The 41,738-nt window shown below is 60.5% G+C and carries 52 protein-coding genes; 38 read left to right on the top strand and 14 right to left on the bottom strand.

Annotated features, from left to right (window positions below; genetic code table 11):
• The 3 genes from AC04SF_RS35860 to AC04SF_RS35850 all read left to right on the top strand — a co-directional run.
• The coding region (locus tag AC04SF_RS35860) for a TCP-1/cpn60 chaperonin family protein (protein ID WP_488481638.1) at positions 1–240 on the top strand (240 nt) is incomplete at its 5' end.
• Positions 241–456: 216 nt separating this feature from the next.
• Positions 457–723: an AbrB/MazE/SpoVT family DNA-binding domain-containing protein gene (locus tag AC04SF_RS35855; RefSeq protein WP_488481637.1), complete on the top strand. Its 267-nt coding sequence runs from the start codon at positions 457–459 to the stop codon at positions 721–723.
• Positions 720–1,118, top strand: a complete 399-nt coding sequence (locus tag AC04SF_RS35850) for a type II toxin-antitoxin system VapC family toxin (protein ID WP_488481636.1) — start codon at positions 720–722, stop codon at positions 1,116–1,118. The genes AC04SF_RS35855 and AC04SF_RS35850 overlap by 4 nt, the downstream gene beginning before the upstream one ends.
• A 181-nt stretch (positions 1,119–1,299) precedes the next feature.
• Here the strand turns inward: AC04SF_RS35850 and AC04SF_RS35845 are convergent, their stop codons facing one another.
• Together AC04SF_RS35845 and AC04SF_RS35840 are read right to left on the bottom strand one after the other, a co-directional pair.
• Positions 1,300–1,410, bottom strand: coding sequence for a hypothetical protein (locus AC04SF_RS35845; RefSeq protein WP_488481635.1), 111 nt, complete (start codon positions 1,408–1,410; stop codon positions 1,300–1,302).
• Positions 1,407–1,586, bottom strand: a complete 180-nt coding sequence (locus AC04SF_RS35840; RefSeq protein ID WP_488481634.1) for a hypothetical protein — start codon at positions 1,584–1,586, stop codon at positions 1,407–1,409. The genes AC04SF_RS35845 and AC04SF_RS35840 overlap by 4 nt, the downstream gene beginning before the upstream one ends.
• A gap of 142 nt (positions 1,587–1,728) precedes the next feature.
• On the opposite strand from AC04SF_RS35840, the gene AC04SF_RS35835 reads away from it, so the two are divergent.
• The 3 genes from AC04SF_RS35835 (at position 1,729) to AC04SF_RS35825 (ending at position 3,675) form a co-directional block, all read left to right on the top strand.
• Positions 1,729–2,196: a Ros/MucR family transcriptional regulator gene (locus AC04SF_RS35835; protein WP_488481633.1), complete on the top strand. Its 468-nt coding sequence runs from the start codon at positions 1,729–1,731 to the stop codon at positions 2,194–2,196.
• A 132-nt stretch (positions 2,197–2,328) separates the two neighbouring features.
• Entirely contained in the window at positions 2,329–3,018 is a 690-nt protein-coding gene (locus tag AC04SF_RS35830) for a transposase (protein ID WP_488481632.1), read from the top strand.
• Between the two features lie 189 nt (positions 3,019–3,207).
• A complete protein-coding gene (locus AC04SF_RS35825) occupies positions 3,208–3,675 on the top strand; it encodes an EAL domain-containing protein (RefSeq protein ID WP_488481631.1) in 468 nt (155 codons plus the stop codon).
• Positions 3,676–3,827: 152 nt separating this feature from the next.
• On the opposite strand, the gene AC04SF_RS35820 is transcribed toward AC04SF_RS35825, so the two are convergent.
• Complete coding sequence (locus AC04SF_RS35820; protein ID WP_488481630.1) at positions 3,828–4,421, bottom strand: helix-turn-helix domain-containing protein; 594 nt, start codon at positions 4,419–4,421, stop codon at positions 3,828–3,830.
• Positions 4,422–4,704: 283 nt separating this feature from the next.
• Between AC04SF_RS35820 and AC04SF_RS35815 the strand changes: the two genes are divergently transcribed.
• The gene (locus tag AC04SF_RS35815) at positions 4,705–4,824 is read left to right on the top strand and encodes a recombinase family protein (protein ID WP_488481629.1); all 120 of its coding nucleotides are present in this window, start codon (positions 4,705–4,707) and stop codon (positions 4,822–4,824) included.
• A 118-nt stretch (positions 4,825–4,942) separates the two neighbouring features.
• Here the strand turns inward: AC04SF_RS35815 and AC04SF_RS35810 are convergent, their stop codons facing one another.
• Positions 4,943–5,197 (bottom strand): hypothetical protein, encoded by a 255-nt coding sequence (locus AC04SF_RS35810; RefSeq protein ID WP_488481628.1) that lies wholly within the window; start codon positions 5,195–5,197, stop codon positions 4,943–4,945.
• A 402-nt stretch (positions 5,198–5,599) separates the two neighbouring features.
• Here AC04SF_RS35810 and AC04SF_RS35805 point away from each other — a divergent pair, with 402 nt between their 5' ends.
• Positions 5,600–6,136, top strand: a complete 537-nt coding sequence (locus AC04SF_RS35805) for a hypothetical protein (RefSeq protein WP_488481627.1) — start codon at positions 5,600–5,602, stop codon at positions 6,134–6,136.
• 306 nt (positions 6,137–6,442) lie between these two features.
• Here AC04SF_RS35805 and AC04SF_RS35800 read toward each other — a convergent pair whose 3' ends face one another.
• Together AC04SF_RS35800 and AC04SF_RS35795 are read right to left on the bottom strand one after the other, a co-directional pair.
• A complete protein-coding gene (locus AC04SF_RS35800) occupies positions 6,443–6,730 on the bottom strand; it encodes a hypothetical protein (RefSeq protein WP_488481626.1) in 288 nt (95 codons plus the stop codon).
• Positions 6,727–7,797 carry an acyltransferase family protein gene (locus tag AC04SF_RS35795; protein WP_488481625.1) on the bottom strand — a complete coding sequence of 357 codons (1,071 nt, stop codon included), beginning with the start codon at positions 7,795–7,797 and terminating at the stop codon, positions 6,727–6,729. The genes AC04SF_RS35800 and AC04SF_RS35795 overlap by 4 nt, the downstream gene beginning before the upstream one ends.
• Before the next feature lie 71 nt (positions 7,798–7,868).
• Here AC04SF_RS35795 and AC04SF_RS35790 point away from each other — a divergent pair, with 71 nt between their 5' ends.
• From AC04SF_RS35790 to AC04SF_RS35780, 3 genes are read left to right on the top strand one after another with little or no spacing between them, the layout of a single operon-like run.
• Positions 7,869–8,456, top strand: coding sequence for a hypothetical protein (locus AC04SF_RS35790; protein WP_488481624.1), 588 nt, complete (start codon positions 7,869–7,871; stop codon positions 8,454–8,456).
• Between the two features lie 59 nt (positions 8,457–8,515).
• Positions 8,516–9,025 (top strand): hypothetical protein, encoded by a 510-nt coding sequence (locus tag AC04SF_RS35785; RefSeq protein WP_488481623.1) that lies wholly within the window; start codon positions 8,516–8,518, stop codon positions 9,023–9,025.
• A gap of 1 nt (position 9,026) precedes the next feature.
• Positions 9,027–9,725, top strand: coding sequence for a transglycosylase SLT domain-containing protein (locus AC04SF_RS35780; RefSeq protein WP_488481622.1), 699 nt, complete (start codon positions 9,027–9,029; stop codon positions 9,723–9,725).
• 38 nt (positions 9,726–9,763) lie between these two features.
• Here the strand turns inward: AC04SF_RS35780 and AC04SF_RS35775 are convergent, their stop codons facing one another.
• Together AC04SF_RS35775 and AC04SF_RS35770 are read right to left on the bottom strand one after the other, a co-directional pair.
• The gene (locus AC04SF_RS35775; RefSeq protein WP_488481621.1) at positions 9,764–10,129 is read right to left on the bottom strand and encodes a hypothetical protein; all 366 of its coding nucleotides are present in this window, start codon (positions 10,127–10,129) and stop codon (positions 9,764–9,766) included.
• A 111-nt stretch (positions 10,130–10,240) separates the two neighbouring features.
• Positions 10,241–10,693, bottom strand: coding sequence for a helix-turn-helix domain-containing protein (locus tag AC04SF_RS35770; protein WP_488481620.1), 453 nt, complete (start codon positions 10,691–10,693; stop codon positions 10,241–10,243).
• Positions 10,694–11,175: 482 nt separating this feature from the next.
• Between AC04SF_RS35770 and AC04SF_RS35765 the strand changes: the two genes are divergently transcribed.
• From AC04SF_RS35765 to AC04SF_RS35730, 8 genes are all read left to right on the top strand, one after another.
• Positions 11,176–11,550 carry a hypothetical protein gene (locus tag AC04SF_RS35765; protein WP_488481619.1) on the top strand — a complete coding sequence of 125 codons (375 nt, stop codon included), beginning with the start codon at positions 11,176–11,178 and terminating at the stop codon, positions 11,548–11,550.
• A 633-nt stretch (positions 11,551–12,183) separates the two neighbouring features.
• Complete coding sequence (locus tag AC04SF_RS35760; RefSeq protein WP_488481618.1) at positions 12,184–12,936, top strand: DUF7146 domain-containing protein; 753 nt, start codon at positions 12,184–12,186, stop codon at positions 12,934–12,936.
• A gap of 238 nt (positions 12,937–13,174) precedes the next feature.
• Complete coding sequence (gene msuE, locus AC04SF_RS35755) at positions 13,175–13,825, top strand: FMN reductase (RefSeq protein ID WP_488481617.1); 651 nt, start codon at positions 13,175–13,177, stop codon at positions 13,823–13,825.
• 80 nt (positions 13,826–13,905) lie between these two features.
• The gene (locus AC04SF_RS35750) at positions 13,906–14,838 is read left to right on the top strand and encodes a TauD/TfdA dioxygenase family protein (protein WP_488481639.1); all 933 of its coding nucleotides are present in this window, start codon (positions 13,906–13,908) and stop codon (positions 14,836–14,838) included.
• 48 nt (positions 14,839–14,886) lie between these two features.
• Positions 14,887–16,236 (top strand): LLM class flavin-dependent oxidoreductase, encoded by a 1,350-nt coding sequence (locus tag AC04SF_RS35745; RefSeq protein WP_488481616.1) that lies wholly within the window; start codon positions 14,887–14,889, stop codon positions 16,234–16,236.
• A 24-nt stretch (positions 16,237–16,260) separates the two neighbouring features.
• Entirely contained in the window at positions 16,261–17,109 is an 849-nt protein-coding gene (locus AC04SF_RS35740) for an ABC transporter permease (protein ID WP_488481615.1), read from the top strand.
• Positions 17,110–17,150: 41 nt separating this feature from the next.
• Positions 17,151–18,149 (top strand): ABC transporter substrate-binding protein, encoded by a 999-nt coding sequence (locus tag AC04SF_RS35735; RefSeq protein ID WP_488481614.1) that lies wholly within the window; start codon positions 17,151–17,153, stop codon positions 18,147–18,149.
• Positions 18,150–18,166: 17 nt separating this feature from the next.
• On the top strand, positions 18,167–18,928 hold the full coding sequence (locus tag AC04SF_RS35730; RefSeq protein WP_488481613.1) for an ABC transporter ATP-binding protein: 762 nt from the start codon (positions 18,167–18,169) through the stop codon (positions 18,926–18,928).
• A 99-nt stretch (positions 18,929–19,027) separates the two neighbouring features.
• On the opposite strand, the gene AC04SF_RS35725 is transcribed toward AC04SF_RS35730, so the two are convergent.
• Positions 19,028–19,510 (bottom strand): RES family NAD+ phosphorylase, encoded by a 483-nt coding sequence (locus AC04SF_RS35725; RefSeq protein ID WP_488481612.1) that lies wholly within the window; start codon positions 19,508–19,510, stop codon positions 19,028–19,030.
• Positions 19,507–19,938 (bottom strand): antitoxin Xre-like helix-turn-helix domain-containing protein, encoded by a 432-nt coding sequence (locus tag AC04SF_RS35720; RefSeq protein WP_488481611.1) that lies wholly within the window; start codon positions 19,936–19,938, stop codon positions 19,507–19,509. The genes AC04SF_RS35725 and AC04SF_RS35720 overlap by 4 nt, the downstream gene beginning before the upstream one ends.
• Before the next feature lie 789 nt (positions 19,939–20,727).
• Here AC04SF_RS35720 and AC04SF_RS35715 point away from each other — a divergent pair.
• Together AC04SF_RS35715 and AC04SF_RS35710 are read left to right on the top strand one after the other, a co-directional pair.
• A complete protein-coding gene (locus tag AC04SF_RS35715; protein WP_488481610.1) occupies positions 20,728–21,966 on the top strand; it encodes a DUF1173 family protein in 1,239 nt (412 codons plus the stop codon).
• Positions 21,967–22,017: 51 nt separating this feature from the next.
• Positions 22,018–22,302, top strand: coding sequence for a hypothetical protein (locus AC04SF_RS35710; RefSeq protein WP_488481609.1), 285 nt, complete (start codon positions 22,018–22,020; stop codon positions 22,300–22,302).
• Here AC04SF_RS35710 and AC04SF_RS35705 read toward each other — a convergent pair.
• Positions 22,259–22,861: a thermonuclease family protein gene (locus AC04SF_RS35705; protein WP_488481608.1), complete on the bottom strand. Its 603-nt coding sequence runs from the start codon at positions 22,859–22,861 to the stop codon at positions 22,259–22,261. The genes AC04SF_RS35710 and AC04SF_RS35705 overlap by 44 nt on opposite strands.
• Entirely contained in the window at positions 22,861–23,394 is a 534-nt protein-coding gene (locus AC04SF_RS35700; protein ID WP_488481607.1) for a hypothetical protein, read from the bottom strand. Before AC04SF_RS35700 ends, AC04SF_RS35705 begins: the two co-directional genes overlap by 1 nt.
• Positions 23,395–23,399: 5 nt before the next feature.
• Here AC04SF_RS35700 and AC04SF_RS35695 point away from each other — a divergent pair, with 5 nt between their 5' ends.
• The 14 genes from AC04SF_RS35695 (at position 23,400) to AC04SF_RS35630 (ending at position 37,354) form a co-directional block, all read left to right on the top strand.
• The gene (locus tag AC04SF_RS35695) at positions 23,400–24,347 is read left to right on the top strand and encodes a lytic transglycosylase domain-containing protein (RefSeq protein ID WP_488481606.1); all 948 of its coding nucleotides are present in this window, start codon (positions 23,400–23,402) and stop codon (positions 24,345–24,347) included.
• Positions 24,348–24,359: 12 nt separating this feature from the next.
• Complete coding sequence (locus tag AC04SF_RS35690; RefSeq protein ID WP_006205835.1) at positions 24,360–24,668, top strand: TrbC/VirB2 family type IV secretion system protein; 309 nt, start codon at positions 24,360–24,362, stop codon at positions 24,666–24,668.
• 5 nt (positions 24,669–24,673) lie between these two features.
• The gene (locus AC04SF_RS35685) at positions 24,674–24,982 is read left to right on the top strand and encodes a VirB3 family type IV secretion system protein (RefSeq protein ID WP_040583984.1); all 309 of its coding nucleotides are present in this window, start codon (positions 24,674–24,676) and stop codon (positions 24,980–24,982) included.
• Position 24,983: 1 nt separating this feature from the next.
• Positions 24,984–27,395, top strand: coding sequence for a VirB4 family type IV secretion/conjugal transfer ATPase (locus AC04SF_RS35680; protein ID WP_488481605.1), 2,412 nt, complete (start codon positions 24,984–24,986; stop codon positions 27,393–27,395).
• Positions 27,392–28,270 (top strand): hypothetical protein, encoded by an 879-nt coding sequence (locus AC04SF_RS35675; protein ID WP_488481604.1) that lies wholly within the window; start codon positions 27,392–27,394, stop codon positions 28,268–28,270. Before AC04SF_RS35680 ends, AC04SF_RS35675 begins: the two co-directional genes overlap by 4 nt.
• Positions 28,271–28,311: 41 nt before the next feature.
• Positions 28,312–28,995 carry a type IV secretion system protein gene (locus AC04SF_RS35670; protein ID WP_488481603.1) on the top strand — a complete coding sequence of 228 codons (684 nt, stop codon included), beginning with the start codon at positions 28,312–28,314 and terminating at the stop codon, positions 28,993–28,995.
• Positions 28,996–29,221: 226 nt separating this feature from the next.
• Positions 29,222–30,292 (top strand): TrbL/VirB6 family protein, encoded by a 1,071-nt coding sequence (locus AC04SF_RS35665; RefSeq protein ID WP_006205830.1) that lies wholly within the window; start codon positions 29,222–29,224, stop codon positions 30,290–30,292.
• Between the two features lie 15 nt (positions 30,293–30,307).
• Positions 30,308–31,039 (top strand): VirB8 family type IV secretion system protein, encoded by a 732-nt coding sequence (locus tag AC04SF_RS35660; protein WP_488481602.1) that lies wholly within the window; start codon positions 30,308–30,310, stop codon positions 31,037–31,039.
• Positions 31,036–31,872: a P-type conjugative transfer protein VirB9 gene (virB9, locus tag AC04SF_RS35655; protein ID WP_006205828.1), complete on the top strand. Its 837-nt coding sequence runs from the start codon at positions 31,036–31,038 to the stop codon at positions 31,870–31,872. Before AC04SF_RS35660 ends, virB9 begins: the two co-directional genes overlap by 4 nt.
• 76 nt (positions 31,873–31,948) lie before the next feature.
• Entirely contained in the window at positions 31,949–33,214 is a 1,266-nt protein-coding gene (gene virB10, locus AC04SF_RS35650) for a type IV secretion system protein VirB10 (RefSeq protein ID WP_488481601.1), read from the top strand.
• Complete coding sequence (gene virB11 / locus AC04SF_RS35645; RefSeq protein ID WP_488481600.1) at positions 33,180–34,226, top strand: P-type DNA transfer ATPase VirB11; 1,047 nt, start codon at positions 33,180–33,182, stop codon at positions 34,224–34,226. Before virB10 ends, virB11 begins: the two co-directional genes overlap by 35 nt.
• Positions 34,216–36,531 (top strand): type IV secretory system conjugative DNA transfer family protein, encoded by a 2,316-nt coding sequence (locus tag AC04SF_RS35640; protein WP_488481599.1) that lies wholly within the window; start codon positions 34,216–34,218, stop codon positions 36,529–36,531. The genes virB11 and AC04SF_RS35640 overlap by 11 nt, the downstream gene beginning before the upstream one ends.
• A gap of 221 nt (positions 36,532–36,752) precedes the next feature.
• Positions 36,753–37,076 (top strand): type II toxin-antitoxin system RelE/ParE family toxin, encoded by a 324-nt coding sequence (locus tag AC04SF_RS35635; RefSeq protein WP_488481598.1) that lies wholly within the window; start codon positions 36,753–36,755, stop codon positions 37,074–37,076.
• Positions 37,073–37,354, top strand: coding sequence for a helix-turn-helix domain-containing protein (locus tag AC04SF_RS35630; RefSeq protein ID WP_488481597.1), 282 nt, complete (start codon positions 37,073–37,075; stop codon positions 37,352–37,354). The genes AC04SF_RS35635 and AC04SF_RS35630 overlap by 4 nt, the downstream gene beginning before the upstream one ends.
• Positions 37,355–37,485: 131 nt before the next feature.
• On the opposite strand, the gene AC04SF_RS35625 is transcribed toward AC04SF_RS35630, so the two are convergent.
• Entirely contained in the window at positions 37,486–39,756 is a 2,271-nt protein-coding gene (locus AC04SF_RS35625; protein ID WP_488481596.1) for a relaxase/mobilization nuclease domain-containing protein, read from the bottom strand.
• Entirely contained in the window at positions 39,753–40,070 is a 318-nt protein-coding gene (locus AC04SF_RS35620; protein ID WP_488481595.1) for a hypothetical protein, read from the bottom strand. Before AC04SF_RS35620 ends, AC04SF_RS35625 begins: the two co-directional genes overlap by 4 nt.
• A 420-nt stretch (positions 40,071–40,490) precedes the next feature.
• On the opposite strand from AC04SF_RS35620, the gene AC04SF_RS35615 reads away from it, so the two are divergent.
• The 3 genes from AC04SF_RS35615 to AC04SF_RS35605 form a co-directional block, all read left to right on the top strand.
• The gene (locus AC04SF_RS35615) at positions 40,491–41,000 is read left to right on the top strand and encodes a ParA family protein (protein WP_488481594.1); all 510 of its coding nucleotides are present in this window, start codon (positions 40,491–40,493) and stop codon (positions 40,998–41,000) included.
• Complete coding sequence (locus AC04SF_RS35610; protein ID WP_488481593.1) at positions 40,997–41,338, top strand: hypothetical protein; 342 nt, start codon at positions 40,997–40,999, stop codon at positions 41,336–41,338. The genes AC04SF_RS35615 and AC04SF_RS35610 overlap by 4 nt, the downstream gene beginning before the upstream one ends.
• Positions 41,339–41,542: 204 nt before the next feature.
• Positions 41,543–41,738, top strand: a 196-nt coding sequence (locus AC04SF_RS35605; RefSeq protein WP_488481592.1) for a WGR domain-containing protein, incomplete at its 3' end; no start/stop codon positions are given.

Here is a 41,738-nt window from a genome sequence, read left to right as displayed (position 1 = left end):
GGCGCGACCTTCGGTTACAACGCCCAGACCGGCGAGTATGGCGACATGATCGCCATGGGCATCGTCGACCCGGTCAAGGTCGTGCGCACCGCTCTCCAGGACGCGGCCTCGGTCGCCGGCCTGCTCGTCACCACCGAAGCCATGATCGCCGAAGCCCCGAAGAAGGAATCTGCCGGCGGTATGCCGGGCGGCATGCCTGGCGGCGGCATGGGTGGCATGGGTGGTGGGATGGGCTTTTAAAGCTCCACGCATCTCGACAATTTCGAAAGGGCGGCAAGCAAAGCCGCCCTTTCGTCGTGTCCATTGCGCCGGTTGTCGGCGACCCGCAAGCGGGGATATAGGCCCGACAAGGGTTAAGCTTATGTTTGGAGCAACTGCCCGACAACGCGGGACTCTGCTATTGATGATAATGCAAATTTGCATTATCTAATCGTGTCGATGAATTGGAGCTGTAAGATGACGACATTGACGGTGACGGCACGGGGACAGGTGACCTTTCGCAAGGACGTTCTGCAGCATCTGGGAATCAGACCGGGCGAGAAGATCGAACTTGATCTGCTCCCCGACGGCCGGGCGGAATTGAAGGCGGCGCGGGCGAAGGGATCATTCAGGGAGCTCTCCGGTTTTCTCAAGGGCAAGACGAATGGCCGCGTGTTGAGCATTGAAGAGATCAACGAGGCTATTGCGGAAGCGGGCACTGCAGCTGGATCGAGCAAGGAATGAAAGTCACGGCCGACACCAACGTTCTGCTGCGTGCCTATGTCGCCGACGATGAACAACAAGCGGAAGCAGCCGTCGATCTCCTGGCGAAGGCAGACATCGTGGCCGTTAGCCTTCAGGCCTTGTGCGAGTTCGCATGGGTTTTGGCCCGACAATATCAAACCGCACGCTTAGATATAGTGGCGGCAATCAGGGCCTTGTCGAACACCGCGAATGTCGTCGTCAACCGGCCAGCTGTCGAGGCAGGGCTTGCAGTGCTTGAGGCCGGCGGTGATTTTGCGGACGGCGTGATTGCCTTCGACGGCGACTGGCTGGGCGGGGAGACATTCGTCTCCTTCGACCGCAAGGCGGTTAAACTTCTGTCTGCGCAAGGACATCCTGTTCGACTTCTTTCGTAGCCGTCTTCAGGAGTGTCGCATGACCGCGCTTGGCGGTTCCGCGGTGACCACAGTTAACCATTGCGCGCCGATGGTCGCGCGCCGCCATCGGGCTGCGCAAGCCGAACGCCCGGGCCGCCGCCATTTTGCGCAATGAACTCGATGCCTGCCACCTCAAAGGCCGCGGTCGCCGTCGGCACCCCTAACCGGGAACGTGATGCCATGCTCCGACACCATGTTCCCTCGCTTCACCAAAGAACGTGCGCACGGCCTTGTCCGATAGGTCGATCTCCTTCCAAGCAACCAATGTCACAGCACGCAGCCCATGGCGAAGCACGGGATCGATGTCGAAAAAACCTTCTCGACGTAGCGTTTCACCCAGTCAGGCGAATAGGTGGTCACATAGAATGGCTTGCGCGGTTCCTCATAAACCGGCCTGACGGTAAGAAAGGCCGCCGTCTCAAGGCCGTAGACGGAGGCGATGGCCAAGTCGCCGAGGTTGGACACCCGGAGAGTAAACGGTAGCGAAACTGCTGATGGGCGCGCCACGCAAATGGGGCGCGATTGCAGACATCGCGTGACTACTCTATTCTGCGCTTTTGTGCGATTTGTCTGACTAAGAGGAAAAACGTTGGCCGAGGGTGAAACGAGCAACGCGTTTATTGAACTAACCGCCGAAATTGTTTCGGCATACGTATCCAACAACCCGGTTCCAATGGGAGAACTTGCCTCTGTGATCGACCGGGTATACCGATCGTTGAACTCGTTGCCGTTTGGTGCCCAGTCCCAACCAGAGGCAGAGCCGCTGAGGCCGGCGGTTCCGATCAGAAAATCTGTGACGCCGGATTTCATCATTTCGTTGGAAGACGGCAAAAAGTTCAAGTCTCTCAAGCGTCACCTGGCTACGAGCTATGGCATGACACCTGCCGACTATCGTGCGAGATGGAGCCTGCCTTCCGATTACCCTATGGTTGCACCGAACTACGCGGCAACTCGCTCGTCTTTGGCGAAAAAGGCGGGCTTAGGGCGAAAACCACCCCAGCAGGCTGCAAAAGGATCGTCGGTTCAGAAATCTGGCAAGCAGAAGCCCAAAGCCTGATCGAACGTTTCCAGCAAAGATCGCTCCTTCACTCAGGGAAGCTCTGCACCGAGGACTGGCACGCGTTCTACAGTGCTGCTCTCTTCAGTAGTGGTTTCCTTGTTCAATTGGCATGTAATCAAGGAAGAAGTTATGACGCGGCAAACCCGACCGTTTATCGTGGAAGTCAAGCAAAGGCGCGGCTATCAAAAACGCGACAATTCCATTTGGGGCGACATGGATCTCTCAGCCGCTTTCGCCGAGACGACACGGCAACTCGAGGAGATGGACATGTCAAACCGTAAGTTTGTTGATTCCAATATCGTGACCTTTAATGCTGAACGTTTGGACCAGGAAAAAGTGGAGCATCACATGGCAGAGACCGAGCATACTGAATCGTTAAACGCCGCCACGAAAGGCGCTGCGAACATCGAGGCTCCAGAGACGAAGAAGAAGAGCCGCCCGCCGCGAAACACAAAGACGGATTTGAAATCACCTGCTCCTAAGAACGGCGCCTCATCCGAGGCCAGTAAGGGGGTCGGATCAGTACGGCTCGGCCGCAAAATGTACTCCGAAGAGGAGCGCGTCAAAAAGCTCAGTCAAATCGAAAAGTTGCTTGGTGGCGGCGCCACTCTAAAGAGCGCCGTTAAGCAGGCCGGCACAACGGAGCAGACCTATTATCAATGGAAGAAGAGGGCCGCGGTGACCGCGGAGGCCGCGCCAGCGAGTGACGATCTCAAAGATCTTCTGGCGCTGGAGGAAGAAAACAAGCGGTTGAAGAACCTGCTTGCTGAACGTCTGCGCGCGGAGAACGCGGAACTGAAGAGGCGGCTGGGGCTGTAACATGGCAGTCCAACCCCCACGGGTTCGAATGGGAGCGGCGCCGTCGCCGCGTAGCCTTTGCGCCATGCAGAAAAAAATCGGATATCGCCGGCTCCTGAAAGGCGCGGAAGTCAATGCGGCAGCTCGTACATCCGCCTGTTCAGCCGATCGGCCGATCGGGCGAACCCGCTAGCAAATTGCGCACTCGGAGTGCCCTCACCCTCCGGGCCACTTCTAACGTATCTGGTGCTCGCCCCTTGCTGCCAAAGGCATAAGCCTGATCAGTCGCCAGGTGGTCCTCGCTTGCCAACAGGGTCAGATCCGGTGTCGATCGGCTGCTTGCCTCCATCACTCCAACACTCGGATCCGGCTCGCGCTTTCGCCAGAGGGGCAAGCACAACCTACCTTCGTAAACTGCCTCTTTCGCGGCTTAAGATCGACCGATCTTTTGTCCAGGATCTGCTGACCGATGCCGACTGCGCCGCGATTGTAAGATCATTGATTGAGCTAGCGCATGAGCTTCGAATTGAGGCAACAGCCGAAGGCGTGGAAACTCCCGAACAACTCGCCTGTCTGCGCCCACGTCAGATGCGACGAAGCTCAAGGCAATCTGATCTGGAACCTGTGGTGATAGATGACATCCTGGCATTGCCGCGAAGCCGTTTGGTCAGGAGCTAAGACCTTGAATAACAGGACCGGCGCTTTGGCGGCGTGGTCTTGGTTGGGCATGCCGCGGTCGCCCTCAAGACGTGGCTTATGGCTCGCTCAGCCCATTGCTATTCTCGGCCGATAGGTCAATGACGAGGAAAGTAAGGGTTGGCCGTGCCACGTTACGTTTGAGGAGAGGGGTCGCAAGCAATCTGATCTTGGAACAGAAATGTCGTGGGATCCAGACATAGCGACTTCGCGATGCCAGCAATTGTATTGACACTGATATTTCCAGCGCCGCGTTCCAACTTCGCTAACGTCATCTCCGAGACGCCGATCAACTTTGCCATCTGATAGCACAGAAGATTCCGGCGCTCGCGCTCGCTGTTGATAATGGTGCCAAGACGCCTCCGGATTGATTGGTCTCCAAGCTCATGAATCCAGGGCTCGATATCGGTTTTAGCTGTCAACAACGTGGCAATCGAGATCCGAAGCGAACGGGCCATCATGTCTAAGGTACGCAAGGTGACATTGTTCCTACGCTGAGCAGTTTTGATATACGTCCGGTAGGCGAGACCCTTACCAGGCGACGTATGAAACAACTGCGCCATGTCCTGGAGACGAAGCCGCCTTTGTCGGCGTTCGGCCTCGAGGACCGTCGTATGTTGACGCGAAGCGGGTTGTCCACTTCGCCCTTTCCATTTCGCTTCATAAATCGATGCGTGCGCACAACCTGCCTGTCGCTCGGCCCTTTTTGCCCTGACGATATAGCCCATAGTAAAATGACAGACAAGATAGCCCGAACGCCTGTCATTTTCCCACCCCGGCGTTCATTCGGCAACTTTAGCGATTGCGGCTCACCGGGGATGTCAGCGTCGATGGTAGTGCACCAAAATTTCTATGCAATGTCGCTCGTCGGATGCCGCGTAGACCACGGTTCCAGCCAACTGGATAATGACGCGTCTGGCGTTATCTCGCCCTAACATGTCCCCTGAGAGTCAGGGTGTCGCATGTCTTTGTCGTAAGTGGTAATTGTCTTTGCGACAGGAAACCCCCACCATGATGATTGGCTATGCCCGGGTCTCGGCCCAGGGCCAGGACCTCGACCAGCAGCGCGCGGCGCTTGGCGCGGCCGGCTGCATTCGCCTGTTTGAGGAAAAGGTTTCCGGCAAAGCGTGATCGGCCCGAGCTGGCGAAGCTCCTCGATCATTTGCGTCCAGGCGATGTCGTGGAGCGCACCAGCGCCGGCCGGATCGCGACCAGGGCGCATGGTGTGCGGTTCGGTCCTTCCCCTGCCCTATCGGCCGAGCAGATCACACACGCCCGCCAGCTCTTCGCCCAGGACAAGCCCGTCATCGAGGTTGCACGGCTCCTGAAGGTGCATCGAGCAACCCTCTATAGGGCGCTCGAACAGCGGCTTCGAGAAGCTCGCAGCGGTACCAGGCAAGGCTACCCCCGAAGCCGCTGAGTTCGTCCAGTCGGATGCCGCTGCGGCATAGCGCGCTTTCAGCTTGCGATTGCCCCATGGTCCAGCCTTGCCGAAATCCAGCAAGTCAGGACCGCCCAGCGTCAACTCGACACTGAGGCCCCTCCCTGGCCCATCGGGCACCGGTCCGGATACGAGCACCCTCCCCTCCCACATCGTATGATGTCAGAGGCACTTGCACAGCGATTTGCAAGATAGTTTATTGACTCAATGACTCTGGAGAGGGCGATTCATGGGAACCAGTAATCAACTTTGCGTCGTGCACCTACGGCGGCATCGTCGGCTGCGACCTGGGCCAGACCGCGACGCTGGGAAAGCAGACGTGGCCTTATGGCGTTGTCGCCATGGCATGGCCCGCTCCACCGGAAATCCTCGCCTGCAATGACCCCCGATCCAGATATGCGTTCTTGTCGTCACATCCTCCACCTCGTCGCATCCGCGGCCCTGCTCGCCGGTTGCGCCGGGCGAGTGCCGGATGCTTCACATTCGGCCGGCCCCGTTTCGGTTACGGACTCCTATTGGAAGCCCGATCGGGTCAGTCGCAGCCGGCAAGAATATGCGCCCGATTTGGGCCGCTTCCCACCGGTCATTACCCAGCGAACCGGCTACCCCACCGAAGCTCAGGCGAATAGCGCCTTGCGCCGCTCGCATTGGAGCTCCGTGCCTGTGCGCACGCTCGTTACCAAGGAAGGCATCCAGACGATCTCCGTCCCTGCGGAAGCCCCGCACACGATCGCCGCAGGCGTTCGTGTCTTTGCGTGCCGGCCCGGAGCGCTCAACGGCTATACCGGCCGCGTGCAACACTACGACGGCCCCGTCGTCGTCTGCGCTTCCGACCTCCTGTCTGCCGATCGTCGCGTGCTCGCCCGAGTACCTCTCAACTTCTACTACTGGCAGAAGGCTTGGCGCGTCCAAGACCCGAGGCCCTCCTACACGTCCGTACCGTGGGCTGATCAGGAACCCTCGCCACCCAAGAGCAAGGGCTGGTTCGGCAACCGCTATTGAGCAGCGGCCGTCACACTGACGCGTGTCGGCTGGCCAGATGCGCACAGAAGCCGACGGCCAAACCAATGGCAAGGCGCCACGGAGGCCGCATCGCTCACCTCCAGCCGAAAAACCGTGCTCCCGTAATTTTTCTTTTAGGCACAAGCCCGGCGAGCGACGTTTTCGCAAGGCTTTCGCTCAATCCCTTTACGTAGTGAAATCAGTGTCAGTGCTCGGCATTGCTGACGGTCGCCCAACTCTCAGGGTATCGCGCATTCGGCATTTCGGGGATCAAGCGGCGGGCTGCCCAGCCTCCCAACATCGTAGCTACTTCACGGTCCTATCGGTTAGGTTCTGCTCTTCTGCTGGGGGCTCGCTTCGTACGAAAATGTCCAGCACTTGAGCGATATCGACTCCTGACGGCGATCCGTTGCGCACCATACCCCTCGATACCGCCGAGCGCATGGCTCCAATGACGCAGCAGGCCGCCACGAGCGCTGCCACGGCATCGCCATCGGTCTCGGTCAATAGCTGCTCCGCCAGCGCCCTCGCTCCTCGCGGAATTTGATCGACATCTCCACCACAAAGCGACCACTGACGATTTTTTTCCGTCACGGCGACAACTCCCCGACTGTTCGATTTGACCATTGGCGGCCGAGCTGGCGGAGCGGATCTCCGATCGCCGCTGTCAGCACATGAGACAGCCCGATCGCAATCGCGATCGAGAGCGTTGCCGTCGCCGGAGCGCCCAGGAATTGGCCAAGGGACCATTTGAACAGCCCCAGCACCGGTAGATGGATCAGATAGAGAGCATAAGAGATGTCTCCCAAGTGCCGCAGAATCCGCCTTGGCCAGTTCACAGAACCATTCCGCAAGGTCGCCCTTGTCACGACCCATCCGCACATCAGCGCCAGTGCGGCAGTCGCCACGCCATGTGTCGCCGGCGGCAAGATCGCCAGCATGAAGGCCCCGACCGTCATCCAGAACGCCGCTTCCATGTTGCCGATCTCCCGAAGGTGTTCCGCTAGCCGTGGCCATGCGCTCGTCCCGATGATGGCGCCGCTCGCCAGCCCGACCGCGATTGCATCGATGCGGAACGTCCAGAGCGTCCCGCCCCATGGCCGCGGCGTGAACGCCCCGGCCACGAGAACGAGCCCGGCCAGCGCGACGAGCGCCCGCCGCGGTAGCAAGAACACCAAGAGCGGAGCCAGTAGATAAAATTGCATCTCGGCGGCGACCGACCAGAATGGCCCAAACGCAAAGGCGTTACCGCATCCTGTGGCGCCCCCGAAACAGGGCGCCCAATGCGCATTCGAAATGAAGGCGAATGCCGCCTTCGCGTCTGCAGGCTCAACGCCGCTTCCCGGGATGATTAACCCGATCGAGAGAATGGCGCCGACGCACCAGGCCAGCGGCACGATCCGCATGGCACGCCTGATATAGAAGGCGGAGGCCGCATCGAGCGCTCCGCGCTCGAGGCGAAGGCTTCGCAATGAGCGTTCCACCACCAAGCCGGAAATCACAAATAACAAGTCGACCCCGACGCTCCACGCTGGCGCAAGCAGCAAAGCGGCGACCGTCCCGCCTTCTCCGAAGACCGGCCCGACATGCGAAAGCACCACCAGCCCAATCGCCAGGCCTCGCAATTCATCCAGCCCGAATAGGCGGGCTTCTTGTTTCATTCAAATATCACGCTCGACAATCACTACGACATTGATTTAATCATAGGGCATGAGAGCGAGGAAAGGAATGCATGGACGGCCTGACATTTGTCGCAGTCGCGACTGCCCTTACATTAGCGCCCCACGCTTCGGCTCAGTCGCTCACGCATGATCCGAACGCCTGGCGCGCCGTCGCGTACGCCGATCTCGAGCTCCCGAATTCGGAAGCCGTGCCCTACGCCTCCCTATGGGCGGATCGACTGAAGAAAAACAACGACGCCTATGTGGCTAAAGGCGATATGCGCTTTGCGGTCGCCAATGCGCCAGCTTCCGAGAGTCACATCGTCGTTCGCAGCCCGACCAAAACCGTCGTCCTCTCGGTCCTGCACACGCTCACCGGCTGCTCGCCCATTCGCACCGATCCGGTCGGCAAAGCCACGCTGAAACGGTGTCCCATGCGCTTGGCGATTTATCAGAACGGCCGATCCACGGTCGCTGACGCTGGCTCCGGCTGTTTCATCGAATATGGCGCGCAACCGAATAGCGTCCGCCCTGACCTCGCTCGGAATGGTGCAATGGGTGCGTATGACGTTCAGGCCAAAAGCATTCGCGCCGGCATCGTATTCCAAGGTGAAATCGCCCCGGAATGCCAATTCCGGGTCCCTATCCCGCAACCCTAGGGGAAGCCGCGATGCCTGGTTTGATTCCGGCAACCTCGATATTCGGAAGGAGCGCAACCATGATCGACGTGGAAAACCTGACCTTATTCGGTACACCAGCGTGCCACGGGCCATCGCCAGCGGATCAAGGCTTCTTTCACAACGCGCGATGCGCGGCATTGACCGCGGCTCCCGCCGGCGGTCACGGCGGGATGATGTTGGGGAGATTTGGCATGGCCAGCCCGACAATCTTCGCGACTCTAGCCGTCTTGATCTCGCCGGCGATCGCGCAAGCGCTTGATCCGCTGAAGGCTCCGCAGGGATCATATGTAGTTTCCACGCACACATGTGCCGATCTCGACCAAGGCGTCGGCGCTCTCGAACTTGCGGAGTTCGACGGCTCCGCAATCACCGTCGGCCCGAGTACCTGCAAGATAGCAGGCACCCGTCATGCAGACGATGCGTTCCAAGCCTCATGTACCGAACGTGGCAGCAGCTCCCCGGTTATCACGCCGATGAAGATTACGCGCCCATCCAGCGACGCGCTCTCCATCAATGGCGCCATCTATAATTTCTGCCCGGGGAAGTAAGATGCTGCGTCCCTTCCCGTTACTCCTCTCCGCGCTCCTGGTCGTTGGACAAGCGCCTGTCGCGCAAGCGAATTCCTTCGATCAGGATGCAAGTTCTTGCGACCTCCATGACAAAACAACATTGCGTTCGCTTTGTACGAACGGAGCGGGTCTGCCGAGCTATCCGTCCACACAGGAGATGATCGAGCGCAGCCCGAACATCGCCAATATGATTGTAGACGCCGCCAACAAGTATGGCGTTGATCCCAAGCTCGCTCTTGCCGTATCGGCTCACGAAGGCGCGATGTCAGCATGTGCCGGCTCTTTCAGTGGCGTTCTTGGGCCGATGCAGCTTACGGGGGCGACCGGCCGGACCTACGGAATGGATCGGGGTATCTTGTCCGAAAACATTGAAGGCGGCGTAATGACGCTTCGCGATGCCGTCAAATCCTGCGGCGGCACGTCAAGTATTCGCTGCCTCGCCGATCGCTACAACGGAAGCACTGAAAGCCAGCGCCGTAACTGGACGAACGACGTAAACCGCCGCTATGCCGCCCTCAATTCGGCTGGCCAATCCATTCCTCAGGGATGCGGCGCGCAAGCGGTCTGCCAAATGGGACCAGGCGACTTTCCGACGCCCAATGGCGGTGACACAAAACTCGCTTCATCCGCTCCCGGTCCCGCCGGCAGCGACATCAACGTTGCCCCTGGTCAGGTGTAACCCCGCCTATTGAGGGCCACGCCGCCGGCCCGCGGCCTTCAATGCGAGAGATTTCGCGACGAGAGCTTTCCAACCCCCCGTTTCAGATGGCTTGCCAGCTCCTGGCGCACATCATCAGGCCATTGCTCCATCTCAACGCAGTTCACTTCGGCGGCAACCAGCGACCAGTACAGCAGATCCGCGTGTCGTCCTTCGAACAGAGCCGCCACAATGAACTGTCCGATCACCAACGTGATCGTCTCGGGCTTGCCTTTCTGCCGTAGAAAATCCGAAACCTCTTCCACCCATGGTTTCGGGTGGCAATCGACGAACGCGGCCGCTTCTTTATAAAGCGCATCGTCTCCTGTGACTTGCCAGATATTCGCTCGCATCGTGAACCCTTCAGCAAAATAAGGCCATTGCATCGACGCTGGCGGATTTCTTGGCGCGAGTCAAAGAAATATAAAATAGATTTCCTGCCAATCGTAGCAAATGAATCTACGCTCGTTGTTTAGCGTCTCCTACTTTACTTGTATCTACTGGTTTGCCCTGCGTCCCTTTTTGGCCGGAGGCAGCCGCTTCTTCTCAGAGGTTGCCCCAGCGGGGTTGGCTGCCTCTTTCAAAGAAGGAACACCACTGAAATCCGTCATCGAGCGCTTCACAGCCCGCGTGGCCTCAATATGCCGCGCAATCTCGGTGAAGCTGAAGCCGAACGTCTCGATGTCCCGCTTCACGCTGTCGTCGTCACCAGTCCGACCAATGAGCGTCCACACCGGAACCTTCAGGTGCCGCGCCAGCCGCTCCAGGGTGACGAATGTCGGGTTCCCCTTCCCCGTCCGCAACTGGTAGAGAGTGCCGCGCGATAGCCCCGTAGCGTCGGCAAAACTCGCATAGTCCGGGTACTCGTTCTCGATTTGCCGAAGTCGCAGCGCCAGCAGGATCGAAAGCCAACCATCGCTGTCTTCTGTCTTGTTTTTAAATATCGGCACAGCTGCCCCCCTTGCTATCGGTCGGAATATGACGGCCATTTTTTGCAGAATGTCTAGTGCTCAGGGCTTGTAGCCCAAACGATAGCTCATTGCCCTATTAAAGTGTCTCGGCATTCTCCCCGTCGGAAAGTGACGGTGCGCGGCTTTTGACCCGCTAAATCGTTCGAGATGCACGACGGCATTTGACAATCCGCATGCCTTTTTGAAAGCAAATAATTAAATGAATCCAGCTTGGATGTCCGGGAATCCCTACACTATCAATTTGTCATGTGCCACCTCATCTGGAGGGACAACCCTGATCTCTGCCCTTGCGGTAGGGAGCCCTGCAATCGTTGCCAAAATCCCTCGAAAGGCCCGGTTCAGGTCGACCAGACGCGAGACCTCGGCGCCGCTGGATTTGGCGATTGCGAAAAGCGCTTGATCCAACGGGGGCCATCCTATCTCCATGATCATTATAATGACGGTCAATCTGTGATATTATAATGATCAACATCGAAAATAGGAGACTCTCCGTCATGTTCATGAGGTTGGCGTTCGCAATTTTCTCCGGCGGCGTGCTCGCTTTCTTCGCCCTGCCCGATCAGGAAGCCGGCCTTCGCATGCTCAGCTTTTCCACTGCTTTCTTGATCCTGTCCCTCGCCGCCGTCTGTGTCATCGAATTGGTAAGCCGCAGTATCGGACATTTTCGTCTTCGGCCGTCGTCACAATCGCCGCGCTGTGATGACGATCTTCCTTTGCAAGACGCTGCAGAGGTTGAGCGCTCCGCCTGGTCAACGTCCGGCGTCAACCCCAAGGATTCGAAACTGGCCTGGCAGTACCGCGTCAACGATCAGCGTCTTGGCCGCTTCAAACTCTAACAGGCTCTGCGTGCCAGGATCTGCCCAACACGCACACAGACGATCCTGCCGGTCCGTCAGGTCTGCGAGCTCTAGATACGGTAGTCCCAAATGATTCGAGGGTTTCGCAACGCAGCGTCCCGAATTCCCAAAAGGCCCCGACCGAGCCGGCCAGGAACGCCACAAATGTGCCGATCGTCTAAAGGGTTCCGCGCCCGCGCGCAGTCACAAGGCGTTCCTGCGCAGACACCACCATGCGGTTCACGCGCAAATGGTTCTCTTAACTACCTCATGCAACGGCTCCTGATCGCAAATCTCGAGTGATGGCGCTCTCAGCGATGCAGGGCTTGGGCTACCTGCCCGAGGCGATCCTGCCGTCAGGACGGCTAAGTCCTGGCCCTTGAACCGCCGCGGCTATTTCACCGGCAATGTTCATCTCGCTATTAAGTCATTCTATTGATCCGAAAGCGGGTTGGCGGCATTATCAGGTCCATGACAAAGGTGTCGTGGCCAAGCGCTGCGCAGGTATATAGCGCTTTAGGAGGGTACCCGGCGCGCGGGAGCTACTTGTGCCGTTGCCCAGTACCAAGTCACGGGCAGGGGAAAGGCGACCGCCATCCCTCCCTCTCTGTTCGTGACGGGGATTATCGTCTTATGCTCTACTGCTTTGCGGGCTGCGATCCCGTCGACATTGAGACCGCCATTGCGGACCTGGATTTGTCGAAGCGCGCGGCCGAGCCTCTGCGTCGTGTTCGTCCGGCGGCGCCCAAAACCACGGCGACGGACGCGCTCGCGCTGTGGTCGAGAGCGATTGCGCTCGCCGGCACGCACGCCGAAGCTTATCTTGCCTCTCGCCGTCTGCCGGCGACATTGCCAACGTTGCGCTATCTGCCGGATTATCGGTTGGGGAAGAATCGCTTTCCCGCGCTGGTGGCTGCTCTGCAGGCCCCAGACCGTTCAATCTGTTCGGTGCAGCTCACTCTCTTGCACCCGACACGGCCAGAAAAGGCAAGGCTGGACGAGCCGCGCCGCATCATCGGCCCGAGCCGGGGCTTTGCCTTGCGGCTCGCCCCAGCGGCCGCCGTCCTTGGTATTGCCGAAGGCTATGAGACCGGCCATGCTGTAATGCTGCGATACGGCCTGCCCGTCTGGTGCTCACTGGGAGCACCACGTTTGCCGTTTCTTCAGCTGCCCGAATGCGTACAGCGGATCGTCGTCTTCGCCGATCCGGACAAGCCCGGCCTCAGCGCGGCCGAGCGCGTTCGCGAAGCCAACCCTGAGCGCCAGGTCCTCATTCACAGACCGCCCGACGATCGGGATTTCGCGGAACTGTGGGAGAACGATCCGACGCCCGAGACCTTACCCTTGGATCTTCTGCTGCGCGAAACACTCGGCGAAGACACCTGAACCTCTCGGCGAACCAGCTTGCCATCAACTTTGATCACAAATTGGCACCACTTGTTCTGGCGAAGGGCGCCTTCGCTCAGTCGCTCAATGAGGACTCACATCGCCAAAGTGGAGGAAGGGAATTTTACAAGCGGACACAAATACGCAATTCTCTTTCTCTATAGATTTTATATACAAAGTTATCCTGCCCTCGTTGTCGCTGCTGCGGCCGCATTTTCAAGGAGAGGGACAGGACCGAATGACCAGACCCGCAATCGTCGGATTTTCCGGCAGCTTCAGTTCTCCTTCCCGAACCCGCGCTTTGGTCGAAGAGATCGTGAGGCGAACGGCGCAACAATACGACAGGAGCTTCGAGGTCATCGAGATTGGCCAGTTCCTGCCTTCGCTGGGCGCCGCGTCCCGCCTTTCTGATCTGGACACGAAGGCACGGAGACTTGTTGACCATCTCCTGCAGGCCGAAGCACTGATCGTCGCAAGCCCGGTCTACAAAGGCAGCTACGCTGGCCTGTTCAAGCATTTCATCGACCTGTTGGAGCCCACCGCTTTCCTAGGCAAGCCGGTACTTCTGGCCGCGACCGGCGGCGGAGACCGACACGCGTTGATTGTCGAGCATCAGCTGCGGCCGCTCTTCGGGTTCTTCGAGGCGCGAACGCTGGCGACAGGCATCTATGCTTCAGAACGCGACTTCCTCGACCAGACCTCCGTCTCTCCGACACTCGCCGATCGGCTCGATCGGCTCGATCGAGCGATCGGGCAATTCGCGCCGTATCTGGCGTCAAGAACTCGAGACCAGTTGGTTGCACATTCAGACCTTCCTCAGGCGGACATCGCTATCGCCCGCGGCCAATGGCGCGCTTCGAACCGGGTTTCAAACGCAAATCTCGGCTGAAGCGCCTTCTCCAGCCCTGTCTGGATCTTCGAGAAATCGTCAGCCGCAGCCACAAAACTCAATCCGCCTGGAGACTAGCCATGACCAAGCCTGCTTTCATTGGTGCAACCATTCCGGAAGCCGATGTTGCTCCACTCACATCACGCGTCGGCGCAGAGATCCGCAACGTGCGTCTATCCGGTGATCTGCCCCATGCTGTCGTGGTGGCGATCAACGGGCTTCTGCTGCGCCACAAGGTCGTGTTCTTCCGCGACCAGGGACACCTGGACGATGCCGAGCAGGAGCGTTTCGCCCAACGGCTCGGCGATTTGGTAGCGCATCCGACGCAAGGGCCAATCGTGGGAACGGCCTCGATCCTCGAACTCGATTCAAGCCGCGGTGGAGGGCGCGCCGATCAGTGGCACACCGACGTTACGTTCGTCGACGCCTATCCAAAATTCTCGGTCCTGCGCGGCGTGGTCATTCCGCCGGCCGGCGGCGACACGATCTGGTCGAATACCGCGGCCGCCTATGAGAGTTTGCCGCCAACGCTCAAGCGCCTCGCCGACGATCTTTGGGCGGTCCACAGCAACGCCTACGACTACGCGGCGGTGCGACCGCGGGCGACAGAGGCGGAAACAAAACACTTCGACGAGGTGTTCACTTCGACGATCTACGAGACCGAACACCCGGTTGTGCGGGTTCATCCGGAGACCGGTGAGCGCACCCTCCTGCTCGGCAATTTCGTGCAGCGGTTCGTCGGCCTGTCCAGAAGCGACTTCCACCGGGTCTACGAATTGTTCCAATCCTACGTTACCGCACCGGAAAACACCGTTCGCTGGCGTTGGCAGCAGGGTGATGTGGCGATCTGGGACAACCGCGCCACGCAGCACTACGCCGTCAACGACTACGGCGATCACCACCGGGTCGTCCACCGCGCCACTGTCGACGGTGACGTGCCGGTCGCGGTTGACGGGCGGCGCAGCGTCTCGCGCACCAAGGCAGCCAAGCCGGCGAGGATCAAGGCGGCCTGAACACCAGGGGACGTCTCTTCAACTGATGCGACAAGAGGGAATTTGATAATGCCCAGACAGATCAAGCTCGGCGCCTTCCTGCCCGGTGGCGGACAGCATATCGCCGCCTGGCGCCATCCCGATGCGCCGGCCGATGGCGCCACCAATTTCGAGTTCCACAAGCAACTTGCGCGGACCGCCGAGCGTGGGCTGTTCGATGCTTATTTCCTTGCCGACAATCTGACCGTAGGTCTCGGCGCCCGCGAAGCCGGCAACGGCAAGATCGCGGGCTTCGAGCCGGTGACCCTGTTTGCGGCGCTGGCGCCGCTCACCAAGCATCTCGGCTTCATCGCCACCGCCTCCACCACCTATGAGGAGCCCTACACGCTGGCGCGCAAATTCGCCTCGCTCGATCTGTTGTCGAATGGCCGCGCCGGCTGGAACGTCGTGACCTCGGCCGGCGACGAGACCGCCAAGAACTTCAACCGCGACGTCCAGCCCAACCATGCCGACCGCTATGCCCGAGCGCATGAACATGTCGAGACGGTCAAGGCGCTGTGGGACAGCTGGGAAGACGACGCCTTCATTCGCGATAAGAAGACGGGCCGCTTCTACGACAAGGATAAGCTGCACGACATCGACCACAAGGGCGAGCATTTCAGCGTCAAGGGTCCGCTCAACGTGCCGCGCCCCGTGCAAGGTCATCCGGTGGTGGTGCAGGCAGGACAGTCCGAGGATGGGCGTGGGCTCGCGGCGGCCTCGGCCGAGGTGATCTTCACCGCGCATCAGAACCTGGCCTCGGCGCAGGAATTCTATCGCGACATCAAGGCGCGTGTGGCGCAGGCCGGCCGCGATCCCGAACAGGTGCTGATCATGCCGGGCGTTGCGCCCTTCGTCGGTCGCACCGAGGAAGAGGCCCGCGCCAAATACCAAGAGCTCAACGATTTGATCCTGCCCGAGGACGGTGTCGCTCTGCTCAACGCGCTCGCCGGTCAGACGCTCGACATAAGAGGCTATCCGCTCGACGGGCCGCTGCCGCCGAGCAAGGAAACCGAGGGCATGAAGAGCCGTCAGGCGCTGATCCGCCAGATCGCGGACGAGCATAACTTCACCATCCGCGAGCTCTATCAATGGGTGGCGACCGCGCGCGGCCATTACACGGTGATCGGCAGCGCCGTTCAGGTCGCCGACCAACTGGAAGAGTGGTTCAGCAACGGGTCCGCCGACGGCTTCAACATCCTGCCGCCATGGCTGCCCGGCGCGCTCGACGATTTCGTCGATCTGGTCATCCCGGAGTTGCAGCGGCGCGGCCTGTTCCGCACCGCCTATGAAGGCCGGACGCTGCGCGAGAATCTCGGTCTCAGGCGACCGCAGAATCCCTGGACGGCAGCACGTTCGACCGTGCTTGCCGCCGAATGATATCCTGAGGCCGGAGGCACGACGATGACCTTACAGCATATCGAAAGGACGTCCGGCATCGGCCGGCACGAGGGTGGCAGCAATTTCGGCACGGAGACGCTGCGTCTCCTGGCGCGGACTTCGGCGCGCATCCTGTCGCGTTATGGCGTGCTGCTGGGCTTCCTGGCGCTCTGGCAGGTCGCGGCGAGCAGCGGCTGGGTCAACGCAGCCGTGCTGCCGCCGGTCGATGCGATCGTCGTCGCGCTCTGGAAAGGCCTTGCCGGCGGCAGCCTGCTCGGCGACATCGCCATCAGCCTGCAGCGCGCCGGCCTTGCCTTCAGCGCGGCGGTCATCGTCGCCATCCCGCTCGGCCTGGTCATGGGCCAGACGCGCGCGGTGGAGACCGCGCTCGACCCTATCCTGCAGCTGTTCCGCCAGACCTCAGCGCTGGCGCTGTATCCGGTGTTCATCCTGCTGCTGGGACTGGGCGAAGCCTCGAAAGTGTTCGTCATCTTCTGGGCAACGCTGTTTCCGCTGCTGCTCAACACGATCAGCGGCGTGAAGGAGGTCGACCCGAAGCTGCTCGAGATGGCGCGCGCCTATGGCGCCCGGCGGCTCACGATTTTCCACCGCGTCGTGCTGCCGGGTGCGGTGCCCTCGATTTTCGTCGGCCTGAGGTTAGGGGCCACCACCGCGCTGCTGCTCCTGATCGCCTCCGAGATGATCGGCGCCAACAAGGGCATCGGCTTCCAGGTGATGAATGCGCAGTACAATTTCCAGATCCCGCTGATGTTTGCAGCGATCGTCATCCTGGCCGCACTTGGCCTGATCGCCAACCAGGCGCTGGTCAGCCTGCAGCGGAGGCTTTGCCGCTGGAGCAACCCAGCCGCCTGAGCCGCCACCCCAACATCGTTGTCTAAAGGAAGGCCCTGATCATGAGCATCACACGCCGTTCGCTTCTTCTGCGCGTACCGATTGCCGCCGGCCTCTTCGCCGCCGGCCTGCCATCGATAGCGCGTTCGCAAGCTGCATCCGTCAAAATCCGTTATCTCGCCAGCCGCGGCGGCATCTCGCCGCACGAGCTTGCCTATGAGCTCGGCTATTTCAAAGGCCTCGGCATCGAGCTCGAAAATGTCGGTTATGTCGGCGGTGGCCCTGAGTCACTGTTTGCGCTCGCTTCCGGCAGCGTCGACCTCGGTTCGGCCGCAACGCCGGCGGTGATCAACTCGATTGCCGGCGGCAACGACTTCGTCGCCGCTTATCCGAGCAACGGCATCAACAAGGATGTGAAAAGCGTCTTCTACGTGCTTGAGGACAGCCCGATCAAATCGATCGCAGACATTGCCGGCAAGACGATCTCGGTCAACACGCTGGGCGCTCATCTCGACTATACGGTGCGCGAGGCGCTGCACAGCGTCGGCCTGCCGCCGGATGCGGCAAAGCTGGTGGTGGTGCCGGGACCGCAGCTCGAGCAGACCTTGCGCTCCAATCAGGTCGACATGGCCGGTCTCGGCTATTGGCAGGCGACTTTTGCCGGCCAACTGGTCGCCAATGGCGGCGTGCGCGGCGTCTTCAACGACACCGATGTGCTGGGTGAGATCGCCGGCGGTTTCGTCGTGCTGCGGCGCGACTTCATCGCCCACAACCCGGATGCCGCGCGCAACTTCGTCGAGCAGTCGGCGCGCGCATCCGACTGGTCCAGGCAGAACCCCGACCAAACGCGCAAGCTGCTTGCCGACATCCTCAACAGGCGCGGCGAGAACGGCGACCTGGCGCGCTACTGGACCGGCTTCGGTCTGCGCGAGAAGGCCGCCGTGACGGATCGCGACATCGACTTCTGGGTGAGCATCCTGGAGCGCGACGGTCGCGTGCCGAAGGGCAAGATCAAGGCAACCGACATTCTCTACCGTCCCGGCGAAACCAAGATCAACTGAGCACGGAGGCCGGCGGCATGGCTACGTCACGCGGCGGCGAGGTCACGGTCCGCGACCTGTCGAAGTCCTTCAGCATTGCCGGGCGGAAGCTTGCCGTGCTGCGATCGCTCAACCTCGACATCCGCTCCGGCGAATGCCTGGTCATCGTCGGCGCCAGCGGCTCCGGCAAGACCACACTGCTGCGCATTCTTGCCGGACTGGAAAGCGCCAACAACGGCACGGTGGCGATCGACGGCAGAAAGGTCGATGGCGTCGGCGAGGAACGGGCGGTGATCTTCCAGGAGCCGAGGCTGCTGCCCTGGTTGACAGTGCTCGGCAACGTCGCCTTCGGCCTCGAGGTGCGCGGCGTGGCGAAAGCGCAAGCCGAGGAGCGGGCGCGCTTCTACATCGCGCTGGTTGGCCTTGCCGAGTTCAGCGACGCGTATCCGCGGCAGCTCTCCGGCGGCATGGCGCAACGCGTCGGCATCGCGCGGGCGTTGACAGTGCAGCCCGAAATCCTGCTGCTCGACGAACCCCTAGGTGCGCTCGACGCCATGACAAAGATCTCCATGCAGGAGGAACTGGCGCGCATCTGGAGCGAGGAGAACGTCACTATGGTCATGGTCACCCATGACCTCGAGGAGGCGATCTATCTCGCCGACAGGGTGCTGATCCTGCCCAGGGAGAAGGGCGGCACGGCACGGCTGATCGATATCGACCTGCCTCGTCCGCGCGAGCGCAGCGAAAGCCGCTTCGTGCGCTACCGTGAAGAGTTGCTGCGCGAGTTCGGCCTGCACTGACGGAAGCGAACAGATCGGTACCACGCATGAAACGGCAATACGCTTTGAGCCATATGCGATTGCTCTGGAGTAGCAGGGGAGGACAGAAAGCCCCTCCCCTTACGCGCCAAACAGCCGCCGGTCCCAGTAGACAGGCTGATGGAGACTCGTCTGGATCCTTGAAAAATCCGGATGCGCCGGATTGATCAGCACATTGCTATCGAGACGCGCCACGACGCTCGGCACCAGCAGGATGACACTGCGCCGCTCAAAACACCAGGTTTCGCCAAATCCCTTGCTTACCGTCGCCGGCATCGTGTCCCAGCCGGGCAGCGACGGCTGCGAAAAAACCTCGTAGCTCAGTCCGCGCGGAATTGTGATTTCGATGTAGTGTTGGTTGGGCGGCAGTCGGCCACTGCCATGCACCAGCTTTTCCAACAGGGCCGTCGAATAATGCTCGCTGGTGTATATGATAGGACTTCCGGGCGTGTTCCATCGCCCTGGCGCGATTGTCGAGCCGGTTGCGTCGAAGATCGGGTAGGTGCCGGCCGGATCGCCGATGCGAAAGGACGATAGCGTGCGATCGAGAGTCTGCGCCGTCACGCAGCACTGCCGTACTTCAGACTTGCGAGGATATCGACCACCATTTCGGCGCCGAACTCGCTGAGGATAACGATATCGATCGGTCGCTTGTCCTCAATCATCGGATGCGGCCTAAACAGGAAATCGCGTGCCTCCTCTTCGTTCTGCCAGACATCGACAGCAAGCCCCCAGACGCGCGCCACACGGGCCAGTCGTGTGCCCTCATCCGACGACAGGCGATGTGCCGTCTTGCGCCGCTCGTAGGTTGCTTTGGGGATCAGCCGGTATTTGAAATGAGCATCTCCCGGGGCAACGAGATGGGCGACGCGCTCGACCACCCCAATGGGAAGTCCGCTCTCGATGCGGGAGATCAGTCCGAATGGCGACCGCGCCGCCACCTCCTTAGCAGGCAGACCCAACACGTCGGCTACATTTCCGAACGCAAGCATTCCACTCTCCATTTCATGTGAGGCACAATATAGCCTCACATGATGCGCCCTGCAAGCGCAAACCGATCCGATCACCCTGCGATCCTTGCTGTCACGCGTCAGCCTTTGGCGCCCGCCAGCAGCATCAGTCCCACGACACCTCCCCTGCATAGCCTTGGAAAAGCGCAGAGGCGGCGAGTGCCAACCGCCCGGGTCGCGAAGGATTGACACCAGGAAAACGCGTTTGCGCCCGCGCTAACAAGCAAGCCCGGAAGAAAGAATGGCCGGGCTCGGATACGGCCCGGCCAAAGAAGGTTAAAGCCTTCAGGGAGGAACACCGTCCGGTGGAAATGGGAACCCATCGAACGATTTTACCTGTTTGGCCTTATTTCTACGCGTTGGCGACGAATGGGATTCCAAAAAACAGATAAGACGGCACAAATTCTTGCGCCACCCTACAGAAGGTCGCAAGCGCGCGGTTCGGGTCTGGAGAGGTCACACCAAAGTGGCGTAGCTTCCGGCACGAGTACATGGCCGCGTGCTCTTGATGCGCGCCATCCATGAAACATGTCGAGGATCGGATTGTCATCATGCCACACCATCCCGGGGGATCACGCCGCGGACGGCTACATCGCCGCCACAGCCGCTGTTTGCGGCTCCATGGTCGCCCACCTGAAACATCAGCCTATTCGAGTCAACCGGGTTAACCACTGTCAATCCATGGGAAGCATGGTTGACCAAATGGGTTGAACGAGACATCGGTTCAATGATTTAATCATAAGGCGAACGATCTAAGTCGGATGGCACCTTATGAGTGACTTTGCTATTCTGGGTCGCACGATTGGCCCCCAGCACCCGGAAATTCAGACGCTCTTGCGTCAGGCGCGGGATCAGCAGGCTCGCGTCTTGTGTTTGTGTCGGCATCCCGGAGTGCCGATGTACATCGCCGCCGTCGGCGAGGAATTGATCATCAAGCGCATGCCGAACACCGGCAAGGACCATGCGGTAGACTGTGATCGCTATGAACTGCCCCTCGCACTGTCGGGAAAGGCGGAGGTCCTAGGTCAAGCAATCGTCGAGGATCCAGCATCGGAGACGGCGCGGCTGAAGCTGGCCTTCGCACTGACACAAGGCAAGGCGCGACAGGGACCATCCGGCGAGGGGCCTACCCACCACACTGTGAAGGCCGATCCGAAGAAGCTCACGCTGCGAGGCTTGCTCGACTATCTCTGGGAAGAGGCGGAGCTGACATTAATGGCACCCGGCTTCGTGGGAAAAAGAAATTGGTGGTTGGTCCGGAAATTTCTTTGGGGCGCGGCCGATGCGAAGTCGAGCCAGAAGTTCCAGTTGCGCGAGCTGCTGTTCATGCCGGCAATGTACTCCCCTGAGCACAGGGATCGGCTAGCGGCGGATCGGGAGCAGGCTTTCGCGGCGGCAGCTAAGGCGGGTCACAAGAAGATCGTGATCGGCATTGTGAAATCGCTCGATCCTGCCCGGTTTGGCGGCAAGCTATCGATCAAGCATATGCCCGACGCGCCGCTCTTCATGGATGAGAAAATGTTCAAGGCAGTGCCGAAGCGTTTTGGAGCAGAATTCGACCTGTGGCGACTGCACGAAAATTCGCACCTGATCCTCATCGCAACGGTCACGCAGACGCCGTCCGGCATCCTGTCGATCGACGAAATCGGCTTTATGAACGTGACACAGAATTGGATCCCGTTTCAGCACAATGACGAAAAGGAATTGATCGAGGTCCTGACCGGGGAGCATCGGCGGTTTGTGAAAACGTTGCGCTATAACGTCCTGCCAGCGGTGCCCATGGCGTTCGGTCTTCTGACCGACGTTGACCAGCAGGGAACGGCACTTTTTGTCGTGCCGCATGATGCCAAGGAGGCGGTACGGTCGGAATTCGACCGTCTGGTCTCTAGCTGCGAGCTTGAGACCTGGTGCTGGGACGCTAGCGGTCCCCGGCCGGCGCTGCCGGGCAAACAGGAGCGGGTTCCCGGGCCGGACAGCAGACCGGCCTTGGAATATCAACGCAACACGTGAAAAGCAAAAGTCCGTGCGAGGGCCGTGACCGCAGTGCGAAAGGAGAATGCCATGCTGAAAAAATTCGAGATGGATCCGGGAACGGGCATCGTCATCGCAACAGTCTTGATTTTAGTGCTGTCCGGCGCCCGGCTTTTGAATCAGTGGGACAGCCTATCGTTTTGGCGAGAGCCGGGGCTGATCGCGACTATTGTTCTCGGCTTGATTTCGGCGATTGCGCTTGCCGTGGCGTTCGTGATGTGGCGGTGGACTCAGCGGGATGTCAGGCATGATCCAGCCCGCCAGGGACCGGTTATCGACTTGCAGGCGGATTCGAAGACTGACCAGCCGCGTTAGATGCGTTGCGGATGTTCTGGAGAATGATGGCATTGGGATCAGGAACGTCGGCGAACTGCCACAGGCCAAGGTGCTGCTTTTTAGCGACCTCCTGCGCGACAATATAGGGAGCATGAACCGGAGTGCCGTTTGGAGTGACGGCCGCAAAGGCCCAGCCGGTTGAGATCAGCGCCGTGCCGAGATCGATGCGAGAACCGGCCGCGGATCCTGAGACAGGCTGTGCGACGCAAACGACGAAGCGCGTTTTGGTCGCGTCCTGCCAGGCGGCCGTGTAGCACTGGGGTTTGAGATCCCGGATGAGAGCGACGAGCATGGCGAGGCTGGCCTCGCCGCAATCGACACGCCCCCCTGCCGCATTTGTGAAATAAGTGCCTCGCAGGCAGGCTTGAACGCCGTAGAGGCGGTGGGTCTCGCCGGCATAGGTCCAGGTGTCGCCGGTGCTGAAAGATGCTGCGGCAGGGATCTGAAACCAGGGATTGGGTTTGTCCTCGGCCCGTGCCGGAACACTGGCGAGGACGGCCGCGAGAAGGCCAACAACGGCTGAGAAGCCAGGCTTCATTATTGATACCTGCTCAGATCGAACCAGAAGCGCTGTTTGCCGTCTGTGGTCGTGAGATCGAGATAGTTTGGCTCCGTCCTCTTCTCGCGCGGCGTCACGGCGGATGTTGGAGGCGCACCGGAACCGGAACCTCTCGAGTAAGTGCCCCATGAGGCATTCGTTGCATTGCGCGGCGCGCAGAAAGCGCCGTTGCTGTTGGGCTTGTAGACAGTTTGTGATCGAGAACTGTTGTCGCTTCCGCCCGATTCCGTCTCGGGCGAAACGGCGATCGTGCCGTCCGGGCAGGGTTTGAATTTCTCATATCCGATACGACCGGAACTGCCTGCCTCGGGGCACTGAGGCCAGGGGTCCCCATGCGCGACCATACGGAAAGCGCGCTCGACCGGAGGCACACATTCCCCGACGCTCGCCCAACCCTGCGGGTTGAGGATGCACAGCAAAACCTTGCAGCCAAAATCATCAGCATGGGCCGGCGCCACCGACAGAGCCGACGAGGTCGGCAAAAACGCCACAACGGAAAGAACCCTGCTCATTTTCATTGCGCCAGCCTCATTTTCGCGATTGCGGTTCATCGATTCATTGTATTAATTCAGCATTTCAGAATCGGCAACGGCGCAGGATTATTTTAATGATTCGATCCCGCAAAACAGTACTGGCCGTGGGTGCGATCCTGGCGACGTGCCAGGCAGCGTCTGCACAGGAAGCTTCCGGGAACTTCCAGGGCAACGTCACGGCAACTACCGGTCGCATTGTCAACGCTGCTGTCGACGCAAAGGGCCGGGTGATGCCGGCCGTTGAGGTTGGCAGCCATGACGTGCAGCGGATCGGTTCGGCGGGAAGCGCTGACAGCGCGGCTGCTACGGTGACATCGACCAAGGCCGACAACCCCTGCCCCGGCGTCGCTGCCCTGTCGAAGGAAGACGGACAGCGTATCGTCGAAACGGTCGCGCGCCAGCAAGGCTTTGCCCCACCGCTCGTCCTCGCGGTTGCCCGGGCCGAAAGCCGCTTCAATTCCGGCGCGCTATCGCCCAAAGGTGCCTATGGCCTGATGCAGCTTCTGCCGTCCACGGCAGCAAGCTACGGGGTCGATATCTGCGACCCCGCGGATAATGTGAAAGGTGGGATCGGCTTTCTGCGGGATCTGCATCGCAGATTTCCGAACCCGATATACATGCTCGCCGCCTACAATGCCGGCGAGGTCGCGGTTCTCAAATACAAGGGCGTGCCGCCCTACCCCGAGACGGTTGGCTACGTCGCCAACGTCATCAACGATTTCTACCAATGGCCATCGGTCGGGTCCGAGGCAGTGATGCCAGGTGGGGCGGTGAGCCTTGACCTAGCCGGCGTTCAACCGGCTGCGGCCGGCGCGGCGGATCAACAAAATGTTCCGACATCCCGCACCAACGCCCGCAATGGCGGCACCACGACGTCTCGCGAAGCGACGGCGCCGGTCTGGCAGGGCGGGATGGTGCAAAACTTTGACTGAGGAGAAGCTTTGATGACCATGTGGAAGATGATTGCGACACGCAGTGCTGGTGTGGCGATGCCGCTCATGCTCTTGGCAACGCAGGCGATGGCCGGAGGCGGAAATCTCCAGCCTGTGCAAAGCACGCTGCAGACGTTGGTGCAGACCCTGACAGGGCCGATCGCGACGGCTTTGGCAGTTCTGTTCTGCATTTTCATGGGCTTCATGGCCTGGGCGGCACGCCTGTCATGGTTTGTGGCTGGAAGCTGGGTCTTGGGTATCGTGCTGGTCTTCGGCTCGGCACAGATCGTCGAATTCTTTCAATCCGCGGTCGGGAGGTGATCGGCATGGCAGACGGCCGGATCGATCCTGGCGAGCCCAGATTGTTGATCACTCCTCTCGTCAAGGGCCTGACCCGAGCGCCGACGGTGCTCGGCATCCCCTACGAGCTGGCGGGGTTCATCGGCGTGCTGACCGCCGTCGTGTTCCTTGCAACCCATAATCTGATCATGCTCTGTATCTGCGTGCCGCTCTATGCGGTTGCCAGGATCGCGATCATGCGCGATCCCATGTTCATCGAGATCATGTTCATCCGTTCGCGAAAGATGCCGCCCCGGAGCGCCAGCTTCTGGGGGGCGCGCAGTTACCGGGTGTGACGTGGCGATCGCACGGGCTCTGCGCGATGAACTGAGTTTCGGGGCCGTGTCTCGTCGGGAGAACCCGGTTTCAGCCCACATACCCTATTCGCGGCATGTGTCCGACGAGGTGATCAAGACGCAGGACGGCATGTTGATGTCCTTCGTTCACATGAGCGGGCTGTGCTTCGAGACGATCGACATCGCCGAGATCAATTCGCGCCTGCTCGGTCGCAACGATCTCATTCGGGGGTTGGCGAATTCCCGCTATGCGATCTACTCGCATATCCTGCGCCGCGAGGTGAAGCCGGCGATCGAGTCGAGCTTCGAGAATAAGTTCTGCCAAGAGCTGGATCAGCGCTATACGGCGGCCCTGCGCACCCAGCGCATGTTTGTGAACGACATCTACCTGACGATCGTGCGGCGCGAATTGCAGGGAACCGTCGGGACAGCGGATCTTGTGATCCGCAAGCTTTTGGGACGCAGGGCGGCGGACGGTCGCTCTTCGAGCGAGGAGCGGTCGCTGATCGAACTCACGGACGTGATGAAAGCCGTCCGAGAGAGCCTGCAGGCATATGGAGCGCGGGTTCTGACGGTCGTCAAGCGCAACGACGTTTGGCATTCCGAGCCGCTGGAATTCCTGGTGCAGCTTGTCAATGGCGGGTTTCCGCGGCCGATGGCACTGCCGCGCATGAAGCTCGCGGAGGCGCTGGCGACCAAGCGGCTGTTCTTCGGCCCGAATGCGCTGGAAATTCGCGGGGCGTTCCCTGGCGAAACGCGATACGGCGCCATCATTTCGGTAGGCGAGTACCCTTCCATTACGGGACCGGGTATGCTCAACCCAATGCTGAAGGTGCCGCACGAATTCATCGTGACGCAATCCTTCGCGATCATCGACAAGCCCCAGGCGCTGACCCAGATGGAGCGGGTCGGGCGCAAGATCGACATGTCGGATGAAGCCGGCTCGATTGTCGCCGATCAACTCGGCGAAGCGCGCGACGAGCTTTTATCTTCCGAAGCGCTTTATGGTTTGCATCATCTGACGGTGCTGTGCCTTGGGAAGACCATGGACGACGTGGCGCGCTGCGTGACCGACGTCGGCACCGCGCTGACGGAGGTGTCCGCCCTGTGGGTTCGCGAGGACCTCAATTGTGAACCAGCGTTCTGGGCCACCCTGCCCGGCAATTTCGCCTATGTGGCGCGCAAGTCGATGATCTCATCGAAGAACATGGCAGGCTTCTCGGCCTTCCATAACTATCCGAGCGGCCGGGCTGGCGGGGTGCATTGGGGAACGCCGATAAGCGTCCTCGAGACGACGTCGCAAACGGCCTACTTCTTCAACTTCCATGTTCGAGATCTCGGCAACTTCACCCTGAACGGTCCCTCGGGCTCGGGCAAGACGGTGCTGCTCGGCTTTCTCGCGGCACAGGCGCAGCGCATCACGCCGCGCCCCAAGTTGGTGATGATCGACAAGGATCGCGGCCTCGATATCTTCGTACGGTCGCTTGGCGGCCGCTATGAGGTTCTCAAGGCCGGCGAGCCTTCCGGCTTCAATCCGTTGCGCCTGCCCGATACGCCGCACAACCGGGAATTTCTCTTCCAGCTTTTCAGTTTCATGCTGCGTCGCGCCGACGGACACGCCCACTCGACGCGCGAGGAGCAAGTCATCCGCAACGCGATCGCCCAGGTGGCAAGCGCGCCGCCCGAAGGTCGAACAATGGAGGAGTTCGCCGAGCTGTTGCGTGGTGCGATGCGCGCCGGCGACGACGATCTTTATTCGCGCCTTCAGCCATGGATGAGGCCCGATCAGCGTGGTTGGTTGTTCAACAACGCCGAAGATTCGTTCTCGATGTCGTCCATTTTCGGCTTCGACATGACGAGCGTGTTGAGCGACGCGACGACCAGCACGGCCGCCCTGCTCTATATCTTCCATCGCATTGAGGAGCTGCTTGACGGGCAACCGGTCATGATCTTCCTCGATGAGGGCTGGAAGCTCCTGGACAATGATATTTTCAGCTACTTCATCAAGGACAAGCTGAAAACCATTCGAAAATTGAATGGCATCATTGGCTTCGGCACGCAGTCCGCGGCGGATATCGTGAAATCGTCGATCGCCAACACGCTGATCGAACAGACGCCGACCAATATCTTTTTCCCCAACCCGAAGGCAGATGAGGAGTCGCACAGGGCGTTCGGGCTGTCCGAGCGCGAGATCAAATGGATCCGCGAAACCCCGCCGGAAGCCCGCAAATTCCTGATCAAGCATGACCAGGACAGCGTCATTGCGCGCCTCAATCTGGGCGCGATGCCTGACGCGATCAAGATCCTCTCTGGTCGAATTGAGACGGTCCAGGAGCTCGACGCGCTGCGCGCGCGGGTCGGTGACGATCCGCAGGTTTGGTTGCCAATCTTTCTTGGGAGGGACCCGGAATGAATGCCATCGTTGGCGCGACGGCCGCCGTTGTGATGATTTTCGCCGGATCGATGGCGATGGCGGCCGTGCCGGTTTCTGACAGCTCTATTCTGTCGCGGCGGAGCGAGGACAAGGCCGACAAGGTTGAGATCAAGCTGATCCAGGAGGACACGAAGTCCGCAACGCAGGGCGTCAAATGCTCGGTGACGACCCCCAAAAAGGCGCAGAACGTGACGAGCCCCAAGCCTTCGCTTGATCCCGCGAGTGGCCGGGCCTCCCTGGAACAGGCCAATCCCGACATCAAGGGCTCAACGGCGTTCGCTTCGACAGGAACGGGATCAGGCGCTGTCGGCGGCAATGCCGGCGAACGAAGCCTTTTGGACAGCACCGGCCAGGTAGTCGGCGGCATGAATGGCAGCATGTCGACCGTGGGTCCCAACAAGCAGGTCTTCGAGACCATGGGCCAGGATATCGGGACCGATAAAACGGCCATGGAAGCCTTCGACCGCAACAGCGCAATCCGAGCCCAAGGCGGACTGACCTTCAACGAGGTGATTCAGGCAACTGGGTTCTTCGCCCAAGCTTTCAACGTGCGAAACATCGGCACGGCCGCACTGACAAGCCGGGGATCCTCCGGCCTCGTGGTGCCCAATCCCCCGCCCGCGCCGCCTGGCCCGGGCGGCTCGACGAGCTGTCCCGGACGGACGAGCGGCGGCACGGCCGCCAATACGTGCTGCCCCTCGACGGACAGCGCATGCCCGGTGCCGCGCACGACCGACACGGTTGAAAACGTGTCGCCCAGGCTTTCGCAAATCCAACGGGACGCCAACAGCGCTCCCGTCACCATGACGACCGACGAACTGATGTCGGCCGTCAAGCAATATCAGGCTCAATAGGAGAAAGCGCTATGCGTGGAATTCCGTTAACAGCGGCACTCTTGCTTGGCTTTGGCGGCATCGCCATTGCCCAGGTGCCTACGATCGACGAGGCCAATCTGGAACAGGCTCGGCAGATTGCATCGGCAACGAGCGAGATCCTCAGCACCGACCGCAACATCATGAACTATACGCAAGCGACACTGCAGGCCGTCACGGGCGACCGGTCGGGCGAGGCTGGTCAGCTCGCGCAGATCGCCTTGGGCAATGGCGGCTTCTCCATGGGAAGCGCGCCTTCGCTTGGCAGCGTGATCTCGGGCGGCTCGTTGTCGTTTGCCGGCCTCGGCAACGGATCGCAGGGAATGGTTTCAAACCTGATCAACGGCCTGCAGCTGGTGAAAACCATTTCGGGTCTGATCAATGGTCAGACGACGCAGATGGACAAGAACTACAGCGCCCTGGTGAACGTCGCGGCCACGGTCACCGGGCTGGTGGACTCCTCGCAAAATGGGGTGAAGACCCGTTCCAGCGCTTTTCAGTCGGGCGCTCAGCGGATCGGCACGGCGCAGGACATCAAGGGCTCGATCGATCAGAATAGCCAGATCATGGTGCAAACCGGTCTGACCGTGAACGAACTGATCGGCGCGGTGAACACCGCCACGGCGGCCGCCAACCAGGAAAACATCGATCGTATGAACCTGATCACCCAGGCCACGCGGGGGCTCGAATACAAGTCCGGCCAATGACGGTGCGCTTGCTTCTATCAGTGGCCGCCCTCATTGGCGCTCTCGTGACCTCGGGGTGCGGCCACAAGCCACTCAAGGCTCCATGCGCGCGCGATGAGGGACCGATGCAGCCGATGGCGTTCGCGGCGCCCGAACCAAGAACAGAAGCGAAGAAGCCATTCGAGTGTGGTCCGATGAAGGCACTCAATAGCGATCCATCGCTGTTTACAGGCGGGACGGCGAACAAATGAATTTCAATATCACGACGCTTCTGCAACAGGTCGACAAGTTCGGCAATAACTATGTATCGCAAGCCTACCAGAACCTCGCGTCGGCGCTGACCGGCGGGGGACAGGTGGGTGTCGCGGGCCTGATGCTGACGCTGTACGTGATATTTTGGGCCATCAGCATCTGGCAGGGAACCTCGACGGGATCGGGAAAAGAGATGGTCTGGCGCCTGTTTCGCGCCTTCGTCATCTACGCTCTGGCGACCAGCTGGGGGGACTTTCAAACATATGCGTATTCGTTCGCGAATGACACACCTTCCGCGATCGGGAACAGCCTTCTCACGAGTGTTTCGGCCAATGTGACCGGGACATCAGCCGGGCTGAACTCCGTCAACTCCGTGCAGACGGCCCTGCAGAATATCTGGGATTCGCTCGCCAACTCCACGTCCGCTTTTATCAAGAGCCTTGGGGTGTTGAACTTCGGCGGCTACGTGCTGGCGGCGATCATCCTTGTCGTTGGCGCGCTGCTCATCGGTTATGCGATCTTCCTCATCATCCTGTCGAAGATCTTTCTTTGGCTTTTGCTGGCGCTCGCCCCCGTGTTCATCATTCTCATGCTGTTCGGCTACACAACCCGGTTCTTCGCCGGCTGGATAACCGCGATCGTGCAGTACATGTGTGTGCAGATTCTGGTCTACGCCTTCTGCGCCTTCTTCATCTCGATCACCCAGACCTATTTCGACGCGGTCAACCGGTCGAATGGTGCTGCGACCACGACCTTGACCGAAGCCGCGCCGCTAATCCTGATCTGCCTCGTCGGCGTGCTGCTGCTGTCACAAATCACCAACGTTGCCGCCTCGCTAGCAGGCGGAATTGGTATTGGAACGCCTTCGTTTGGGCGCTTCTACGGCGGCGCCTTCGCGGCGATGGGCCAAGCCGGTCAGCGCAGGCTGATGGGACGCTTGGGCTGGAGCACGCGGCAGGAACGCCTGGCGGGTCGCGAGCGGGCGCGCGTCAGCCTCGCACAAAGAAGGTACGAGGATTCAGCGGAATATGCGCGGCTTTCCCGAAAGCTGACGGATCCCGCATAGTCTTGGGGCGCACCAATGAGCGATGTGAAGGAAAACGCTGGGGCACCGGCGAAGGAAATCCAGTCTCCCTTGCCGTACTATGTGGATGCGGCAATCTGGGAAAAAGATATCGCGCGGCGCAATCGTTGGTCGCGATCCCTGGCGTGGTGTGTGGCGAGCGTCGCCTCGGTCATTGCCGTAGCAGCGGTGGGCGCGCTGATCCTTGCGCTGCCGCTCAAGACTTATGAGCCCTATATGGTGGTGGTCGACAAATCCACCGGGTTTGTCGAGGTCAAGCGGCCGCTGGCCGACGGGCCTTTGCAGCAGGACGAGTCGATGGGGATGTTCGATATCGTCCGTTATGTGAAGGCTCGCGAGACCTACGATCCGAAGGCGCTGAAGGACAACTTCGATCTGGCGCAATTGCTGAGCGCCGGCGATGCCTCGAGGGAGCTCGTCGAGCTTTTCAGTCCGGCGAACAAGGTGACGAACCCCGTGGTGTTGTACGGGCGAAACACCGTCGTGGCGGTGACTGTGAAGTCGGTGACATTTCCTAACCAAAGGACCGCCCTGGTCCGTTTCATGACGGAGGAAAAGAGCCAGGCGAACACGGTGCAGCGGCATTGGGTATCGTTGATCCGGTTCCGCTACACCGGTGTGCCGGCCAAAAACGAGATCCGCTTTCAAAATCCGCTTGGCTTCCAGGTGCTCGAATATCGGCGCGATCAGGAGACGGCGCCGGCACCCACGGCGGAGACACCGCAATGAAGGTCGCCGGCATCCTGATGGCAATCGGGCTCGGCGTTTGCGCGGTTCAGCCGGCCCTTGCCGAACAGACCCCTCGGGCGGGATCTCGTGACAGTCGTATTCGCTTCGTCTGGTATCAGAAGGACGATGTGGTGTCGGTGCCGGCCAGCTACGGCGCCTCGACCATGATCGAATTCGGCGATGACGAGAAAATCGAAACCCTGGGCGCTGGAGACGTCCCGGCCTGGAGCATTGAGCCCAACAAGAAGGGCAATGTGCTGTTTGTGAAGCCGATCGAGAAGAATGCGGGCGGGAATCTCAATGTCCTGACCAACAAGCGCAGCTATGTGTTCTTCCTCAACGGCGAGTTTCGGCCGGTTGCACAACAAGTCTACGCGATCAAGTTCCGCTATCCCGAAGAGGCATCGGACGCGGCGCTGATGGATGAAGCCCAGGCCCGGGCGGCCCAGCCGAACCGGCAGGCATTCAAGGCCGAAAACGCCAACTCGTCCTATGCCTATAAGGGGGCGTCGGCAAATAAGCCGCTCGTGATCTACGACGATGGCGTGAAGACCTGGTTCCGCTTCGATCCGGCAAGGGAAGTGCCGGCGATCTATGTCGTCGACAGCGAGCGCAATGAGACCCTTGTGAACTATCGCCGCGAGGGCGCGTACATCGTCGTCGACAAGGTCAACTACCAATGGACCCTACGCAACGGCAACGACGCGACCTGCGTCTTCAATCTGAGGCTGAACAATGTGAACGAACCGACCGGGCTTGAACCTTACGAGCCGCAGCGTGTCGGCGGTGGGACTGTTCGGAAAGTGAGGGGACCCTATGCCATCTCCCAATGAGTACAGAATGCTCGCTGAGGAAGGCACAGCCGTCGCCGCGCCAAAATTCGGGGCGACCACATTCTTCAAGATCGCGGTGCCGCTGGGCGCGGTGGTGTTCGCCGGCTGGATGATCTATGCGGCGACGCGTGCGCCAGACAAGCCGCTGTTGACGGCGTCGGATGGCGAGGAGTTTCACACCACGCAGTTTCCCGCACCGGGGCTCGATACGCCGCGCCCCCAGCTTGATAACGGCACCCTGAAAATACCGACGGCTCCCGAGGAGCCGCCGGCAGCGCCGGCACAGCCGCCGTCGGCGGTCGAGGCGCCGCCGCCCCCTCCACCGGCCCTGCAACCGCCCGCAGCTCCACCACAGGTGCAGGATGATTCCGAAGCCCGTCGTCTGGCTGAGGAAGAACGGCGCAGGCAGGAAGAAGAGGAGCGGCGCAAATGGGAGCGCTTGCGCGCCAAGCAGCTCGTCGTCGATAGCGGCGACGCGCCTGGCAGTGCATCAGCACTGGCCGCCAATGGAGCGGATGCCGCGGCGCTCGGAAATGCAGGCGAGGGCGAGGAGGATCCCAACCGGCGTTTTTTGGCAAGGGCGAGCCAGAGCGGAGCGGATACATCGAAGGCCACGATGAACCCGCGCACGGACGCTCTGGTCGCCCAAGGGACGATGATCAAGGGCGTGCTCGAGACCGCCATCCAGAGCGATCTTGCAGGCATGGTTCGGGCCGTGGTCTCGGAGGATGTGTGGTCGTTCGACGGCCGCAGGGTTTTGATCCCCGCTGGCTCCCGCCTTATCGGTGAATATCGCAGTGGCCTCGCAACCGGCCAAACGCGGGTGTTCATTGTGTGGACACGCCTGCTTCGATCGGACGGCATGTCGGTGCAGCTCGGCTCGACCGGCACCGACGAGCTCGGTCGGAGCGGTATGCCGGGCGAGGTCGACAACCACTATTTCGAGCGCTTCGGCTCGGCGATCCTTCTGAGTGTCGTGGGCGGCGCGACGCAGTTCATCGCCAACCTTGGCAACGACCAGAACGGGTCGAACACCAACCAGACCTACACGGACCCGCAGACCGGACAGACGGTGACAATCCAGACGCAACCCAACCAGTACATGCAGAGCGCGCGCCAGATCGGCGCGCAACAGATTTCGCAAAGCCTCAACCGCATTGCCGAAGAGGCGCTTCGCAACTCGATCAATATCGCGCCCACGATCCATGTCGATCAGGGGTCGCGCATCATGGTGTTCGTCCGCCGCGACCTCGATTTTTCCGAATTCTATCCGGACCCGGTGCGCGAGGCGTTGAGGGAGATCCGACGTGAGCGGGCAGCAAAGAACCGTCTTTCTAAATAAGGCGCTGGAGCCCGTGCGGCGCTGGCTCGACGACGATCGCGTGGTGGAAATCTGTGCAAACGGGCCTGGACTTGTGTGGGTCGAAATCGTCGGCTCGACACATATGGAGCCCTTCGACGTGCCCGAGCTCGACCGCGCCGCGATCACCTACCTCATGGAACGTATAGCCGCATCATCCTCGCAGTCCGTCAGCGAGGAAAATCCCTTGCTTTCGGCCGCCCTGCCCGGCGGCGAACGCTTTCAGGGCGTGCTTGCGCCGGCGACACCGGCAGGAGGCGCCTTCGCAATCCGCAAGCAGGTCGTGAAGGAAATGCGCCTTGAGGATTATCGCAAACGTGGGTCCTTCGATACGATCTCCGTCCAGGATCTCGGCGAACTGAGCGACACCGACAGCGCCCTTTGCGAATATCTCGACGCCGGCAAGATCGAGGATTTCCTGCGCCTGGCAGTGCGGGAACGGTATTCGATCTTGCTTTCAGGAGGCACGTCGTCGGGCAAAACGACCTTTCTGAACGCGATTTTGCATGAGGTACCTTCGGATGAAAGGATCCTCACCATTGAGGACACGCGAGAGGTCAAACCACACCAGCCCAACTATCTGCCGCTGGTGGCGTCAAAGGGCGACCAGGGCCTGGCGCGCGTGACCGTTGAAACGCTGCTGCAGGCGGCAATGCGCCTGCGGCCGGATCGAATCTTCCTGGGCGAGATCCGGGGAGCCGAAGCCTATTCGTTCTTGCGCGCCGTCAACACGGGTCATCCCGGATCGATCACGACGATCCATGCGGACAGCCCGGCCGGTGCGTTTGAGCAGCTGGCATTAATGGTCATGCAGGCTGGGCTCGGTCTGAGCAAGGCGGAGATCATCGATTACGTGCGGTCGGTTTTGCCGATTGTGATCCAACAGACGCGCCGGGGCGGCTGGCGCGGCACTTCGGCGATCTGGTTCAACCGCATGACTGAATGGAGAGCCGCCAGAAAGGTTCCCCAGGATGTCTCGCGTATTGGCCTATAGACTTTTCCTCGGCCTCATCGGTCTCGCCGCTTTCTTTGCCCTTTGGAGCCTGGCTTACGAGCTGGTGGCGACATGGCGGTGGAATCCCGCCCTGCCTTCTGAAGGAGCCTCGCGCTGGGGGCTTTTGCGGTACCAGAACGCGCAACGCAGCCTGAGCGGCCTGTTCGTTGCCTGGCAGCACTTCAGTCAGCGCTTGGCCTATCATCCCACGCAAAGCGAGACGATCATCCGCGGCGCGGTCGCGGTCGCAATTGTCGTGGCGATCGGCGTCGGCTTGATCTTTGCAAGCCTGATCAACCGCAAGCCAAAGCACTACGGCGATGCGCGGTTCGGCACAATCATGGACGCCGAAAGGAAAAACCTGCTGGCAAAGCAAGGCTTGATCCTCGGCAAGATGGGCGGGGCGACGATCCGCTCGGACGATCCCGCGCACGTCCTCGTGGTCGGGCCGACCCGATCCGGCAAGGGCGTCAGCTTTGTCATACCGAACGGGTATATGTGGCGAGGATCCTCGGTGTGGTTCGATCCGAAGCGGGAGAACTTCGAGGCGTTCGGTGCACACCGGCAGGCTCTCGGTGACAAGGTCTTTTTCTTTTCGCCCGGCGAGCAGGATTCGCATCGCTATAATCCGCTGGATTTCATCCGGAGCGATGCGCGCATGCCGACGGACTGCGCGGTGGTCTCCTCCTTCATCATCCCGGAGGCGACAGGGAGTTCCGAGATCTGGGCGCGCGCCGGCCGGCAGCTGCTTTCGGCCATGATAGGTTATGTGCTGACGTCACCACGCTATGAGGGGCAGCGTCATTTGCGCGCCGTCGCGATGCTCCTTTCGACCGGTGTGGATTTTCTCAGGGTGCTGACGAATATCCGCAATGACGAGGAAAAATATCTGCCTTCGTGGGTCGTGCACGGGCTCAACCAGTTCATTGCGCTGGAAAAGGAAACGCGAAACTCGGCCTACTTCAACCTGACGGCGGCTCTCAACCCCTGGACCAATGATCTCGTTGCAGCCGCTACGGCGTCGACCGATTTCGATATCTCGAAGTTTCGCAAGGACCCGACGGCGCTCTTCATCGGCTGCTCGGTGGCGCAGCTCGACGTGTTCCGGCCCATCATCAAACTCCTGGTTCAGCAAATCCATGATGTGCTGATGGCTTCCTCGCCAGGTCCTGACGAGCCATATCAGGTCCTGGTGATGATCGACGAGTTTCGCCAGCTCGGCAAAATGGAGTCTATCGTTTCCAAGCTGGCGATCAACGCGGGCTATGGCTTTCGCATGGTCCTGATCCTGCAGGATCTTGCCCAGCTTGACGAAGTCTATGGAAAAGCGACGCGGCAGACCACGGTGACGGCGTGTCAGGTGAAGCTTTTCATCCGCATGAACGACGTTGAGACCTCGGAACATGTCTCTGAAATGCTGGGGCCGACCACGATCGAGGTCGCCACACCGATCATCAGGGCCGGGCAAGGTATATTTGGGGGCCGAGACAAGAGCTTAAGTTATCAGGAAAGACCGTTCCGGACGGCGGCGGAGCTTCGGCAGATGCCGGCGAACCAGGCCGTGGTTCTGGGCTCGAGCCCCCCTGGTTTTATGGTGCGCAAGATCACCTATTATAAGGACGCTCCCTATAAGGCTACCTACCAGCAATTTCGGCACCGGCGCTTGAAGGTTCCGCCTCTCTCACGATGGCAGGATCTTCCGCTGCGCTCCATGGCGGAGGTCGAAGCGGCGGCCAACAACGCGCCGGCGGCACCTTTCGAGTTGGGGGAACCCGATACCGTCGAAGCGCCGGTTTCGAGCGATACAGCCTATGCCGATGCGGTGCCGCCTGCGACTGGTGCGGCGGCTGAAAGGGCTGGTCCCGTCGAGTTAAAGCCGAAAGTAAAGAGCGACAGCGCGGACGCACCACAGGCGCTGCCAAGCTCAGGCCTTCCAACGGGCGGTGAGGCTGAAGCAAGGAGCGAGGTCGCCGCCGAGGTTCCGGAGTTGAAGCCGAAGCGGACCGATCAGACAGCCGATGATGCGCCGCGGCCGCTTCCCACCCTTGGCCGGCGATCGGCGCCGGCAGCATCAAAGGCGTCCGACCCGAGTGCGTCTGAAGGCAAGGCGAGTATCTTGCAATTCCAAGTCCGGCCGGGAAACAAGTCCACGTCGATCGCCGCGCTGCTCGCATCGCTCGATCAGGAAGTGGAGGCCGGCGCTCGTTCCCTGTCACCGTCAGTGGATAGCGGAGATGTCGACGGGGTACCGTCAGCCGCTCTTGAGGCGCTGCAGGATCAAATTAGACGTCACGGCGATCGCTAGGACGTGAAATTCAGTTGAATACAAATGAGCGATTTGTGCCTTCGGTGCCTATGTCGAGTGTGAGAACCAGACGAAACGTCCCTAATCCGATGGCGGGCGAATCGAGCCGGTTCGCGCGCCTCCCGGTTCTTGGTCGGGACGTGAGCTGATTTGCTCGTCCGTAAAATGCGATTGATTTTCACCCTAGGCAGCCTGTATCAAAACCGATACAGTGCACCGCGATGAAGGTGATTGAGTGGCTTGGAAGCAGTAGGCCGGATGTTCGAGCTTTTCCTGACGATGCGCGGATAGATGCCGGCTGGCAGCTTGAACTTGTCCAGCGCGGCGACGATCCCGACGACTGGAAGCCTATGCAGATCGTTGGGGCCGGCGTCAGGGAAATCAGAGTCCGGGAGGCATCGGGAGCGTTCCGTGTCATCTATCTGGCAACCCTGGAGGACCGCGTTTTGGTGCTTCATGCGTTCCAAAAGAAGACACAGGCCGCATCCAAGAAAGACCTCGATCTGGCGGCTCAACGGCTAAGACGATGGAAGGCAGAACGATGAACGTAGAAACCTATGAGAACGTCTGGGACGCCCTGGCGGACACCGAACAGGAGGCAGCAAACCTTAAAGCGCGCTCGGCGCTGCTCTACGAAATCCGTAAGGCAGTCCAGCGTTGGGGCATTCCCCAGGAGGAAGCCGCCAAGCGGCTCGGCCTGACGCGCCCTCGTATCAATGATCTGCTGCGCGGTAAGCTCGCCAAGTTCTCGCTTGACGCGCTCGTCAACATCGCCGCCTCCGCTCACCTGGATATAGAAATCCGGGTGAAGGAGGTTGCATAATCACGAGGTGTCTAATCCTCGTCTTTCCTCGGAGTACATCCGCGTTGGACGCGAGCGTGTGCCGAACGGAGCCGCTGCCAGAGCCCGGCTTAGGGAACAACGAGCCCACACAGTGGTGCATGGCGAGGCAACTACTGCTTTTGCGGCTTTTGTGAATCCGGAACTTCGCCTTCGACTGGAGCGATGTTGATGCTTCTCGACTGCAGGCGCTGCAGTTCTTCGAGCCGTTCGCCTTTGACGATCTCGGGATCAAGCGGCTCGTGAGGATTGTGCGCCAATGAACGCGCGGCTTCACTTGCGGCTTGTGCCTCGCGGGCTTCCTTCGCAGCAATGCTTTCGGCATTGCGCACCATTTCGCGGTCTTGCGCGACCTGCTCAAGCGAGGTCGGATCAGCCGATCCGGCGCGTTCGTCGCGGACCTCCTGCTCCATGGCGCGATTGCGTATTTCACGAGCCCGATCGGCCTCAAGCCGCTCAGCCGCCTCGATCTCCTGGGCGCGATGAATCAAAGCTTCGGCGCGCGCACCGGCAATCCGATGGGCCTGGTCTTCGCTGACATGCGTGACGCCACCTTCCTCCATCGATTTGAGATCCGTCCGGATCGCCAATAGCTCCATGGTGGGCGCTGCGCGCCGTAAGAACTCCGCTTTCGTCTGGCCGTTCATCATGGCCGCTGTCTTGTTAACGGTCTCGTTGATCTGTTTTAGGTTTTCCCGCATCTGGTCCGCGGTGGCATCTGAACTCATTTGAACACCCTTTCCATCTCGAATAGCGACCACAACAGTACCGGATCGGAAAGCTCGCGTCATCCGATCAATAAATTGACTCGCTATCGCGTTATTCGGCTGAGAAGCAGCAACCGAGTGCCAGTCCCGAAGGCTTGCCTGGGTGGCCTGCAGCTGGCGCGCCGAAATCGGAATCTTGATCGGGTTGGCCCTCGCGTAGTCGATCCGCTGGCGGGCTTTCTCAATGACGTTCGGGTTTGCACGGGCGTAGGCGCGATCACGCGCCTCCCTGCCCGGTCGCGGCTTTTCGGCCGTGGCCACAATCGCCCTGTCGCGCGGGCCATAGCTTTGTGATGATGCTCGATAGGCCGCGGAAGTCGCGACGATTTTCATGCCCTGCGCTTGTGCGTGCTGGGCATAGAGCGCGCGCCATTCGCGAAGCTGGGCCGGACCTGGTCGCAATCGCTGACCATCCTCGCCCTTCACCGCGACGATGGCATGGACATGAATATGGCCGCCCTCCTCGGCCATGTCGGCATGCATCCCAAAAGCGAATTTGTGATTGGGGAACTGTTCATGCAGGAATCCACGTGCCGCCCTCACCAGGGCTTGTCCGTCCTCACCTGCCTTGGCCGACAGGATCATATGCATGGTGTCGCGAGGCTTATAGGAATTCAGCGTCTTGTCCCAGGATTGCGCGGTCTGCCGGACCGCCTCCTCAGACGCAATCGTGACGCCGTCGGCGCCGATCACCGCTCCGTCATGGGTAAGGCGCGAGAGCTGGAACACGACACCAGCTTTGCCGTGGCTGGGTTCCCCAATTGGCTTGACCGAAACAGTATCCTCCTTGACCCCAAGCGTCTCGGCGATCCGCGAGGCGATCATGGCCCGGGTCGGTGCCGAGAACTGGCGATCCTGCTGGCGCCGATCGGAAAGGTGAAACCGATGCTTCTTCTTCTCGTCTCCATTCTCGCCCCGCACGACGCTGTGTCCGGCCATGGTCGCGACGACACGCGCAACGCTCGATCCGTCCTGCAGCTTGTCGATACGATAGGCGAAACCGTGGCCGGCAAAGCCAGCCTGAACCGCCAATGAAAGGCGCTCGGCATTCTCCTCTCCTGCCACCGAAAGCCGGAACGTCGCGACATCGTCGCTTTCCCGCCGCTTGTCGAAGCCCTTGCCCCACTGTTTCATTTCCTCGGCAACGGCGGCCTGCGTCGCGAGGATGCGGGCGTCGTGAGTTTCGAGCGCGACGCCCTCCTTCTGGATATATTGACTGATGGCGGCTGCTCTTGTGACGCCATGCCCATAGGAAATCACCTTCAGAACCGCCGGCTGATACCCGGCCGCCAGCCGGTCGGCAGCCGCTCTCGGCGTAGGTCCGCCGGCGAGCTTCCGCCGCTTCGTTGGCAGGGCGAAGTTTAGTCGCCCGGCTTTACCGCGCGGCGGCTCCAACTCCCGGGCAGACGAGCGCGGCACGGCCGGTTCCGGGGGCTGACTTCCATCGAAACCGCCCTCCCCCGGCCGGCCGCGAACCGTCTTGAACAACCAATCATCGTCATTTCCAGCAAAGGACAAAAGGGCCCGACGCCGGCGCTTGCGGTTCTCTTCTTCAAAAGCTGCGCTCGCTCGAATCCGATCGGCTATGGCCTGTATGGACGGCGGGTCTAGGTTCACGCGTCCTCACCATCCAGCAGATGCGCCGCCTTCCGAAGTTTCAGGCCATGGGCGATCGTCATTGCCGTCAATTCGGCGTCGACAGCTTTCACCCTGACATCCAGTGCGTGCCATATTGGCAACGTCGCCTCCATTGGGACGGCGTGGCCGGAATGAATGGCATGCAGAAGCTGGCTGAGGTTTCGGCCGACCATCCGGAATTGCGAGGCCAAGGCCGCGACATTGCGTGAATTCTCTGCCGACAGAGCGGGGCCGATATCCAGGCTGGCCCGGATGATGCGCCGCAACGTCTCCGCTCGGTCAAGCTGGAACACCTTGCAGGCCTCGTCCAGGAGTGCGCCCGCCTCCGGCCCGATATCGATCCGGGAGCGCTTTCGAGTGTCATTTTGGGCGGGTCTGGTGTCGAAAATTCTCGCCATGGCGGATGGGCCTCACGTCGAAGACGGTCCAGGTCGAAGCGAAGCGACGACCTGCTCAGCCAATTTGGACCCAAATTGCGTATCTTGTCAATTAAATACGCAACATTATACTAACTCACTGATGCACCAATCCTGAGTCGCATTTGCACACTCGAACATTGCACTAAATGCCGGAATTCATATTATAATACAGTCGCTTATGCGCCTTTGCACTTTGTCGCATCGGCGCATTGGCACAATGAAAGAAGGTCACTTTGGTGCCAGTTCGCCTCTGCGCTTTGGCGTCAAGGTGGCACACGAACATTGGGAGAAAAAATGCCGGAACAACGCGCGGTTCAAATCACAGTGGCCTCGCCCAAAGGCGGGGTCGGCAAGACCATGACCACCATTCTGCTCGCTGGCGAATTCGCCGCCGCCGGTCACCGGGTGACGGTGCTCGACACCGATCCGCAATTGTCCGCGGTGGAGTGGAGCAAAAACAGTCACCGCGCCGGGTACGCTCTTTCGAACATCAACGTCATCCCTATCAGCTCGACCGACGAACTGATCGACCGCCTGGCGCAATCTGACGGCGAGGACCTTCTGCTGGTCGACGTCCAGGGCACGGCCGTGGCTGCCCTCGGCCCGGCCGTCGCCAACGCTGACTTCGTGCTGATCCCAACGAAAGCGCACGTCTTCGATGTCAAGCAGTGCCTCGGCCTGATCCGGCACATCCGCTCGCTTGGCGGACGCCACCGCGACAAGGCGGTGCAGGACGCTCGCGACCAGACGAATGCCCTGACCGCCGAGATCATCCGCAAACTGAACGGAGCCACCTCGCAATGAACGAGAAAAGCGATCGGACCGCAAACCAGCTGCCGCTGCCTGCCTTGAAACCGCGTGCCCGTTCGGATGATCCGTTCTCGCGCAACATGGCTGCCATAGTGGAATCCAGCATCAGCGAAACGGACAACCTGGAGCAGCAGACGAGAACCCAGTCTGCCAGAACGGCGAATGCGAAGCTCGAAAAGCCAAAGGCAGCCGGCGAGACAGCCCGGGTGCACACGCGCATTCCGGTCTCGCAGATGATCGAGCTGCAGGTCCATTGCGCGCGCAATAGGACAACCATGCAGGAGGTGGTTCAGGGTCTGATAACGGAATTCCTTGCCCGGCAGCCGAAGTAGCCGGACGTGGTGATCAGCGTCGATCGTTACGACCGACCGCGCACGACCCGGCCCCGACAAGGGATTGGCTGCATCTCTGCGGAAAGGGTCATGAGTCGAACGACTGACGTTCGGTTCCACCCATCACCAGAGTGAATCGATCCGCGTCTGCTGATTCAAACCATTCATTGGACGCGCGCGCCCGGCTGCGCGATTCTGTGCGCAATGATCGCGCAGCTCTATCGCCTCTGTATCGAACGTCGCGACGCGCGTCGGAACATGGCGCGCTTCTATGCACTGTCGATCGAGGAGACCCTGTTCGGCCAGACCTGCCTGGTCCGGCGTTGGGGCCGGATTGGAACCACCGGCCGCACGATACAGCACTCCTTTGATACCGAGGGTGAAGCCGTCGCCCTTTTCC

Source organism: Mesorhizobium sp. CNPSo 4671 (genome assembly GCF_057784245.1).
This window is presented reverse-complemented; position numbering and strand designations above follow the sequence as displayed.

Bases quoted from the DNA above. Each gene is read 5' to 3' on its own strand.
- AC04SF_RS35630 (WP_488481597.1), top strand. From the start codon at position 37,073: ATGAACGTAGAAACCTATGAGAACGTCTGGGACGCCCTGGCGGACACC.
- AC04SF_RS35735 (WP_488481614.1), top strand. From the start codon at position 17,151: ATGAGCATCACACGCCGTTCGCTTCTTCTGCGCGTACCGATTGCCGCC.
- AC04SF_RS35760 (WP_488481618.1), top strand. From the start codon at position 12,184: ATGCTCTACTGCTTTGCGGGCTGCGATCCCGTCGACATTGAGACCGCC.
- AC04SF_RS35815 (WP_488481629.1), top strand. From the start codon at position 4,705: ATGATGATTGGCTATGCCCGGGTCTCGGCCCAGGGCCAGGACCTCGAC.
- AC04SF_RS35750 (WP_488481639.1), top strand. From the start codon at position 13,906: ATGACCAAGCCTGCTTTCATTGGTGCAACCATTCCGGAAGCCGATGTT.
- AC04SF_RS35795 (WP_488481625.1), bottom strand. From the start codon at position 7,797: ATGAAACAAGAAGCCCGCCTATTCGGGCTGGATGAATTGCGAGGCCTG.
- AC04SF_RS35705 (WP_488481608.1), bottom strand. From the start codon at position 22,861: ATGAAGCCTGGCTTCTCAGCCGTTGTTGGCCTTCTCGCGGCCGTCCTC.
- AC04SF_RS35745 (WP_488481616.1), top strand. From the start codon at position 14,887: ATGCCCAGACAGATCAAGCTCGGCGCCTTCCTGCCCGGTGGCGGACAG.
- AC04SF_RS35610 (WP_488481593.1), top strand. From the start codon at position 40,997: ATGAACGAGAAAAGCGATCGGACCGCAAACCAGCTGCCGCTGCCTGCC.
- AC04SF_RS35830 (WP_488481632.1), top strand. From the start codon at position 2,329: ATGACGCGGCAAACCCGACCGTTTATCGTGGAAGTCAAGCAAAGGCGC.
- msuE (WP_488481617.1), top strand. From the start codon at position 13,175: ATGACCAGACCCGCAATCGTCGGATTTTCCGGCAGCTTCAGTTCTCCT.
- AC04SF_RS35665 (WP_006205830.1), top strand. From the start codon at position 29,222: ATGAATTTCAATATCACGACGCTTCTGCAACAGGTCGACAAGTTCGGC.
- AC04SF_RS35740 (WP_488481615.1), top strand. From the start codon at position 16,261: ATGACCTTACAGCATATCGAAAGGACGTCCGGCATCGGCCGGCACGAG.
- AC04SF_RS35710 (WP_488481609.1), top strand. From the start codon at position 22,018: ATGCTGAAAAAATTCGAGATGGATCCGGGAACGGGCATCGTCATCGCA.
- AC04SF_RS35660 (WP_488481602.1), top strand. From the start codon at position 30,308: ATGAGCGATGTGAAGGAAAACGCTGGGGCACCGGCGAAGGAAATCCAG.
- AC04SF_RS35780 (WP_488481622.1), top strand. From the start codon at position 9,027: ATGCTGCGTCCCTTCCCGTTACTCCTCTCCGCGCTCCTGGTCGTTGGA.
- AC04SF_RS35720 (WP_488481611.1), bottom strand. From the start codon at position 19,938: ATGCTTGCGTTCGGAAATGTAGCCGACGTGTTGGGTCTGCCTGCTAAG.
- AC04SF_RS35820 (WP_488481630.1), bottom strand. From the start codon at position 4,421: ATGGGCTATATCGTCAGGGCAAAAAGGGCCGAGCGACAGGCAGGTTGT.
- AC04SF_RS35635 (WP_488481598.1), top strand. From the start codon at position 36,753: ATGAAGGTGATTGAGTGGCTTGGAAGCAGTAGGCCGGATGTTCGAGCT.
- AC04SF_RS35690 (WP_006205835.1), top strand. From the start codon at position 24,360: ATGACCATGTGGAAGATGATTGCGACACGCAGTGCTGGTGTGGCGATG.
- AC04SF_RS35790 (WP_488481624.1), top strand. From the start codon at position 7,869: ATGGACGGCCTGACATTTGTCGCAGTCGCGACTGCCCTTACATTAGCG.
- AC04SF_RS35730 (WP_488481613.1), top strand. From the start codon at position 18,167: ATGGCTACGTCACGCGGCGGCGAGGTCACGGTCCGCGACCTGTCGAAG.
- AC04SF_RS35785 (WP_488481623.1), top strand. From the start codon at position 8,516: ATGATCGACGTGGAAAACCTGACCTTATTCGGTACACCAGCGTGCCAC.
- AC04SF_RS35675 (WP_488481604.1), top strand. From the start codon at position 27,392: ATGAATGCCATCGTTGGCGCGACGGCCGCCGTTGTGATGATTTTCGCC.
- AC04SF_RS35615 (WP_488481594.1), top strand. From the start codon at position 40,491: ATGCCGGAACAACGCGCGGTTCAAATCACAGTGGCCTCGCCCAAAGGC.
- AC04SF_RS35765 (WP_488481619.1), top strand. From the start codon at position 11,176: ATGATCAACATCGAAAATAGGAGACTCTCCGTCATGTTCATGAGGTTG.
- AC04SF_RS35855 (WP_488481637.1), top strand. From the start codon at position 457: ATGACGACATTGACGGTGACGGCACGGGGACAGGTGACCTTTCGCAAG.
- AC04SF_RS35685 (WP_040583984.1), top strand. From the start codon at position 24,674: ATGGCAGACGGCCGGATCGATCCTGGCGAGCCCAGATTGTTGATCACT.
- virB9 (WP_006205828.1), top strand. From the start codon at position 31,036: ATGAAGGTCGCCGGCATCCTGATGGCAATCGGGCTCGGCGTTTGCGCG.
- AC04SF_RS35850 (WP_488481636.1), top strand. From the start codon at position 720: ATGAAAGTCACGGCCGACACCAACGTTCTGCTGCGTGCCTATGTCGCC.
- AC04SF_RS35775 (WP_488481621.1), bottom strand. From the start codon at position 10,129: ATGCAATGGCCTTATTTTGCTGAAGGGTTCACGATGCGAGCGAATATC.
- AC04SF_RS35715 (WP_488481610.1), top strand. From the start codon at position 20,728: ATGAGTGACTTTGCTATTCTGGGTCGCACGATTGGCCCCCAGCACCCG.
- AC04SF_RS35700 (WP_488481607.1), bottom strand. From the start codon at position 23,394: ATGAGCAGGGTTCTTTCCGTTGTGGCGTTTTTGCCGACCTCGTCGGCT.